Source organism: Campylobacter sp. BCW_6873 (genome assembly GCF_001762365.1).
Lineage (GTDB): Bacteria > Campylobacterota > Campylobacteria > Campylobacterales > Campylobacteraceae > Campylobacter_D > Campylobacter_D jejuni.
In genome coordinates, this window is sequence record NZ_MJWS01000104.1 from 1 (window position 1) to 57,489 (window position 57,489).

At 30.5% G+C, this 57,489-nt stretch carries 63 protein-coding genes and 1 pseudogene (1 of these 64 only partly in view); 13 read left to right on the forward strand and 51 right to left on the reverse strand.

Annotated features, from left to right (window positions below):
- The coding region (locus AJ932_RS08565; RefSeq protein WP_257841542.1) for a cache domain-containing protein at positions 1-1,128 on the reverse strand (1,128 nt) is incomplete at its 3' end.
- Positions 1,129-1,364: 236 nt separating this feature from the next.
- Here AJ932_RS08565 and AJ932_RS08570 point away from each other — a divergent pair.
- The 3 genes from AJ932_RS08570 to AJ932_RS08580 are packed head-to-tail and all read left to right on the forward strand — an operon-like array spanning position 1,365 to position 3,903.
- Positions 1,365-2,240 (forward strand): metal ABC transporter solute-binding protein, Zn/Mn family, encoded by an 876-nt coding sequence (locus AJ932_RS08570; RefSeq protein ID WP_070233931.1) that lies wholly within the window; start codon positions 1,365-1,367, stop codon positions 2,238-2,240.
- A 12-nt stretch (positions 2,241-2,252) separates the two neighbouring features.
- On the forward strand, positions 2,253-3,107 hold the full coding sequence (locus AJ932_RS08575) for an ABC transporter ATP-binding protein (protein ID WP_070233933.1): 855 nt from the start codon (positions 2,253-2,255) through the stop codon (positions 3,105-3,107).
- Entirely contained in the window at positions 3,100-3,903 is an 804-nt protein-coding gene (locus AJ932_RS08580) for a metal ABC transporter permease (protein WP_002870414.1), read from the forward strand. The genes AJ932_RS08575 and AJ932_RS08580 overlap by 8 nt, the downstream gene beginning before the upstream one ends.
- Here AJ932_RS08580 and AJ932_RS08585 read toward each other — a convergent pair.
- From AJ932_RS08585 to AJ932_RS08635, 11 genes are all read right to left on the reverse strand, one after another.
- Positions 3,892-5,220, reverse strand: a complete 1,329-nt coding sequence (locus AJ932_RS08585; protein ID WP_070233935.1) for an McrC family protein — start codon at positions 5,218-5,220, stop codon at positions 3,892-3,894. The genes AJ932_RS08580 and AJ932_RS08585 overlap by 12 nt on opposite strands.
- Positions 5,213-7,552, reverse strand: a complete 2,340-nt coding sequence (locus AJ932_RS08590) for an McrB family protein (protein WP_070278749.1) — start codon at positions 7,550-7,552, stop codon at positions 5,213-5,215. The genes AJ932_RS08585 and AJ932_RS08590 overlap by 8 nt, the downstream gene beginning before the upstream one ends.
- 45 nt (positions 7,553-7,597) lie before the next feature.
- The gene (gene rimP / locus AJ932_RS08595; protein WP_070233940.1) at positions 7,598-8,014 is read right to left on the reverse strand and encodes a ribosome maturation factor RimP; all 417 of its coding nucleotides are present in this window, start codon (positions 8,012-8,014) and stop codon (positions 7,598-7,600) included.
- Positions 8,004-8,366, reverse strand: a complete 363-nt coding sequence (gene rbfA / locus AJ932_RS08600; protein WP_002778650.1) for a 30S ribosome-binding factor RbfA — start codon at positions 8,364-8,366, stop codon at positions 8,004-8,006. Before rbfA ends, rimP begins: the two co-directional genes overlap by 11 nt.
- Entirely contained in the window at positions 8,363-10,978 is a 2,616-nt protein-coding gene (infB, locus tag AJ932_RS08605) for a translation initiation factor IF-2 (protein WP_002870411.1), read from the reverse strand. The genes rbfA and infB overlap by 4 nt, the downstream gene beginning before the upstream one ends.
- Positions 10,965-11,222, reverse strand: coding sequence for a DUF448 domain-containing protein (locus tag AJ932_RS08610; RefSeq protein WP_002870410.1), 258 nt, complete (start codon positions 11,220-11,222; stop codon positions 10,965-10,967). Before AJ932_RS08610 ends, infB begins: the two co-directional genes overlap by 14 nt.
- Before the next feature lie 24 nt (positions 11,223-11,246).
- Positions 11,247-12,125, reverse strand: coding sequence for a homoserine kinase (thrB, locus tag AJ932_RS08615; RefSeq protein ID WP_002857455.1), 879 nt, complete (start codon positions 12,123-12,125; stop codon positions 11,247-11,249).
- Positions 12,126-12,133: 8 nt separating this feature from the next.
- Positions 12,134-12,535, reverse strand: a complete 402-nt coding sequence (locus AJ932_RS08620) for a tRNA threonylcarbamoyladenosine biosynthesis protein TsaB (RefSeq protein WP_002851789.1) — start codon at positions 12,533-12,535, stop codon at positions 12,134-12,136.
- Between the two features lie 38 nt (positions 12,536-12,573).
- The gene (gene lpxC / locus AJ932_RS08625) at positions 12,574-13,458 is read right to left on the reverse strand and encodes a UDP-3-O-acyl-N-acetylglucosamine deacetylase (protein ID WP_070278751.1); all 885 of its coding nucleotides are present in this window, start codon (positions 13,456-13,458) and stop codon (positions 12,574-12,576) included.
- Positions 13,458-14,831, reverse strand: a complete 1,374-nt coding sequence (locus AJ932_RS08630) for a M23 family metallopeptidase (protein ID WP_044794428.1) — start codon at positions 14,829-14,831, stop codon at positions 13,458-13,460. The genes lpxC and AJ932_RS08630 overlap by 1 nt, the downstream gene beginning before the upstream one ends.
- Positions 14,832-14,910: 79 nt before the next feature.
- On the reverse strand, positions 14,911-15,738 hold the full coding sequence (locus AJ932_RS08635) for a prephenate dehydrogenase (RefSeq protein WP_070276143.1): 828 nt from the start codon (positions 15,736-15,738) through the stop codon (positions 14,911-14,913).
- 76 nt (positions 15,739-15,814) lie between these two features.
- On the opposite strand from AJ932_RS08635, the gene bamA reads away from it, so the two are divergent.
- From bamA to AJ932_RS08670, 7 genes and pseudogenes are all read left to right on the forward strand, one after another.
- A complete protein-coding gene (bamA, locus tag AJ932_RS08640; protein WP_070278753.1) occupies positions 15,815-18,034 on the forward strand; it encodes an outer membrane protein assembly factor BamA in 2,220 nt (739 codons plus the stop codon).
- Positions 18,034-18,756 carry an inositol monophosphatase family protein gene (locus AJ932_RS08645; protein ID WP_002860954.1) on the forward strand — a complete coding sequence of 241 codons (723 nt, stop codon included), beginning with the start codon at positions 18,034-18,036 and terminating at the stop codon, positions 18,754-18,756. The genes bamA and AJ932_RS08645 overlap by 1 nt, the downstream gene beginning before the upstream one ends.
- A gap of 8 nt (positions 18,757-18,764) precedes the next feature.
- Positions 18,765-19,607: an acetyl-CoA carboxylase, carboxyltransferase subunit beta gene (gene accD, locus AJ932_RS08650; RefSeq protein ID WP_070276142.1), complete on the forward strand. Its 843-nt coding sequence runs from the start codon at positions 18,765-18,767 to the stop codon at positions 19,605-19,607.
- Between the two features lies 1 nt (position 19,608).
- On the forward strand, positions 19,609-20,058 hold the full coding sequence (locus AJ932_RS08655) for a 23S rRNA (pseudouridine(1915)-N(3))-methyltransferase RlmH (protein ID WP_002870404.1): 450 nt from the start codon (positions 19,609-19,611) through the stop codon (positions 20,056-20,058).
- Positions 20,059-20,069: 11 nt separating this feature from the next.
- A pseudogene (gene dksA / locus AJ932_RS08660) lies at positions 20,070-20,433 on the forward strand (molecular chaperone DnaK suppressor DksA).
- Entirely contained in the window at positions 20,423-21,409 is a 987-nt protein-coding gene (locus AJ932_RS08665; protein ID WP_002877207.1) for a hypothetical protein, read from the forward strand. Before dksA ends, AJ932_RS08665 begins: the two are co-directional and overlap by 11 nt.
- A complete protein-coding gene (locus tag AJ932_RS08670) occupies positions 21,406-22,332 on the forward strand; it encodes a tRNA dihydrouridine synthase (protein WP_070276140.1) in 927 nt (308 codons plus the stop codon). Before AJ932_RS08665 ends, AJ932_RS08670 begins: the two co-directional genes overlap by 4 nt.
- A gap of 24 nt (positions 22,333-22,356) precedes the next feature.
- Here AJ932_RS08670 and AJ932_RS08675 read toward each other — a convergent pair whose 3' ends face one another.
- The 36 genes from AJ932_RS08675 to aspA all read right to left on the reverse strand — a co-directional run bounded on the left by AJ932_RS08675 (position 22,357) and on the right by aspA (position 52,393).
- A complete protein-coding gene (locus AJ932_RS08675) occupies positions 22,357-23,679 on the reverse strand; it encodes a Cj0814 family flagellar-dependent secreted protein (RefSeq protein ID WP_070276139.1) in 1,323 nt (440 codons plus the stop codon).
- A gap of 127 nt (positions 23,680-23,806) precedes the next feature.
- Positions 23,807-24,214: an rRNA maturation RNase YbeY gene (gene ybeY, locus AJ932_RS08680; protein ID WP_002871111.1), complete on the reverse strand. Its 408-nt coding sequence runs from the start codon at positions 24,212-24,214 to the stop codon at positions 23,807-23,809.
- The gene (gene recO / locus AJ932_RS08685; protein ID WP_070276138.1) at positions 24,211-24,825 is read right to left on the reverse strand and encodes a recombination protein RecO; all 615 of its coding nucleotides are present in this window, start codon (positions 24,823-24,825) and stop codon (positions 24,211-24,213) included. Before recO ends, ybeY begins: the two co-directional genes overlap by 4 nt.
- The gene (locus AJ932_RS08690) at positions 24,825-25,346 is read right to left on the reverse strand and encodes an isochorismatase family cysteine hydrolase (RefSeq protein WP_002785057.1); all 522 of its coding nucleotides are present in this window, start codon (positions 25,344-25,346) and stop codon (positions 24,825-24,827) included. Before AJ932_RS08690 ends, recO begins: the two co-directional genes overlap by 1 nt.
- A gap of 4 nt (positions 25,347-25,350) precedes the next feature.
- A complete protein-coding gene (locus tag AJ932_RS08695; protein ID WP_002860947.1) occupies positions 25,351-26,106 on the reverse strand; it encodes a tRNA 2-thiocytidine(32) synthetase TtcA in 756 nt (251 codons plus the stop codon).
- On the reverse strand, positions 26,103-26,792 hold the full coding sequence (gene pfs, locus AJ932_RS08700) for an aminodeoxyfutalosine nucleosidase (RefSeq protein WP_002859787.1): 690 nt from the start codon (positions 26,790-26,792) through the stop codon (positions 26,103-26,105). Before pfs ends, AJ932_RS08695 begins: the two co-directional genes overlap by 4 nt.
- Positions 26,789-27,661 (reverse strand): ACP S-malonyltransferase, encoded by an 873-nt coding sequence (locus AJ932_RS08705; RefSeq protein WP_230099754.1) that lies wholly within the window; start codon positions 27,659-27,661, stop codon positions 26,789-26,791. Before AJ932_RS08705 ends, pfs begins: the two co-directional genes overlap by 4 nt.
- Positions 27,662-27,708: 47 nt before the next feature.
- Positions 27,709-28,272 carry a peptidylprolyl isomerase gene (locus AJ932_RS08710; protein WP_070233950.1) on the reverse strand — a complete coding sequence of 188 codons (564 nt, stop codon included), beginning with the start codon at positions 28,270-28,272 and terminating at the stop codon, positions 27,709-27,711.
- Positions 28,273-28,286: 14 nt separating this feature from the next.
- Positions 28,287-29,234, reverse strand: a complete 948-nt coding sequence (locus tag AJ932_RS08715; protein WP_070276136.1) for a tetratricopeptide repeat protein — start codon at positions 29,232-29,234, stop codon at positions 28,287-28,289.
- A 3-nt stretch (positions 29,235-29,237) separates the two neighbouring features.
- On the reverse strand, positions 29,238-29,735 hold the full coding sequence (gene pal / locus AJ932_RS08720) for a peptidoglycan-associated lipoprotein Pal (RefSeq protein ID WP_002851617.1): 498 nt from the start codon (positions 29,733-29,735) through the stop codon (positions 29,238-29,240).
- A 76-nt stretch (positions 29,736-29,811) separates the two neighbouring features.
- Positions 29,812-31,020 (reverse strand): Tol-Pal system protein TolB, encoded by a 1,209-nt coding sequence (gene tolB, locus AJ932_RS08725; protein WP_002860943.1) that lies wholly within the window; start codon positions 31,018-31,020, stop codon positions 29,812-29,814.
- Between the two features lie 9 nt (positions 31,021-31,029).
- The gene (locus AJ932_RS08730; RefSeq protein ID WP_070276135.1) at positions 31,030-31,809 is read right to left on the reverse strand and encodes a TonB C-terminal domain-containing protein; all 780 of its coding nucleotides are present in this window, start codon (positions 31,807-31,809) and stop codon (positions 31,030-31,032) included.
- A 2-nt stretch (positions 31,810-31,811) separates the two neighbouring features.
- The gene (locus AJ932_RS08735; RefSeq protein ID WP_002866730.1) at positions 31,812-32,201 is read right to left on the reverse strand and encodes an ExbD/TolR family protein; all 390 of its coding nucleotides are present in this window, start codon (positions 32,199-32,201) and stop codon (positions 31,812-31,814) included.
- An 8-nt stretch (positions 32,202-32,209) separates the two neighbouring features.
- The gene (locus AJ932_RS08740) at positions 32,210-32,764 is read right to left on the reverse strand and encodes a MotA/TolQ/ExbB proton channel family protein (RefSeq protein WP_002854361.1); all 555 of its coding nucleotides are present in this window, start codon (positions 32,762-32,764) and stop codon (positions 32,210-32,212) included.
- Positions 32,764-33,153: an ATP synthase F1 subunit epsilon gene (gene atpC / locus AJ932_RS08745; RefSeq protein ID WP_002851752.1), complete on the reverse strand. Its 390-nt coding sequence runs from the start codon at positions 33,151-33,153 to the stop codon at positions 32,764-32,766. The genes AJ932_RS08740 and atpC overlap by 1 nt, the downstream gene beginning before the upstream one ends.
- A gap of 3 nt (positions 33,154-33,156) precedes the next feature.
- The gene (gene atpD, locus AJ932_RS08750; protein WP_002852005.1) at positions 33,157-34,554 is read right to left on the reverse strand and encodes a F0F1 ATP synthase subunit beta; all 1,398 of its coding nucleotides are present in this window, start codon (positions 34,552-34,554) and stop codon (positions 33,157-33,159) included.
- 24 nt (positions 34,555-34,578) lie between these two features.
- Positions 34,579-35,463, reverse strand: coding sequence for an ATP synthase F1 subunit gamma (gene atpG / locus AJ932_RS08755; RefSeq protein ID WP_002860587.1), 885 nt, complete (start codon positions 35,461-35,463; stop codon positions 34,579-34,581).
- An 8-nt stretch (positions 35,464-35,471) separates the two neighbouring features.
- Complete coding sequence (atpA, locus tag AJ932_RS08760; protein WP_002851836.1) at positions 35,472-36,977, reverse strand: F0F1 ATP synthase subunit alpha; 1,506 nt, start codon at positions 36,975-36,977, stop codon at positions 35,472-35,474.
- Between the two features lie 13 nt (positions 36,978-36,990).
- Positions 36,991-37,512, reverse strand: coding sequence for a F0F1 ATP synthase subunit delta (locus AJ932_RS08765; RefSeq protein WP_070278755.1), 522 nt, complete (start codon positions 37,510-37,512; stop codon positions 36,991-36,993).
- 2 nt (positions 37,513-37,514) lie between these two features.
- Positions 37,515-38,027: a F0F1 ATP synthase subunit B gene (locus tag AJ932_RS08770; RefSeq protein WP_044779374.1), complete on the reverse strand. Its 513-nt coding sequence runs from the start codon at positions 38,025-38,027 to the stop codon at positions 37,515-37,517.
- Positions 38,028-38,037: 10 nt separating this feature from the next.
- Positions 38,038-38,463 carry a FoF1 ATP synthase subunit B' gene (locus tag AJ932_RS08775; RefSeq protein ID WP_044779373.1) on the reverse strand — a complete coding sequence of 142 codons (426 nt, stop codon included), beginning with the start codon at positions 38,461-38,463 and terminating at the stop codon, positions 38,038-38,040.
- 60 nt (positions 38,464-38,523) lie between these two features.
- On the reverse strand, positions 38,524-39,360 hold the full coding sequence (locus AJ932_RS08780) for a ParB/RepB/Spo0J family partition protein (RefSeq protein ID WP_044779401.1): 837 nt from the start codon (positions 39,358-39,360) through the stop codon (positions 38,524-38,526).
- 5 nt (positions 39,361-39,365) lie between these two features.
- Entirely contained in the window at positions 39,366-40,151 is a 786-nt protein-coding gene (locus AJ932_RS08785) for a ParA family protein (protein WP_002851697.1), read from the reverse strand.
- Positions 40,148-40,801 carry a biotin--[acetyl-CoA-carboxylase] ligase gene (locus AJ932_RS08790; RefSeq protein ID WP_002881382.1) on the reverse strand — a complete coding sequence of 218 codons (654 nt, stop codon included), beginning with the start codon at positions 40,799-40,801 and terminating at the stop codon, positions 40,148-40,150. The genes AJ932_RS08785 and AJ932_RS08790 overlap by 4 nt, the downstream gene beginning before the upstream one ends.
- Positions 40,764-41,681, reverse strand: coding sequence for a methionyl-tRNA formyltransferase (fmt, locus tag AJ932_RS08795; protein ID WP_044779372.1), 918 nt, complete (start codon positions 41,679-41,681; stop codon positions 40,764-40,766). The genes AJ932_RS08790 and fmt overlap by 38 nt, the downstream gene beginning before the upstream one ends.
- A 73-nt stretch (positions 41,682-41,754) precedes the next feature.
- Positions 41,755-42,510, reverse strand: a complete 756-nt coding sequence (proB, locus tag AJ932_RS08800; RefSeq protein WP_044779371.1) for a glutamate 5-kinase — start codon at positions 42,508-42,510, stop codon at positions 41,755-41,757.
- A gap of 122 nt (positions 42,511-42,632) precedes the next feature.
- Complete coding sequence (gene obgE / locus AJ932_RS08805) at positions 42,633-43,670, reverse strand: GTPase ObgE (RefSeq protein WP_044779370.1); 1,038 nt, start codon at positions 43,668-43,670, stop codon at positions 42,633-42,635.
- Between the two features lie 107 nt (positions 43,671-43,777).
- Entirely contained in the window at positions 43,778-44,032 is a 255-nt protein-coding gene (rpmA, locus tag AJ932_RS08810; protein WP_052798493.1) for a 50S ribosomal protein L27, read from the reverse strand.
- A 10-nt stretch (positions 44,033-44,042) separates the two neighbouring features.
- Positions 44,043-44,351, reverse strand: coding sequence for a 50S ribosomal protein L21 (gene rplU, locus AJ932_RS08815; protein ID WP_002778820.1), 309 nt, complete (start codon positions 44,349-44,351; stop codon positions 44,043-44,045).
- A gap of 158 nt (positions 44,352-44,509) precedes the next feature.
- On the reverse strand, positions 44,510-45,712 hold the full coding sequence (locus AJ932_RS08820) for a CsgG/HfaB family protein (RefSeq protein WP_070233957.1): 1,203 nt from the start codon (positions 45,710-45,712) through the stop codon (positions 44,510-44,512).
- Between the two features lie 9 nt (positions 45,713-45,721).
- A complete protein-coding gene (locus tag AJ932_RS08825; protein ID WP_070233960.1) occupies positions 45,722-47,059 on the reverse strand; it encodes a DUF6844 domain-containing protein in 1,338 nt (445 codons plus the stop codon).
- A gap of 81 nt (positions 47,060-47,140) precedes the next feature.
- Complete coding sequence (gene lpoB, locus AJ932_RS08830) at positions 47,141-47,764, reverse strand: penicillin-binding protein activator LpoB (protein ID WP_002851945.1); 624 nt, start codon at positions 47,762-47,764, stop codon at positions 47,141-47,143.
- A gap of 23 nt (positions 47,765-47,787) precedes the next feature.
- Positions 47,788-48,156, reverse strand: a complete 369-nt coding sequence (locus AJ932_RS08835; protein WP_002881373.1) for a YcfL family protein — start codon at positions 48,154-48,156, stop codon at positions 47,788-47,790.
- A 9-nt stretch (positions 48,157-48,165) separates the two neighbouring features.
- Positions 48,166-49,527, reverse strand: coding sequence for a COG3014 family protein (locus AJ932_RS08840; RefSeq protein WP_070233964.1), 1,362 nt, complete (start codon positions 49,525-49,527; stop codon positions 48,166-48,168).
- 105 nt (positions 49,528-49,632) lie between these two features.
- Positions 49,633-50,970 carry an anaerobic C4-dicarboxylate transporter gene (locus AJ932_RS08845; RefSeq protein ID WP_044779367.1) on the reverse strand — a complete coding sequence of 446 codons (1,338 nt, stop codon included), beginning with the start codon at positions 50,968-50,970 and terminating at the stop codon, positions 49,633-49,635.
- Positions 50,971-50,986: 16 nt separating this feature from the next.
- Entirely contained in the window at positions 50,987-52,393 is a 1,407-nt protein-coding gene (aspA, locus tag AJ932_RS08850; RefSeq protein WP_070278757.1) for an aspartate ammonia-lyase, read from the reverse strand.
- A 275-nt stretch (positions 52,394-52,668) separates the two neighbouring features.
- Between aspA and ung the strand changes: the two genes are divergently transcribed.
- Positions 52,669-53,364: a uracil-DNA glycosylase gene (gene ung, locus AJ932_RS08855; RefSeq protein ID WP_070233966.1), complete on the forward strand. Its 696-nt coding sequence runs from the start codon at positions 52,669-52,671 to the stop codon at positions 53,362-53,364.
- Between the two features lie 119 nt (positions 53,365-53,483).
- Positions 53,484-54,179, forward strand: a complete 696-nt coding sequence (locus AJ932_RS08860) for an aspartate/glutamate racemase family protein (protein WP_044779849.1) — start codon at positions 53,484-53,486, stop codon at positions 54,177-54,179.
- A 193-nt stretch (positions 54,180-54,372) separates the two neighbouring features.
- On the opposite strand, the gene cydB is transcribed toward AJ932_RS08860, so the two are convergent.
- Genes cydB through AJ932_RS08880 form a run of 3 tightly spaced genes read right to left on the reverse strand, consistent with a single transcriptional unit; the run spans position 54,373 to position 57,293 of the window.
- Positions 54,373-55,497 carry a cytochrome d ubiquinol oxidase subunit II gene (cydB, locus tag AJ932_RS08870; RefSeq protein ID WP_070276150.1) on the reverse strand — a complete coding sequence of 375 codons (1,125 nt, stop codon included), beginning with the start codon at positions 55,495-55,497 and terminating at the stop codon, positions 54,373-54,375.
- Positions 55,497-57,059 (reverse strand): cytochrome ubiquinol oxidase subunit I, encoded by a 1,563-nt coding sequence (locus tag AJ932_RS08875; protein WP_070233969.1) that lies wholly within the window; start codon positions 57,057-57,059, stop codon positions 55,497-55,499. The genes cydB and AJ932_RS08875 overlap by 1 nt, the downstream gene beginning before the upstream one ends.
- Positions 57,060-57,293: a DUF4492 domain-containing protein gene (locus AJ932_RS08880; RefSeq protein WP_002860921.1), complete on the reverse strand. Its 234-nt coding sequence runs from the start codon at positions 57,291-57,293 to the stop codon at positions 57,060-57,062.
- A 159-nt stretch (positions 57,294-57,452) separates the two neighbouring features.
- On the opposite strand from AJ932_RS08880, the gene AJ932_RS08885 reads away from it, so the two are divergent.
- Positions 57,453-57,489: the 5' portion of a hypothetical protein gene (locus AJ932_RS08885; protein WP_002932941.1), read on the forward strand. 152 nt of this gene lie beyond the right edge of the window; 37 of the gene's 189 nt are visible here — the first part of the coding sequence; it begins with the start codon at positions 57,453-57,455; its stop codon lies beyond the right edge, outside the window.

Genomic DNA, 57,489 nt, shown 5'->3' on the forward strand with positions numbered 1-57,489 from the left:
TTCTTTAACAGCTTGATTGTCTTGTTCTAAACCTTTTTTAGTAGCAAGGATGTTTTCGTTGATAGCACTTGAGATTTGTCCAAATTCATCATTGCTTTTTACTTCTATAGTGGAAACATTTTTTGTTTTATGATTGATAAAGTCAAAGAATGAAGTTAAACCTGTTTGGATAGCTGCAAGTGGAGAGAGGTATTTTGATACGATGAAATAAAGGAGGATGACGCTAATAATACTTGTAAAAATAACAATCGCAGTTTGTATAAATGCAATTTTATAAACTGGAGCTTCTATTTGTTCTACTGGTTCTCCAACGCAAGCAGTATAAATTCCAGAAACTTTTGCACACACAGCAAATCTTTCACTATTATCTTTTGGTCTAGTATACTCAAAAGGTTCAAAATCTTTCTTGGTTTTTGCAAGATTTGCAATTGCACTAATATCATAACCTTGTTGTAAAAGAGCTTTGTCTGTAGAAACAAATACTTTATTTTCTTCATCAAATACAAAAGTTCTACCTGGTAAATTTTCAAATTCAGCTTGCAAATCTGCTGCAAGAACATCTACGGCCAAAACTCCTATAAATTTACCATCTTTATAAAGCGGAATAGAATATGTAAAGCAAGGTAAATTTGTAGTTACATCAATATAAGATGGGGTAATATAAAGTTTATTTGTTTTAACTGCTTCTATATAATATTCTCTTGTTCTAGCATCATAATTATCAGCTTTTCCATAAGTTCCAAAATCTAAATTTTTAGCATCAGAGTCTGGATCGCTTACAACAAGTTCACCACTTGGTTGAGCAATATAAACTGCTAAGAATCTTCCAGCATCTCTAAAATTCTTTAAATCTTTTCCAACATAATGCATTAAAGCATCTTGACTATCTAACTGTTCTACAGGATGCTTTAAAATACTTTTAGCCAAACTTTCAAGAGCTAAAGAATTTCTTGCCTTAAAAGACTCCATAGAATTTTTAGCCGTTTTAACATAATTTATTTCAGCATTCACAACTTCATGAAAAATTGCTTGCTTTACAAATATAAATGTTACAACACCTAAAATTATCAAACACACTACTGCGATTAAATTTGCAATCAGTGAAACCTTCAATTTTACGCTTTTCATAATTTAAGCGCTCCTTTCTAATATTATTTTATAGGGATATTTACATAAAGTTTTATAATTATAAATTAAAAAATTTAAATTTTTACTTAAATTTAAAAGTTATAAAAAATTAATTTAATTAATATTAAATTAATTTATATTTATTATTTTTATTTAAAGTAATATCGCTTCGAAAATTCTATGTATTAAGCTTAATATCGTTATAATTTAGAAAAATTTATATCGAAGGAAATATTTTGAAAAAAATTATATTATTTATCTTATCTTTAGGGATATTTTATACTTTCACACAAGCTAAAAACTTCGAACAAGATCAAAATAACAACAGCAATTTAGTTAGTGTCAGTATAGCACCTCAAGCATTTTTTGTTAAAAAAATAGCTGCAAATACTCTAGATATCAATGTTATTTTGCCCCCAAATAGCAATGAGCATAATTTTGAATTTAAACCAAGCACTATGAAAAAACTTGAAAAAAGTGATATTTATTTCACCATGGGCTTAGAATTTGAGAAAGTTTTTACGGATAAATTTAAACAAAATTTTCCAAAACTTCAAGTTGTAAATATGCAAAAAAACATAGCTTTAATTCAAACTCATGACACTCACGAACACTCTCATGAACATGAGCATTTTGATCCTCATACTTGGTTAGATCCTATTTTAGTCCAAACTATGGCTTTAAATATTTATGACACCTTAATTCAAAAATATCCACAAAATAAAAATTTATATAAACAAAATTTAGATAAATTTTTAGCAGAATTAGATAGTTTAAATTTACAAATTGCCTCAAAATTAGAAAAATTAAAAAATAGAGAATTTGTAGTTTATCATCCTTCTTGGACATATTTTGCAAAACGCTATAATCTTACGCAAATTCCTGTAGAAATTTTAGGCAAAGAACCAAAAAGCAAAGATTTGCAAAACCTTATTACTCTAATAAAAGATAAAAATTTAAAAGTCATTTTTGTTCAAAATGGATTCCCTGAAAATGCAGCAAAAACACTTGCTAAAGAATGTAATGTAAAAATTTACAAAATAGATCATTTATCTTATGATTGGGAAAATGAGCTTTTAAAAACTGCTGATGCCTTTTCTCATAATTTATAATCAGGCTTTTTGATGCTTTTTTTTGAAATTTCTAATCTAAACTACGCTTATGACAATGAAATCATCTTAAAAAATATCAATCTTAGCTATGACAATAAAGACTTTCTCTCTATCATAGGTCCAAATGGCGCAGGAAAATCAACACTCGTAAAACTTATCTTAGGACTTTTAAAATCCAAAAATAAAATCCATTTCAAAGCTCTTCAAAGAAAAGAAATAGGCTATGTTCCTCAACACACTCTAGCCAATCCTAATTTTTGTCCAAGAGTGCTTGAAATCGTTCTTATGGGACTTTTAAGTAAAAAAATTTTTGGTTTTTATGGGAAAAAAGATAAAGAAAAAGCTATGCAAGCTTTAAGAAGCGTAGGAATGGAAAAATTTTGGAACAAAACAATTGATTCTCTAAGCGGAGGACAAAGACAACGTGTTTTTATCGCAAGAGCCTTAGCTAGTGAATGTAAGATGCTTATTTTAGATGAACCTACCGCAAGCGTTGATAACAAGTCTGCTATACAAATTTTTGAACTTCTAAGCTCTTTACACCAAAAAGGCATGGGAATTTTACTCATTTGTCACGATATCAACCTTGTATTAGCTTATAGCGATAAAATTGCACATTTAAACAAAGAACTTTTCTTGCATACCAACACTAAAGAAAAAGAAAAAAGTTCATTTTTAAAACATTTATACGAAAACCACTCTCATTTTTGTGATGTAGAAATGAGTTTAAATACTTGTTTTTGTGATGAAGAAAATTGCGATAGTAAAAAACTATGCGAACAAGAATTTACAAGAAGAAATTTGAAAAAAACAGAATTTAAAAAAGAAAATTTTTGTTTAAAATTTTCAAAGGAAAATAATGCTTGAAATTTTAAATTTCACCTTTTTTCAAAACGCTTTACTAGGAGCGATTTTAGTTAGTATAGCTTGTGGGATCATAGGTACTTTGGTGATGATAAATCGCCTTTTTTCTATGGCTGGAGGTATAACACATGGAGCTTTTGGTGGTATAGGTATAGCTTTTTATTTCTCTTTACCTATTTTATTAAGCACGGGAATATTTACTTTATTTTTGGCTTTTTTAGTAGCTTTTTTAGCTAAACACTATGAACACAGAAGTGATAGTATTATCGCTGTAATCTGGGCTTTTGGAATGGCTGTTGGGATTATTTTAATCGATTTAAGCCCTAGTTATAACACAGATTTAATGGCTTATCTTTTTGGAAGTATTTTAGCTGTAGGAACACAAGATTTATGGCTTATGGCTTTGGTTGATAGCGTGGTGGTTCTTTTGATCTTTTTATTTTATAGACAATTTGAAGCATTAAGCTTTGATGCGGAATTTGCAAAAGTTCGTGGTATCAATACAAGTTTTTTTCATTATCTTTTAATCGCCCTTATGGCTTTTTGTATAGTTATTTCTATACGCCTTGTAGGGCTTATTTTGGTTATGGCTTTGCTTAGTATCCCAAGCTTTATTGCTGAAAATTTCACTAAAAGACTTGGCTTTATCATGATTTTGGCAAGTTTTTTAAGTATGATTTTTTGTGTTTTAGGACTTATACTTAGCTATTATCTTAATCTCTCAAGCGGTGCTTGCATCATAGCTGTAGCTTGTTTTAGTTTTTTAGTGCATTTGATAGGCAAATTTTTAAAAAGGTAAAGGTGCAAAACACACTTGCACTTTTATATCTTTTTGCCCTTGTTCTTTAAAATACAAATGTTCGCTTGCTTTAAAAACAAAAAATTTTTCTGCGATTTTTCTTTGTAAATCTTGAGTTTTTTCACATAAAGGATACACAAGTTTAATATCATAAATTTTAAATTTGCAAGCATAAGCAAACATTTGATATAAATCGCTTTGTTCTATGCCCTGCTTTTTATCTTCATCACTATCTGGAATTTTCCACTTGGTATCTAAAATCATTTTATTTTCTATATATAAATCAGGCTTTAACATGAAACAATTTTCATCATTTTTTGAGATTAAATACTTTCCATTGTTTTGAACTTTAATATCTTGAGTTGGATTTGCTTTTTTTAGCATATAAGCTACATAATCTTCAAAAATTTTCTCCATAGGAAAAAGCAAAGCAAAAGCTTCATTTTTACCATGATAAGGCATAAAACTTTCATTTTTTAAGAAAATTTTACACCACAAAAGCAAGTTTTCATAATAATCAAAATGTCTTGAAATTTTATAACTAAAATCTTTTTCATAATTTTTAGAAAATTCTACCTCATCGAGCATTTGCATAGATTTTATAAGTCTAAATTTATTCAAACTTGTTTTGGATTTTAAAAAATTTAGCGTTGATTTTATCAAACGATTGGGTGCTATATCTAAAACAAACTCATCATTGCTTGTAAAAAATCTTTCTTTGTGTATCAAATTTTGCTTGATATGCTTGTTAAATAGTAATTTTCCCTTTAAAAAAGCCCTATTTTCTTCGCAACTTAGATAAGATCTCATCAAGCCTTTTTTATACACGCTATCAAATTCATCTAAAAACATAGTGATAAACACTTCAAATAAAGGAATTTTAGAACTTTGCAAAGATGAAATTTGCGATTTTTTAAAGGGGGAGTTTTTTAAGGTTTTTAGCATATTTATCAAAAGATTTTTGGGATTAAATTTAAAATCTTTTTCATAAAAATCATTATTTTTAGAAATATTGTCTAATTCATAGTATCTTTTTAGTTTTTCTTTATCGTGATTTGAAGAGCTATCTTCTTTTTTATAGCTATCTAAATTCGTGCATTTTGGCAAGATCTCCAAAACCCCACTTTTAGTCTGTATAATGCCGACATAATTTTTAGCTTTTAAGGTATTTTTATTTTTAAAGCCTAGAAGATTTTCATTATTTTTTGCAAAATCTTCTAGCTCTTTATAAAACCCTTCGGCCTTTTCTTTGAAAATTTCTTTTAAATCTTCTTTAGAAAAAGCTTGGTGTTCGATGATGGAAAAAGTGCTATTCATTTTCGTTTTTTAATTTATTTGCTATTTCATCATTATAAATTGCTTGATATATTTCTATTTTATCCCAAATTTTATCATCAAATGAAGCAATATTATAAATACTTCTCTCGCTATTAACACTATCTAGATTTTTTATTTTTTGAAGATATTTATCATCTTTTTTATCTTCAAAAATCATACCATTATCATTTAAAACCGCATTAATCAAAGCATAATCATTATAAAAATACTCTTGCAAAAGCGGGATAATTTTGTTTTGAAAAATACTTTTTAAATCATTTAAATTTTCAACACCTATAAAAAATGCGTGTCCTATGGTTTTTTCTCTATCTAGTAAATATTCTATACGAGTGTTTATAGCTTTTAATAATTCTTGTAAATTAATACCTTCGCAATCCATAGATAATTTGCTCACATCAGGCATCATCTCAATAAATTCAAAGCGTCTTCGCAAAGCTGTATCAAGAGAAGTTATGCTTCTATCGGCTGTATTCATAGTGCCTATGATATAAACATTTTTAGGCACTCCAAATTTTTCACCGCTATAAGGCAAAGTCACTTTTAACTCTTCTTTTTCACCTATCCTTTTACTAGGCTCTATCAAGGTTATAAGCTCACCAAAAATCTTACTTACATTACCACGATTAATCTCATCTATGATGATTATATAAGGTTTTAAAGAATTATCATTGTTTTTATTATTTTCAATCTTTGCAGTTAATTGTTTTTCATATACTTTAAATTTTTTCACTAAATTAAAGTAATAAGTATGAGTTCTATCAGCATAATCTCTATTAAATACCTTTTTAAACATTTCAGTAGCATTGTTAAATTCATCTTTGCATTTTAATAACTCCATAAATATAGATAAATTTAAATTAAAAATTCCATCGAATCTCTCTATGCCTTCACTATAAATCACAATTGTTTTATTATCAATTTCAATAACAAAGAAATTTCCACCCTTTGTTTTACCAATAGGCTCATTTGTTTCCAAAAGCCAATTTAAAAAATTTTCAACCTTTTCTTTTAATTCTATTTTTTTATTCAACTCATCTGCATTTAAGATACTATTCTCATAATTATCCAAAGCTTTTTCGCAAAGTTCTTTAAAAATTCCATCTTTTATTTCATATTCTATTTCTTTAGAATTTTCTTCACTATCTATGCGAGGCTTTATACCTTCTACAAATTCTTCATATCCATAGCTTTGATGAAAAGTAGTAAATACTATTTGTCCCTTTTTGACATACTCATCAAATTTTGCTTTTTTGTCATCTCTACTTTCTAAATTTTTGCCCAAAATTTCCAAAGCTTTATCTATAGTATGATAAGTTTTTCCTGTCCCTGGAGACCCATAAAAAATTTGATTTAAGGGTATAATTTTCATATTTGATTCCTCAGATTGCACTCTTTCAGTTATAAAAATATCTTGTTCATAATAATCAATCAAAAAAGCTCTATAATAATTCAATGCACTAGAATTGCTGTTTTTTAACTTAAATTCTTCATTTTTATTTAATTTATTTATATTTTGATCAAAACTAAATAAATCACAACTATATAGATTTTCTTTTAAAAATTCTTTTGATATATTTTCTATAACTTGAATATATTTATTTATAGTATTTTTATCTAATTTCTTTTTATTTAAATATTCACTAAATAAATTTTTCATTTTATCTATATAATTTTGACTATTCATGCCATATTTATTCCATAAAGGAATAGCTATATTTTCTATCATTTTAACTAATGATAAATTTTTATTCTCTAATAATTTTTTATGTATTTGATATATTTTTAATTTTTCTTTAAATTCATTTAAAGATATTAAATCTAAAACATTTTTAGAAAAAATATTAACTATTTTTATATTCTTTACATCTTGATAATGAAAAGCTATTTTCCATTTAATTGCATCCCCAAAATCTATTTTTTCTATAGTTTTTAAATTATTATCTTGACTTGCTTGTATTATTTGTATGATTTTTTCTTTGATATTATTAAATGCTTCATTTTCATTATTGCCATATTTAGCAATCCAAGCATAATTTTGACTATATAATCTACCACTAGAAGATTCTTTCTGACTTTCATCATTTCTTCTATATATACCAAATTTAAAAGCTGAGCCACCCCAAATACTTCCTAGATTATCCAATTTGCTTTCTATCCAAAAAGTAAAATCATCTCTATTTGGATTATCTTTTTTAATGTTAGTATATTCTTCAAGAGTCATATTTTTAACTTTTTCTAAAGTCCATACTTCTTGAAAATTTAAAAAGCCATCAAGCATTTCTTGTAATTTTTTTTCATCTAAATTCCACATTACCAAATCCTTAAATTATGCTATTTTAAATCATATTTAAATTTCCTACCACTCTACAAAAGTTCTAGCTTTTTTAATATCTGCAATTTCTATACTGATTTTTTCTTCTGAGTCTTCTATAAGAATGCGTTCATTTTTGACTTCTAAAAGTGTGCCTTGAAATTTTTCTTTTTCATTGGTTGTGATCTTCACAAGTTCACCTATACTTTTAGCAAAGTGTTCTATCTTACTCAGTTTTCTTTCAAGTCCTGGTGAAGATACTTCTAAAAAATACTCTCCATTTACAGGTGGTTCTACATCAAAAATAGGCGATAAAATTTCACTAAGCCTTGCACAATCATCAAGATTTACCCCGCCTTCTTTTTGCACATAAATTCTATAAATTTTTCTGCCATTTTCACTTACTAGCTCATCATCATAAAAACTAAGTCCTGCTTCTTTGCAAAGGGCTTCAAGATTCATTTTTATCCTTTTTTATTTTTTCAAAAAGTGCATCCATATGGTTTTGATACTCGAGCCTATCATCAAATTTAAAGTGAAAATTCGGACACCTATACCAGCCCTGCTCACTCATGCAGTAATTTTGCAAAGCTCTACTTGCCTTTTTTAAAGAAGATAAAATTTTTTCTTGCTCATGAACATTAAAAAACATCTTATCAAGATACACAAAAGCATCATATCTGCCTTTTTTACACTCTACATCCACTACACACAAATTTTTCAAATTTTCATCATCTAAATTTGCTAAAGCTTCAGGGATCAGCTCTTTTAAGATACTTTCAGTGCGTAGTTTTTTAATCTCACTTGGGTTCATAGACTTGCTTGTTCCTCTACTTCTTTATAGCTTTCTATATAATCACCCACTCTCATATCATCACACCCTTCTATACCTACGCCACACTCATAGCCTTTTGCCACTTCTTTAGCATCATCTTTAAAGCGTTTAAGCGAGCTTACATTTCCTTCATAAACCACAACTCCGTCACGGATAAGGCGAATTTTAGCTCCACGGTTAATCACCCCTTCAGTTACCATACAACCTGCAATTTGTCCGATTTTTGGCACATTGATCACTTGTCTAATCTCTGCTTGTCCTAATTGCTCTTCAGAAATAATCGGACTCATCATACCACCAAGCAAGGCTTTTACATCGTCTAAAAGATTATAAATCACATTATAGGTTTTAATTTCTACGCCTTTATCCTTAGCACGCTCTTTAACTTCCCCTGTTGGGCGTATGTTAAAACCTAGTACTATAGAGTTTTCACTCGCACTTGCAAGCTCTATATCACTTTGTGTGATCCCTCCTACCCCGCTATGAATGATATTCACTTTAATCTCATCATTTCTAAGTTTTTCTAAACTTGCTTTTAAGGCTTCTAAAGATCCTTGTACATCAGCTTTTAAAATAACAGGCAAGGCTTTTAGATTACCTTCTTTGATCTTAGCTCCAAGCTCATCAATGCTAACTTTAGTAGATTTACTAAGTTCTTTTTGGCGATTGTATTCGTGGCGTTTATTAGCGTATTCTCTTGCTTCTTTATCGGTTTTTACTGCGATTAAAATTTCACCTGCATCTGCTACTTCGCTAAGCCCTACGATAACCCCACATTCGCCTGGTTTGATTTCTTTTAAAGCTTTACCTTGATCATCACTCATCGCACGCACTTTTCCATAAGCCTCACCTGCAACCACAGTACTTCCTACAGTAAGTGTTCCATTTTGCACGATGATAGTAGCTACCGCACCACGCCCTTTTTGCACAGAACTTTCTATAATACTTGCTTTAGCAAAACTTTTTGGATTGGCTTTAAGTTCTAAAATATCAGCTTGTAAAAGCACGATCTCAAGCAAATCTTCAATCCCCATTCCTGTTTTAGCCGAAACCCCTACAAATTCATAAGATCCGCCCCATTCTACTGGCATGATTTCCATTTCTGCGAGTTGAGTTTTTACCATATCAGGATTTGCTGCTTCTTTATCCATTTTGTTAATAGCAATAATAATAGGCACACCTGCTGCCTTGGCATGATTTATCGCTTCTTTGGTTTGTGGTTTTACCCCATCATCTGCGGCCACAACAATGATTACAATATCAGTGATACTTGCACCCCTTGCACGCATAGCAGTAAAAGCTTCGTGACCTGGGGTATCGATAAAAGTAATTTTACGTCCATTTTTTTCTACCATATAAGCACCCACGTGCTGAGTAATACCCCCTGCTTCACCACTTGCAACGCGTGATTTTCTGATATAATCTAGCAAAGAAGTTTTACCATGATCAACATGCCCCATGATGGTAATCACAGGTGCTCTAGTCACTAAATCTTTTTCATCAGTCTCTTCTTCATAGTCTTTTACATAATCAAACTCATCAGCCTCGTTAATGATATTGATCTCTATACCAAATTCAGCAGCCAAAATTTCAATCGCATCTTCATCTAAGAAATCATTTTTTGTTGTCATCATTCCAAGCATGAAAAGTTTTGAAATCACTTCACTAGTGCTTTTTCCTATCTTATCAGCGAATTCATACACACGAATTTCTTTAGAAATAGAAACACTACTTACTTCTTCTACTTCCTTTTTTTCAATCTTTTTAGGTGGTTTTTTACGACTTCTTCTTTGAATTCCACCTTCAAGCCCAAAACCCGCAGAATTTCCAACAGCTTGTCTTATAAAATTAGGTTGTTTTTTATTAATATTTTGTGGTTTTTCTTGTTCTTTTACACTAAAATCAGGTAACACTACCTCATCTTCATCTTCTAAAGAAATATCACCAAAATCATGTTCATCTAAAAAATTCATTTTTTCGGTACTTTCTTTTTTACTCGCAACAAAAGATTTTTTTTCTTTTTTCTTTTTCTTTAAACTCTCATCAGCATTTGAAAACATAGTTTTTAAACTTAAGCGCTCTTCGTTATTGATAGATATATCATTTGAATTTTTTACTTCTTCTTTTTTAACTTGAATTTCTTCTTCGTCTTTTTTCTTTTTAACAATGACAAGTCCGCGTCTTTTGGCTAAAGTTGCACTAGCAAGGCTTTGTGGCTTATGAGCATCAATAATTTCTTGTTTTTCTTGTTCTTTTGCATTTTCTTTTTCAACTTTTAATTCTTCTTTTTTAACTTCTTGTTTAAGCTTTTCTTCTTTTTTAGGTTCTTTTTTTTCAGATTCATTTAGCTTTTCTTGTTCTTTTATATTTTCTTTTTTAGGCTTTTTTGCCGTAGGAGTTTTGATATTTTTCTTAAAAGCTTCTGGAATTTCTCTTGTTTGTATATACTCATAAATAGCTGCCGCGATCTCAGGTTCTACAGCATTTGATGCTGTTTTAATTCCAAGTCCTAATTCATTTGCCTTTTCAATAATTTCCTTACTATCATAACCTAATTCTTTTGCGATTTCATGAATTCTAATCTTTGCCATTTAAAAATATCTCCTTAAGTCCTTGCTGAGTAATTTTAGTATTTAAATTTTTACATATTTTAGAAAATGCTTTTTGTAAGATTTTATCTTCTTTCTCAATACAATTTTGACATAAATATCCGCTTCTTCCATGTTCTGCTTTAGGCACAATATCTCCTAAAACAACTTTAAATCTAAATAACATATTTTGCTCAAAGCGGTTTTTACACACTATGCACATTCTAATTGGTATATGTTTTTTCAAAATTATATCTTTTTTTTATATTTTTTAGCAAATTTCAAAGCCATTATCATCAAATTCTAAATATTGCACACGAAAATCTTTAAATTTTGTTTGCATTTTCTTTGCCAAAGCTAAAGCATCATCTTTAAAAGCTAAAGAAAAAAAGCTCGATCCCGAACCTGAAAGTGTGCTCATTAAAGCTTTATTTTCTAAGGCAAATTTTTGCACTTCAAAAAGCTCGGGTAAGTTTTTCATACGATTGATTTCATGGAGTTTATCTTGACTTGCAAATTTTAAAAATTCATATTTTTTCTCCAAAAAACAAGCGGTTAAAAATGAAGCATGGGAAAGGTTGAAAACCGCATCATTAAAACTTAAATTTTTGGCCAAAGCTTGGCGTGATTGTTCTGTGCTCATTGCCAAATTTGGGATCACAACCACAGCAGCTAAATCTTTATCAATCTCTTTTTTGATACTATAAACTTTATTTTTTTCAACCAAAGAACACACAAAACCACCAAGAGTAGCTGGAGCGATATTATCTGGATGGTTTTCGTAAATTAAAGCTTCATCTAAAATACGTTCTTTTTCTACCTTAAATCCACTCATATAATAAGCACTGGCAATAGCTCCAACAATCACAGCTGAAGAGCTTCCTAACCCTCTTGAAAGAGGAATGTTATTTTGAAAAATAAAACGAAAATTATCTTTTTTTCCGCTTAGTTTTTCATAAATTTCATAAAAAATATTTACAAATATATTGTTTTTTTTAAGAAAAATATTATCACTGCCCTCACCTCCAATACTAATGCTAAAAACACCTGATTTTTGGATTTGAGTTTCATTAAAAAGCTTTAAACTAAGTCCTAAACAATCAAAACCTGGCCCTAAATTCGCACTCGTAGCGGGAACTAAAATTTTCAAATTTCATCCTAAATTGCATCTAAAAAATAAAAGGGAAGATTATCATTATTTAGTTTAAGCTCTTGTAAATTTTTTGGTAAAAAAAACTCTGCTGGGATATTTTGCTCTAAACAAATTTCACCTTCTTTATATACAAAACAAAAATTTTTATTTGCACTTATGGGTTTATAGCCATTTAATTCAAAAGCACTCACCGCAAATAAAGGAATATTTTTTACTATACTTAAAGTACTCAAACTTACATAAGAAATTTTAATCCCCATATAAGAACCTGGACCATTAGCATAGATTAAACTTGTAAAATCATATTCTTTAAGCAATTCATCTAAAATTTTTGGTAAAAATTCGCTTGCTTTTTCTTCACTTTTATAAGTTTTTATAAGTTTATCATCTTGATAAATTCCGATCATCAAAGGCTTAGATAAAGCATTAAGCAAAAGAGAGGTTTTTATGCAAATACCTTTTCATAAGCTTTTTGGGTTGTTTTTTCAAGGTTTACAATTTCATAAGCATCTTTATCTTTTAAAACTTCTTTAGTGAGCAAATGATTTAAATGATGACTCCCAGCATATGAAGTATAATCTCCAAAAACACGATATCCAAGTAAGGTTAAATCTCCAATTGCATCTAAAATTTTATGTCTTACAAACTCATCTTTGAAACGCAAACCCTCAGGATTTAAAATACGATTTTCATCTACCACTATAGTATTTTCTAAACTTCCACCTAGTGCTAAATTCATACTCCTAAGGGCTTGAACATCTTTTAAAAAACCAAAAGTTCTAGCTCTTGCTATGTTTTCTATATAATTTTTTTTGCTGAATTCAAAATTGTAACTTTGTTCACCTATAACAGCATTGTCAAATTTAATCGTATAGTTAATACGGGGTTCTTTAGTAGGAGTTAAACGCACAAATTTATTACCATCTCTTACTTCTATAGGCTTTTTAATTACCATAATTTTTTTAGGCGCATCAAGTTCTTTTGCCCCTGCTTCATCAAGCATCATACAAAAACTAATACTTGATCCATCCATAACAGGAGCTTCATTTGCATTTAAAACTATGCGTACATTATCGATTCCATAAGCATTAATCGCACTCATTAAATGCTCTATTGTAGAAATAAATCCACGATCATCTCCTAAAACAGTTGCCATTTGAGTATTGATCACATTTTCAGGACTTGCCTTATAACTTGCATTAAGATCACTTCTAAAAAATACTATACCACTATTTGCTTCTAAAGGCTCTAAAATAATTTCTATAGGTTCGCCCTTATGAAGTCCTATACCTACGCCTTTGACAGTTTTTGCTAAAGTTAATTGTTTCATTAATTTTTTCCTAAAATTATCTTTTTACCATCATTTAAAACATTGTAAATATTATTTTCTATCCATTTTTTATCTTGCCATTGTTCAGGACGCGTTTCAACTCCTTGAACCAAAACTCCAAAATGCAAATGATCGCCTAAGGCTAACCCACTTGTTCCTGTTTTGCCTATAATGCTTTGTTTATTAATCATTTCATCTAAATCAACATTTTTAGAAGAACAGTGCCCATAAAGACTATATACTCCAAAACCATGATAAACAATTAAATTTAAACCATAAATTCCATTTTCAGCAGCAAAAACAACCTTGCCTGCGTTATTACTTATGATAGGAGCTTGTGCTACGCTTGCTAGATCAAGCCCCATATGATAAGAATCACTCACAAATTGCCCATTATAAGAATAATACCTATGATCAGCAAAATCCGCTACTTTCATACCATTTTTAAGAGGTAAAAATAAACTCAAATCAAAATTATCAATTTTTTCCTCAGGTACTTTTGAAGTGATTTCATGGATAAGTTCTTCATTACTATTTCTTAAAGTTTCATTGACAAACTTAAATTTTTCATAACGATTGAGATTATTATCTTTTGGAGCGTATTGATTGGCTAAATTCTCAATCTTTCCATCTAAAAATTTATCCGTTAGATTGATATTTGAAACACGATATTTACGATTAACAAAATAATACCTTATACGTTCTTTTGAAATATTTCCCGCTTTATCCGTAGCGATAACAAATGCGCGAAATTCCTCATCCCTTGCATCCCAAGCAATCAAAGCCGCATAATACCCTTCTTTTACATAAGGTGTAACTTTAAAGATTTTACCTTTATTTGTTTCTATATACACCTTATCTAAATTAGCATCATCGGCCTTAAAAACAACTGCCCCAGCACCGCCTTGCTCGATTTGGTAAGAATTGCTTATGATATTGATTTTTGGAGCCGTATTATCTACTAATACCGCAATTTGTTTTCTTGCTTCATTGCCACTAAAAAAATTCCAAAAACTAGAATCTTTAGCTATCACCTCCAAAACAAAAGATTTTACATTTTCTTTGTAACCAAATTTTGGCAAAGCAACTTGTAAGGTAATATCTTTTAAATTAGAAATCTTTTCATCTGCTATAACCATTGCACTAGTATTGTCGTCTTTATGCAATATAATTTGTACATTTTTGATAGAACTTTCATCATCTTTAACATGCACTAAAATAGGTTTTTTAAGATCAGTATATACAACATCTGGCATTAAAATTTGAGGAGGATTTTTTTCAAAAATACTTAATCTTGAAATAAAAAAAATCAAAATTGCTATTAAAACTAAAATTAAAACAGATAAATAAGTTTTGCCTTTTCTTTTTGCCATAACCTTCCTTAAAAATTTTCAATGTTTTTGTTGTTTTTAGTATAAATTCTATTATATTTTCAGTAAATATCTAGCAAATTTATAAAATTTCTCTTAGAGTATTAGCCTGTTTCATCCATTCTCTTAATTCATCATTTTTGTCTAATTGTATCATTTGTTTACATCTCTCTAATTCTTGTTGAAAAAAATCAATAGAACTTAATAAGTTATCTTTATTTTGTAAAAAAATACTTTCCCACATTTGTGGCGATGATTTGGCAATTCTGCTCATACCTTTAAAAGATCCTCCAGCTAAATGAACAATATTTCTTTTATCCTCTTCTTTCATTACAAAATTTGCCAAAGAAAAACTTATAACATGAGGCAAATGAGAAATAATAGCAGCATGATGATCATGGGCTTTACTATCCATAAAAACAATTTTCATCCCTAAATGAGAAAAAATTTCTACTGCTCTTTTTTGATGCAAGTCATCAGCTATTTCACTATCACAAAGAACACAAACTGCATCTTTATAAAGCTCTTTAAAAGCCGCTTTTGGACCTGAATTTTCAGTTCCTGTCATAGGATGAGCAAAAAGAGTTTGTTTGATTAAATTCTTAGGCAAACTTTCTATAATTTTTCTTTTTGTACTTCCAAGCTCTATAATTGTTACATTAGAAGGCAAATCAACTAACTTTTGCAAAATTTCTATAATAGCATTAACAGGAGTTGCGACAAAAATCATATCACATAAAGCTAAATCTTTAAATTCTATAAGCTCATGAATAAGACCTAATCGCAGGGCATCTTTTTCATTTTCTTCACTTAAATCCATACCATAAACACAAGAAATAAGCTTATTTTCTTTCAAACAAAGCCCTAAAGATCCACCCATAAGTCCAAGCCCTATAATTGCTATTTTCATACTTTCTACCTTAGTTTTTTTGTTAAATTTTTTTTGCTATTATACAGCTTTTAATAAAGCTTTAGGTAAAAAATCAATGAAAAAACATCTTATTAGTATTTGTGCTTTAGTTGCTATAGCCAATGCAGCAACCATTAAGGATATTAAATTTATCGGATTAAACCACTTATCAAATACAAGTGCCATAAATATTACAGGGCTTAAAATAGGAGAAGAAATAGATCCTGCAAAAATCAACACTGCTATTCTTAATCTTTATAAACAAAATTATTTCGAAAATATTTCAGTTGAAAACAACAATGGAATTTTGGAAATTATAGTTACTGAAAAACCAACTATAGCAAAGGTTAGTATAACAGGTATAGCTTCAAATGATAGAAAACAAGTTGAAAGTATTTTAGGGATTAAAAGAGGTACGCTACTTGATGAAGGAAGTATAAAAGAAGCTATTGAACGCATTAAAGCTTATTATGAAGCAAAAAGTTATTTTGATACTATTGTAGAATACAAAAAAAAGACTTTAGAAAATACCGATGGATTAGAGCTTGAATTTATAGTAAATCGTGGTGAAAATATCATTATTGATAATGTTCATTTAAGTGGAGCCAAGAAATTTTCATATTCTGATATAGAACCTTCAATTGTCAATAAAGAAAAAGAATTTATGGGTTGGATGTGGGGACGCAATGATGGAAAATTAAAAGTTTTTGAGCTTAGCAATGATAGTTCAAGAATTGCTGATGAGTACATGAAAAAAGGATATTTAGATGTTCAAGTATCTCCTCCTTATCTTAAAACCTACACAGATACTTATCAAGCAAATTTGACTTATTTTATCAAAGAAGGAAAGCCTTATAAAATTAAAAGTATAAACATAGAAAATCCTTTATTTGATGATAAACAAAATGCACAAACCGTAAAAGATTTAAGATCAAGCGCTGGCAAAACTATCAATATTGAAGACATTAGAAAAGATGTTAAAACCATAGAAACACAAAGTGCTGATTTAGGTTATGCGTTTGTAGAAGTCTATCCTGATATTCAAAAAAATGATCAAACTCAAGAAGCTACTGTTGTATTTAAAGTAATCCCTCACGATAAAGTTTATATAAGAAATGTTATTATTTCAGGAAATTCACGCACTGTAGATCGCGTCATACGCCGAGAATTATATATAACAGAAGGTAATTTATACAATAGAACAGACTTAAGCGAGTCAAAAAATGCTTTAAAAAGAACTTCTTATTTTGACGATGTGAATATCAAAGAAGAAAAAGTTGACGATACACATATTGATTTGATTGTTGATGTTAAAGAAGCTTCTACAGGAGCTATTTCTGGAGGCATTGGCTATGGATCAAGCGATGGTATTTTACTTAATGCTTCTTTATCAGATACAAATATTTTTGGTTCAGGGATAAAAAGCTCTGTAAGCGTAGATAAAAGCGATGATACCTTATCAGGAAGGATTAGTCTCATAAATCCACGCGTTCTTGATAGTCAATATAGCCTAGGTGGAACACTTTATTCAAATGACTATGAATGGGATAATTATTCAGAAAAAAATTACGGCTTTGATATAACAGTTGGACGCCAATTTGCAAGATACTATAATGTAAGCTTAACTTATAATCTTGAACAAAGCGATATTTATCACTTAAGTCCAACTCTTTTAAGAACAGGATATGAACTTGGCAAAAGTATTAAAAGCTCTATAACTCCAGCAATCACCTTTAACAATACAGATGATTATTATCTGCCACGATCAGGTATCATTGCTTCAACTAGTTTAGAATACGCTGGACTTGGCGGAGATCAAGAATTTATTTCATCAAGCTCTAAATTTAACTTTTATCAAGGTTTGCAAGACTATATAGGATATGATCTTATTTATCGCTACAAAGCAAGCTTTTATAAAGTATGGAATGAAGGTTATTTACCAATTAACCAAAGAATTTATTTAGGTGGTATTAGATCGATACGCGGTTTTGAAAGCAGAACGGTAAGTCCTAAAAACCAATGGGGAGATGAAGTGGGAGGAACCATAGCTTTTGCCAATTCCGTAGAACTTAGTTTTCCTTTGATTGATAGAATTAAACTTCGTGGTAGCGTGTTTTTTGATTATGGTATGATAGGACGCAAAAATTTAGATGAAATAAAAAGAATGAGTACAGGTATAGGCATTGAATGGATTACACCAATTGGACCTTTACAACTTGTATTTGCCAAACCTCTTAATGATAAAAAAAGTGATGATACTAACAGTTTTGAATTTAATCTTGGAACACGCTTTTAATGAAAGAATTTTTAGATGCTTGCTTGAATGCAAATTTGCAAATACGCAAGTATCTAAACAATATCCCACAAAATGATCTTAAACTTTGCTCTAAATTAGGCTATGATGAAAATCAAGGCTATGAGCTTGACTTAAAATGTGAACAAATTTTCATAAAATATCTTAGTTGTTTTGGGCAAATTTTTTCTGAAGAAAGTGGCTTGATCGGGAAAGATAACCCAAAACAAATGATTCTTGATCCTTTGGATGGAAGTTCAAATTTTGTTTCTAAAATACCATTTTATGGAACTTCTATAGCTCTCATAGAAAAAGATCAGGCAAAAAGCGCTTTTGTTTGCAATCTTGTCAGTCAAGAAATTTTTGCTTTTAATAACAATCAAGCTTTTAAATCTAATCTTTCCGATCCAAAATACTCACCCTTAACACCTAATCTATTTTCTAAAATAGGTATAGTTGAAAAAATTTCACTTTATCCAGAACTTCTCGATTTTTTAACAAAAAATCAATTAAAATTTCGCTCTTTGGGCGCAACAGCCTTAAGTCTCGCTTATGCTTCGTATTTTAGTTTTGTATTAATTCTTGGAAAAACACGAATTTTTGATACAGTAGCTGCTTTAACAATTCATCAAAATTTATATATAGAAAAAAATGAAAATTTCCTTCTCCTAAGCCAAGACAAGAAAATTTTTGATATAATCTTAGAATTTTTAAAAAATAATTAGGTGAATATATGAATTTTGCAGATATTTTTTCAAAAATAAGAAGACAACAACCTAGTGTTAAAGAAGCTCCAAATCACTGGATAAAATGCCAAAGTTGTCATGCTTTGATGTATTATAAAGAAATAGAATCTTGTTTTAATGTTTGCCCTAAATGTAATTATCACATGAGAATTTCAGCTGATGAACGTATTAAACTTTTAAGCGATGAAGGCAGTTTTATTGAGTATGATGCAAATTTAGAGGCTATAGATCCTTTAAAATTTGTTGATAGCAAATCCTATAAAAAACGCCTTAGCGAAGGTGAAAGTAAAACAGGTAGAAAAAGTTCTGTTATTAGTGGAGAATGTGAAATCAATGGTTTAAAAACCCAACTTGTTGTATTTGATTTTTCTTTTATGGGTGGATCTTTAGGTTCTGTTGAAGGAGAAAAAATCGTTAGAGCTGTACAAAGAGCCATCACAAGCAAAACCCCTCTTGTCATCGTAAGTGCAAGCGGTGGAGCTAGAATGCAAGAAAGTACTTATTCTTTGATGCAAATGAGCAAAACTAGCGCCGCACTTAAACTTCTTAGCAAAGAAAAACTTCCTTATATTAGCATTTTGACTGATCCTACTATGGGCGGAGTAAGTGCTTCTTTTGCTTGGCTTGGAGATTTAATCATCGCTGAACCTGAAGCTTTAGTCGGTTTTGCTGGTGCAAGAGTTATTAAACAAACTATAGGAGCAGATTTACCTGAAGGCTTTCAAAAAGCAGAGTTCTTGTTAGAACATGGACTTATAGATGCCATAGTTGAAAGAGGAGAACAAAAACAATATCTTAGCGATGTGCTAAAATTTTTCAGTGGAAAATAATTTGCAAGTTAATATCTTTTGTATTCAAAAAAGTGATGAATTTAAAACTTGGAGTGAGAAATACTCTAAACTTATTTCTAAATACGCCACTTTAAAAGAAATAAATGTTTTTAATAAAAAAATAGCCTTAGCTCAAAATTTAAATGCCATAGAAGCAAAAAAAAGCTATGAAGAAGCTTTTATGCCTTATAAAAAAGGCTATTGTATCGCTCTTGATGAAAAAGGGAAAGAACTTACAAGTATAGAATTTGCAAAACTCATCCAAGATAAAAATGAATTAAGTTTTTTTATAGGTGGTGCTTATGGTTTAAGAGAAGAATTTAATCAAAGTTTGGATTTTAGACTATCATTAAGCAAACTTACTTTAGCACATCAATTTGTTAAAACCTTACTTTTAGAACAAATTTATCGTGCATTTTGCATCAACAACAATCACCCTTATCACAAATAGAAAGTTTTAAAATGAAAAAAAATGAAATACAAAATTTCAAAAATATTTTAGAAGAAAGAAAAAAAACCATCTTAGAAAATTTGCAAAGCAATTCAAATGAAATCGAAGCTCTTCACAATAGCGTCCCAAGCGATAGTGTAGATTTTTCTATCATAGAAACAGGCTCTCAAATTGACTTTACTATCAGCACCAATCTCAAAGAAGAACTTATAGAAATCGAAAATTCTTTAGATAAAATCAAAAACGGCACTTATGGAATTTGCGAATCTTGCGATGATGAAATCGACTCTCAAAGACTAAAAGTCAAACCTCACGCAAGATATTGTATCACTTGCCGTCAAATTGCAGAACAAGGAAAAAAAACATGAAAATTAAACTCTTTTTACTTGCAAGTTTTATTTATATAGCACTTATTTTTGCCTTTGCTTGGCATCTAGAACTAGGAAGCTATACTCTAAATATCAGCACTTATACCTTTGAGCTACCTATTATGATATGGCTTGTTATTCCTTTATTTGTTTATATGATTTTAGCCGTTTTGCACATAGCATTTTATGGATTTTTGCGTTATTTAAAATTTAAGCATTTTTTTAAAGATGCAGCTAAATTTGAAGCTTATACTCAAGATTTACTCCTTGAAAAAGATCTTAAAACCACTTTTCAAACAAAAGAATTTAGAGCTGTGGCACAGCTTTTTAAAACCCTAAAAACACATGAAAAAATTCCACACTCAAATAAAATCAATGAAATTTTAGATCTTATTGATGGTTTAAATAAAAACGAATTTTTTAACCTTAGTAAATTTAAACTCGAAAATAACAATGTTTTATATTTGCAAAATGAAAAAAATCATCTCAAAAACGATGCAAATTATGCCTATAGCAAACTTAAAAACCTTAATGAAATCAAAGATGAATTTGAAGAAATTGCTTTTAATACTCTTATAGAAAAAGCTAGTTATGAACAAATTAAAAATGTAAAAATCCCTAAAAAGCCTTCTGAAGTTCTCACACTTATCAAGCGTTTTAAAGAAGGAAATTTAGAACTTAGTGCAGCAGAATACGAAGTTTTACTTTCACACAATATACTAAGCGAAAAAGACTATCTTAACGCAGCAAAACTAAGTACTAAACTTTTAAATCCTGATGCTATTTTAGGAATTTTTAACAAAATTAAAAATGAAAAAAGCGAAGCTTTAAGAGCACATTTATATCTTTTAGCTGAATTTGGACTTTTAGATGAGTTAAGAGAGCAAATTCACAATGATGATAAGAAATTTAATGATTTTAAGGCCTTTTTAGCCTTGCGTGAAAAAAATATCAAAATCAATCTAAACCAACTCATACAATGATAGATTTTAGCAAAAAACCTTTATTTTTAGCTCCTATGGCAGGTTTTTCAGATCTGCCTTTTCGTAATGTAGTAAAAAAATTTGGTGCTGATATCACCATAAGCGAAATGATAAGTTCTAATGCCTTAGTTTATGAAAGTTCTAAAACTCTACATATGCTAGAAAGAGCTGAATTAGAAAATCCTTATATAGTCCAAATTGCAGGTGGAGATAAAGAAGTGCTAAAAAAAGCAGTGCAAATGCTAAATGAAATGGATTTTGTAGATGGGATTGATTTTAATTGCGGTTGCCCTGTAAATAAAGTTGTTAAACAATGCGCTGGTAGTGCTTTGCTAGAAAATTTAGAGCTTTTTAAAAATCTTGTAGGAGTAATTAAAGAAAACAATAAAAAAAGCCTTACAAGTGTGAAATTTCGACTAGGATTTAATGAAAAATATCCTGAAAAAATGGCTAAAATTTGTGAAAGCTTGGGGGTGGATTTTGTAAGCATCCACGGACGCACAAGAAAACAGCTTTATAGCGGAAAAGCCGATTATGAATCCATTGCCAATGCTAAAGCAAGCGTTAGTATTCCTGTGATTGCAAATGGTGATATTAACGCACAAAATGCTAAAGAAGTTTATAAAATCACAAAATGTGATGGACTTATGATAGGGCGTGCAAGCGTAGGAAATCCTTGGATATTTTATGAAATCAAAAGCGGTAAAAGTGTAGATGAAAAACTCAAAAAAGAAATCATACTCACTCATTTTGATGAAATGATAAAACACTACAAAGATCAAGGCGTAAGTATATTTCGCAAACATTTACACGAGTATTCTAAAGGGCATAAAGACGCTTCAGCCTTTAGAGATAGCGTTAATCGTATCGACAATGTCGAAGAAATGCGAAAAAAAATAGAAGAATTTTTTAGTTTAACTTGATCGATTTTTATAATTTAAAAAACCTTAAGCCTTAATATCTATACTTTTTGGTGCAGAATTTAAAGAAAGAATTTTATTAAATTCTCCTGCATCATCATCACTAAATTTCACACCAAAAAGAATTTCTAATTCTTTACTAGTGCTAAATTTACCTTCTAATAGTTTTTTTACAAGTTGGTTTCTTATATTATCATCTTTGTAAGTTTCTTTGTTTTTACTTTCTGCTTGTATAGGTTTAAAAGGCTTTTCTTTGCCTTCTTCTGAAGTTTCTTTGTTATTTGTATTTTTTAAAGGATTACTATAATCTACACCTTTTGCCTTTTCTGCTTCTTCTAGTGATTTTACAAACTCATCGTGCCTTTGTTTAAAATCAAGATATTTAGTTTTAAATTCTTCTAAACTCATATTAGAGTTGATCATTTCTTGATATTCTTTGTCTAAATCCATTGCAAGTCTTGAAAGTTTAGCATTTCCTATGTTATTGCTTCTTCCAATAAAAAGCTTCATTGATAGTCGCTCTTCAAAAGGATTCCATTCATCAGGATTACTTGAATATGAAAAAGCGCTTTGTATTTTATTGGCATTCATAAAGTTTTGAAAATCTTCACGCTCATCATTGCTAATATTTTTATCGGTTGTAATTTTTCCAAATAATCTCGTATCGCCTTCTAAAAGTAATGAAGTTGCTCCATAGAGTTGAGAATTTAAAAGAGCCATTAAAACTCCACCTTTATCTACACTACCATCTTTGTTGATATAAGCATTTTTATTTAATCTTACATCGCCATTGCTATGGCTAAAAATATTGTCAATACTGATTTTATTAAAACCAGTATTTGAAAAAGTATTAAAAGTTAAATTAATTCTATCTTGAGTTAAATCTATTTTTTCATACTCATCTTTTGTGAAAGTTTTAGTAACATTAAGATTTTTATCTAAAACAAAAGCATAAGGTATATTTGTTAATTCTTCTTCAGAAAGACTAGCATTTGAAGTTGTCGGCATAATTTGAGAAAGCACTTTATAAGCATTTCCTATAGTTTTTGCAATATCTATTGAAGTGTGAGTTGCATAAAAATATCTATCTCCTGTCTCCCATTCTACAAAGCTTTGCATATCCTTAGCATAAATCTTATAATCTTTTGGCAAACCTGCTGCTTCGTTAAAATCACTTGTAAAAAAGCCCTCTTTATCTACGCCATAGCCTAAAATTTTATCTACCGCTTGTGATTTATCACTTACAAGGTTATTATTTGCTATGGCATTAGATGATTTTGTATTTGAAGTAGTATTACTAAAAGTATTTGTGTAATTGTAGTTTGAATAAGAATTTATACCATTAATCATTTTTGCCTTCCTTGTAAATGAAATTTATTAAGATAAATCGGCAAAAATGATTTTTTCTTAAAATATCTACTCATAATTTAAAATATATAATATAAAACCTTCTAACACTCGAAGAAAAAATTCTTACTTAATCTTTTAAAGTCCTTATAATCAAACTTTTAGGCAAATTAAAATGCTCTATAAGTTCTTTCTCTTTTTCTCTCATTTCTCCATTATCATTTTCATGATCAAAACCTAACAAATGAAGCATAGCGTGGATAAAAAGCAAGCTTATTTCTTCTTCATAGCTATGCCCTAACTCTTTAGCCTTCTCTTTTGCCAAATCCACATTGATCACAACAGAACCCAAAGGCAAACTCTCATCGATATTTTCAAGCGGAAAAGAAAGCACATCAGTGGTTTTATCTTGTTTTCTTTGCTCTAAGTTAATTTCTTGCATTTCTTTACTATCCACAAAGACAAGCTCCACATCTTTAGGACTTAAAAAACTTGCTATAGATTCTAAAAAATCACATTTTTCATCACTTAATATCATAAACCTTCCTTAATCAAATGATATAAATTTTCTATTTCTTCATCATCAAAAATCGCACAATTTTTACTGCTATAAAATTGTTTTATTTTTTTTTCTTCAAACTCAAATCCTAAAGCACATTGAGAATGTGAAGGTAAAAAAGCCCTTAGCAGTGTAATGGAATTTTGGATTTTCTCATCACAAGCAAAACAAAAAAAATCTTTATGCAATCTTCCTTCAAATTCCAAAATTTTTAAATAAGCATCAACAATAACACGCTTTGGATTTTGTTTTTCAAACCTTTTCACACACTCATCAAGTAAATTAAAATAAAAACTATCAAGCTCTTCCACATCTTTTAAGTGTCTATATAAAAGACGGATAAATTCTTGCCAAATAAGCATTTTATCCCTTTGCATAATCCATAAAAATCCCAAATGCAATACATCTTTAAGTCTTGGTAAAAAACTAGGATTTTCTTCTAAAGCAAAGTCGATTTTATAGCCGCTTAAAATACTAGAATGTCTAAGTCCATAAAAACGATAAACCTTAATAAGCATTTTAGGACTTAAAATATAAACGATCAAATCCTCATCTTTAACTTTTTGAGTATGAAGTATAAAGCCTTGCATTAAACAATTTCAATACCATAAGCTCTAAGTATATCAAAAGCGGATTTTTCTAAATTTTCATCAAAACTTGCACTTAAATTTTGGTGTAAAATTATCCTTGCATTAGGCTTAGCACCAAAAGCTAAAATGATATTACAAAACACACAAATATGAGAAACAAGCCCTGCAAAATGAAGTTCTTCATAATCGCTTTTTTGTATGAAATTAGCTAGTTCTAAGCTACCAAAAGTATTTTTATAAAAAATTTTATGAGCTTTTTGTAAAAAAGGTTCAAATTCCTTTGGCATTTGCCAACCCAAACTCTCTTTAATACAATGTTTTACAGGTAAATTTAAACCTTCTTTACTTTGTAGATAATGCTCATCATGCGTATCATAGGTTAAAAGCAAATGCGTGTTATTAAAATCGATTTGATTTAAGGCTTTAAGAATATTTTCTTTGATTTTTAAAGCCTTATCAAAACCTAAACTTCCATCAATAAAATCATTTTGATAATCCACTAAAACAAAAGCTTTTTTCATGCTTTTATGCCTTTTGAAGCCAAAAACTCTCCGTGTGTAAATTGGCAAAAGCGGTTTTTAAACTTGTAAAAAGCTTAGGATGATCTTTTTCTAAATTTGCTAAAAGCTGTTTAGCTTCTTCTCTAGCGTGGGGGAATTTTACATTTTTTTCGCTGAGTTTCATACCAGGACAAAATTCATTTCCTATCACGCTAAGTTCATTTTGTGTAGCATTATCCCTAAGCTGTCTTTCTCGCACAAAAATCAAAGGGCGTATCACAATTACACCGCGTTTGCTTTGATAAATAGGCGCTAAGGTTCTTAAAGCTCCATTATGAATAAAATTCATAAAAAAGCTTTCTGCTGCATCATCTAAATGATGGGCTATAGCAAGCTTGTTAAAACCTTTTTCAAGAGCGTAAGTATATAAAGCTCCACGACGCATTCTCGAAAAATAACTACAAAAACTTGAATTTTCTCTTATGGTATCACCTGAAACTTCATAAATATTTGAATCAAGCACGCTATGTTTAATGCCGTGTTCTTCACAATGTGCATGAAGATGAGAATAATCCTCGCCCATGCCATAACTCAAAGTTACCGCTTCAAGTTCAAATTTAAAAGGAGCATGAGCTTGCATACGATTTAAAAGATGGGCTAAAGCCAAAGAATCTTTCCCGCCACTAAGCCCTAAAAGAACCCTATCTCCATCTTTAATAAGTCCAAATTTAGCATTAGCTTGTGCAACTTGGCGTATGAGTTTTTTGCTAAGATTTATCATAATTTCTCGCACATTTTAAGCACAAAATTGGCTGAAATTTTAGCTGAATTGATCACAAATTCATCAAAATCAAATTCAGCCTTTTCCCCTGCTTTATCACTCATAGCTCTTAAGATAAAACAAGGCACCTTTAAAGCATCACAAACCAAAGCCACACTTGCGCCTTCCATTTCACAAGCATCCGCATTGAAAATTTCTCTAATTTTTGCTTTTTTTGCTTCATCGCAAATAAACTCATCACCCGTTGCAATAATACCTGCACGAAGTTTGATATTTAATTCCTTAGCAACTTCTAAAGCAAGATTGTTTAATTTCTCATCGGTTTTGATAAAAATTTCATTACCTGGAACAAAACCCAAAGGATGCCCAAAAGCGGTAATATCAAGATCGTATTGAGCTAATTTTGTTGCGTAAAGCAAATCACCAATTTCAAGTTCAGGATTAAAAGCACCTGCAACTCCTGTAAAAAGCAAAGCTTGTGCGCCAAATTTTTCTATCATCACACTAGCACTAAGAGTAGAATTTACCTTGCCGATTTTAGAATACGCTAAAACAAGTTCATGATTTTTATACTTTGCAAAATAATAAGTATTATTAGCGTGTTCTATTTTTGTATAATCTTTAAGTGTTTCAAGCAAAGGAGTGATTTCTTCACTCATGGCTCCTAAAATTGCTATTTTCATCATATAACCTTTAAAAATTCATCAATATCATTCATATTTGTTAAAGCATAAGTTTCTTTTGAAGTGATTTTTTTATTCAAACCCTTAAGCACACTTGCGCCAAATTCTATGAAATAATCTACTTCATTTTCACATGCCTTAATGCTTTGTTTATAAAGCACAGGAGAGATAAGTTGTGCTTTTAAAAGCTCAAGGGCTTCTTCTTTGCTTGTATAAATTTTTGCATTTGCATTAGAAATTACGGCTTTAAAATTTGGTTTTAACACCTTTTCAAGCTCCACACAAAGCTTAGCTGAAGCATTTTCCAAAAGAGGACAATGACTTGCCACGCTCATATTTAAAAGCATAGCTCTTTTAGCTCCTGCTTCTTTAAATACACTTTCATAACTTGCTAAATCAGGTTTTAAACCTGCTACAACGATTTGTCCATCGCAGTTATAATTTGCAGCGAAAATTTGCTTGTTTTCTTTTTGTGCTTTTTGACAAAGCTCTTCAACCTTTTCATCATCAAGCCCTAAAACAACCATCATACCCGCTTCAACTTTTACACAATCTTCTTGCATAAAAAGCCCTCTTTTATTGACCAAAGAAAGAGCCTCTAAAAAATCAAAAGCACCATTGACAGCTAAGGCTGAAAATTCTCCCAAAGAATGCCCTAAAGCAAATTTCGAACTTAAATCAGGTTTTTTTTCAAGTAAAACACTATAAGCCATTAAGGAATTTAAAACGATGGCGGGTTGAGTAAATTCACTTTGATTGAGTTTTTCGTTTTCTTCAAAAAGCAAATGTTTAAAATCAATCTTACAAAAATCACTTGCGTTTTGAAGGAGTTCTTTGGCTTTTATAGAGTTTTCATAAAAATCTTTTCCCATGCCAAGACTTTGTGAGCCTTGACCTGGAAATATAAACGCGGTCTTCATTAATGACAACCGCAACCGCCGCCACCACAGCAACCGCCGCCACCGTGTCCGTGATTATGATCGTGTCCATGTCCGCTTCCACAACCACAACTATGACTTCCTGCGATAATACCTGTAAGAATTTCATCTTCACTTGCAGCTCTAGCATCTACGATATTTAAAGAAAAAAGCAAATCACGACCCGCATAAGGGTGATTATAATCAATTGTCACATCATTTTCACTAATTTCTTTTACAGTTACACGAACAGTTTCGCCATTTTCACCTTCGCCAAAAAGCTCCATACCTACCTTTAAATCAATACCTGCAAATTGCTCTTTTGGTAAAGTTTGAACGGCATTTTCATCGTATTCGCCTAAACCTTTTTCTTTTTTAATTACCACATCAGCATTGCTAGGACAATCAAGCTTCATCACTTCTTCTTCTAAGCTTTCTAAAATCTGACCTTTGCCTAAAATAAAAGAAATAGGTTGAGAATATAAATTTGATTCTAAAACTTCATTTGTATTTGCGTCTTTTAACTCATAAAACATTGAAACTACACTATTTTTTTCTATAGCCATTTTATCTCCTTAATTTATTTTCTATTGGGTGAAGCTTTTGCTTCGGGTGAATTTGGATAATTAGTTTTTAAAGCTTTATAAAAACCATTTGCTGTTTTTGTATCACCTGTTTTATCCAATGAAATGGCAGTATGATATAAAAGTTTTGGGAAATAATCCCCTTTTGTACTCAAAGAAGAACTTTTTTTATAATAAACAATAGCATTGTTATAATTTTTTTGTTTATACTCGATCTCCCCTAACCAAAAATTTGCTCTTGCGGGTTTATACTGCTTTGTTATGAGAAAATTTAATTTTGCTTTGGAATCTTCAAAAGCATTTTTATCAACATCTTTTATCGCTAATTCTAAAATTTCATTATTTTTTTTCTTTTTCCAAGATTCATCAATTTGTTTTACTTTATCATCTTGGGTATTTTGAGCATTATTGTTTTCAATAGTACTGTTTGAATCTGTAGTTGAAACAACAACACTAGGTGTAGTAGCTTTAACGCTTAAATTTGCATCATTTAATTCGTTTTTAGAAACATAATTTGCATTAATAGCATCTACTAAAGAACTAAGTTCGGCTAAAACTTTTTTTACTTGCTTATTATTAGCTTCTTGAATTTTTCTACTTTCTTCAACATAAGCCTTTAATTTTTGAATTTCACTAGTAAAATTATTTTCAATATTTTGATTATTCTCTTCAACTTGACTTAATCTAGAATTTGATTTAGCATATTGAGAATTTATACCTTCTAAAGTGCTTTGTAAACCCTCGATTCTTTCGTTAATTTCATTAATTCTAGCATTTGTTTGTATATTTTCATTATTTAAATTATCTAACTTTTCTTTAAATAATTTTTCATTTGAAGTTAAACCATAAGAAGAATTGCTTGTTATATCTCCTGCACCAAAAGCTGAGCTTTCTGCATAAAGTAAAGTAGCTCCAAGAAGAGCTACTGTGAATATTTTTTTCATTAATTATCTTGATAATTTAAATTCAGCACGTCTGTTTTGCGCATCGCAAGCTTTAGTTTTTTCAGTGCACACAGGATTTGTTTCTCCATAGCTTTTAACAGCAATTCTATCAGCATTTACACCTTTAGCGATTAAAGCTTCTTTTACAGCTTTTGCTCTTTTTAAACCTAGAGCTTGGTTATATTCATCAGTTCCCCACTCATCGCAGTTTCCTTCAACAGTAATACTTACACCGCTTACTTCAGTGTTAAAGATATTAGCATTCGTGCTTACAACATTTTGCATATCAGGACGAATGTTGAATTTATCAAAATCAAAATATACTTTATTTAAAGTATCATTAAGTTGAGAAATTTTTGAATCAATATCCCAACCATCACTTCCACCTGAACCACGATTTGAATCAACACTACTATCACCGCTTACGCTAGTGCTTTTTGTGCTACAACCACTAATAACAACTGCAAGAGCTGCAATTGAAGTAAAAAGAATTTTTTTCATTTATGACCTTTCAAAGTTAATAAATTCTTACTATTATATCTAATTTTTAATTAATTTTAACCTAAAATTGAAATTTTTACCAATCAATTGATTGAATTTTTCCAACCCTAAGAGGAAAATAAAAAGTCTTATTTGCATTTACACGAATAACACCTAAAGCACTTTGCGCACCTAAATATTTAATAAATACTATACTTCCACCGTCACTAGAAAATCTTGGAAATAAATTTTTTCCATTTGCTGTAAGTTGACGAATATAATCACTATTAATTGACATCAAATAAATATTAAAAACACCTGCTTGATTTGGTTCACGACTTGAGTAAACCAAAAAATCTTTATAAGTCGAAACAGCCGAATTGTTTCTACCATGAAAAACAACTTGTTCAGCACTATTGCTATTTAAATCTTGCATAAAAATATTAGGATATCCTAAACGATCGCTTACAAATACCACTTTACTATCATCTGAGCCAATAAAATTTCCATTAACATCAATACCAGAATAATTAGTTAATTGTGTTAGATTTTTGGTATTTAAGTCATATAAATAAACATCAGGCTGATCTTTTGGAGCCATGGTAACAAGTAGTTTACTTCCATCTACACTCACATCACTTGCTACAACCATACCGCCGCTTGATAAAATTTTACTAGCTTTATTGGTATTTAAATCATAACGGTATAAAGTTGGCTTATCATGATCATAAGCTGTATAATAAAATAGAGTTTGTTCTTTATTTCCCCATTTTGGAAATAAATTAAGCCCACCATCAACAATAACTTTTTGATAAGTTAAAGTATAATCAGCCATAATAATTTGACTTTTCTTAGAGCTAGAATTTCTCGCGATCAAAATTTTATGATCCATCCAATCAACAGGTGCAAGTCCTAACGCATTTACAGAAGCTTTGACGCTTTTATGTGCCAAAAATGGATATTGCTCTAAACCATTTAAAGTATAAGTTTGCTCTGACTTATCAGAACCGCCAGCTTTTATTTTTACATTTAAACTCAAAGTGTTACCATTTTTATTTAAAGCGTATTCAAAAGTATAATTACTTGTCTCAGTTGCATTAGCAACAACTTCAAAGTTTGAACTTACTTTCAAATCGTTCACAATGATATTATAAAAGCTTTTCTTTAAATTCTCATCACTTAAATTTGAATTATCTTTAACAATAATCTTTGGTAAAACTACACCAGAATTAACAACATCAATCACTGGATCTTCTGCCCAAAGACTTCCTAAAAAGACTAAAAAAATTGCTACAATTTTTTTCATTTTTTTCTCCTAATCATTTTTAACTTTTGCTTCATCTCTTAAATTCATGGTAATGCTTATATTTTTATTTTGCGGAGGATAAGTAATAAATTTACCTTTTTGACTTTCTAAAAATTCAGCCACTTTAGCATCATATAAAGGATTCCCACTTTTTTCAACTGAAGTATAGCCAAATTTTCCATTTTCATCAATAAAAATTTTTACCTTAACAGAAATTTTTTCACTATTTGGATAATACTGAGTCCATCTTTGAGTGATAATACGCACAACTTTCCCTAAAAATTCATCATAAATTCCAATCTTTTGCGCCTTTGTGCTTTCGCCTTGCGTTGAACTTTCTTCTTGAAGTAAACTATCATTAAGTTGTTTTACAAGTTCGGAAGCTTGAGGTTTTGGAGCACTAGAAATTCCTGATTTAGCACTTGATTGAATTTTTGTAGTCTTTTCTTCTTGTATTTCTTTAATATTTCCAAAAAGCTCATTAAAATTACTTGCCTTTTGGTCAATATCTTCAGTTTTAACTGTTTTATTTGTAGTCTGAGCAAAAAGTTTTTCTATATCAATTTGCTCTGTTGGTTTTTGTATTTCTTTAGGAGTGTTGCTTTGAGTAATAACTTGTTTTGATGGTTCAGCAAGTTCAATATCTACAAAACTATCTTTTATATCGGTATATTGTATAGCAGATTCAACCTCGCTTACAAGTCTAAAAAAAACAAGAATTACTATACTAATATATATTACTAAAGCAAGTAAAAACGAATTTAAATTACTCAAACCATAATTTTTCATGATTATTCAGTCTGTAAAGCAACTTTATTAAATCCTAAATTTTTTACACTTCTTAAGACTGAAATAACATCGTCATATTTTAAGCTTTTATCAGCGCGTATAAAAACTGGATCTTCGGTATTAAATTGTGCTTTTCTTTGAGCAAGATTGTCAGCAAAACTTATAAAATCGTATTTTTCTTGATTTAAAAAAATTTCTTTTTTTGCATTAATACTAATAATTAAACTCTTAACAGTTGGAGCGCTAGTATTTTTTTGACTACCTTGTGGAAGATTAATTTTTTCTTCATAAGTAATGCTTGGAGCTGTTACCATTAAAATCGCAAGCAATACAAGCATAATATCCACTAAAGGTGTGATATTAAGTTCAGGTTTTTCATCATCAAATGGCATTTTTAACCTTATTTACTCGAACTTATAACTTTAATCTCGCTATCAATAATGCTTAAAAGTTCGAAAGCTTTTCTTTTAATGATGAGATGAAATGTATAAGCAGGAATTGCCACTAAAATACCGCAACCTGTAGCAACTAAAGCCTCGCTGATTTTAGGAGCTATGATACTTAAAGAATTTTGAGTTCCAAGCCCACCAAAAGTTTCAAGTATAGAAATAACTGTCCCAAAAAGACCTATAAAAGGTGAAGTTGAAGCAATAATACTAAGCCAAGTAAGTCCAGCAGAAGCGCGACGACTTGCTAAATTTTTATAGATTTCTAAATGATTTGAAGTTGTATCATTGCATTTTCTTAAAATCGAATCAGTACGACTTAAATCCTTCTCACCCAAGAGCAAAGTTTCTAAACTTTCTTTTTCCTTATTTCTCCATGTAGCCAAATAAGTCAATCTAGCAAACAAAATACTAAACGCTAAAATAAAATATAAAGAAAGCCATAATAAAACTATATAAGTAATAATACTTGAACTATTGAAAAAATGAAATATAGCTTCAAAATTCATTAATGCATCCTTGCATTATCAAGTTTTGAAAAAGTTGCCGCTAAAGCTGCATTATCAGAACTCATAGATTTGATCAAATCTTTTGCTTGAGCAAGATTTTTTTCAATCTCACTTTCATCACTTCCGCAAACCCAAACCGCACCCTTTGCTAGCACGCAAATCTTATCTTCATCTACCTTTGCATGCCCAGCATCAATAGCAATTAATTCATGATTTAAATCAGCTTTTTCAATATCAATTACTCCAGATTTTAAAGAAGAAACCAAAGCAGCATGTCCTTTAAGCACGCCAAATTCTCCTTCACTACCCGGTAAAGTAACAGATTTTACTTCTCCTTGATAGATTACACCCAAAGGCGTAACTATCTCGAAATTAATCAAATCGTTCATAAATTAACCTTTTAATTTATCCGCTTTTGCAATAGCTTCATCTATATTTCCAACCATATAGAAAGCATTTTCTGGTAAATGATCATATTTACCTTCTAAAATTCCCTTAAATCCTGCTATTGTATCTTCAAGGCTTATATATTTTCCTGGGCTACCTGTGAAAACTTCTGCAACGAAAAATGGTTGTGATAAGAATTTTTCAATCTTTCTCGCTCTTTCAACTACAAGTTTATCCTCTTCGCTAAGCTCATCCATACCTAAAATGGCGATGATATCTTGTAAATCTTTGTATTTTTGAAGCACTGATTGAACACCACGAGCAACTTTATAATGTTCTTCTCCAATGATATTTGGGTCAAGCATTCTTGAAGTTGAGTCAAGTGGGTCAACTGCAGGATAAATACCCTTTTCAGCAATAGCTCTATTTAAAACCGTTGTAGCATCTAAGTGAGCAAAAACAGTTGCTGGAGCTGGGTCGGTTAAGTCATCAGCTGGAACGTAAACAGCTTGAACTGAAGTGATTGAGCCTTTTTTAGTTGAAGTAATTCTTTCTTGGAATTTACCCATTTCACTTGCTAAGGTTGGTTGATAACCCACAGCTGATGGAATTCTTCCTAAAAGTGCTGACATTTCAGAACCTGATTGTGAAAATCTAAAGATATTATCAATAAACATAAGCACATCAAGACCCATTTCATCTCTAAAATACTCAGCCATTGTTAAACCTGTTAAAGCAATACGATTTCTTGCCCCTGGTGGTTCATTCATTTGCCCATAACATAGAGCAACTTTGTCTAAAACATTGCTTTCTTTCATTTCATTATAAAGATCATTTCCTTCACGAGTTCTCTCACCCACACCTGCAAATACAGAATAGCCGCTATGCTTAAATGCAACATTGTGAATAAGCTCCATAATAATAACAGTCTTACCAACACCTGCACCGCCAAAAAGACCTACTTTACCACCTTTTGCATAAGGAGCAAGTAAATCCACAACTTTAATCCCTGTTTCAAAAATCTCACTTTTTGTGCTTTGATCTTCAAAAGCTGGTGGATCTCTATGAATCGCCCATTTTTTATCAAAAGAAATTTCTTCACCTTCATCGATCAAATCTCCAGTAACATTGAAAATTCTTCCTAAAACTTTCTCACCAACAGGAACACTAATAGGAGCACCTAAAGCCTCAGCTTTTAAGCCCCTTACCAAACCATCTGTCATATCCATAGCAATAGTTCTAACTCTATTATCTCCTAAATGAGCTGCTACTTCTAAAACAAGTTTATGTTTTTTTCCTTCGCTTTCAAAATTTACAACAATTGCTTCATTAATTTGAGGTAAATAGTCGTTAAAATCTACATCAACAACCGGACCTAATACCTGTGAAATAAATCCTTGCATTATTTATCTTCTCCTTAAAATTTACTATTTCATTGATTCAACACCACTGATAATTTCTATAAGCTCAGTAGTAATAGATTCTTGTCTTGCTTTGTTATAAGCTAAATTTAGTTGTTTCACTCTTGCCTTTGCGTTATTAGTTGCATTATCCATAGCTTGCATTCTTGCGCTATGCTCTGCCGCCAAAGAATCGATTAACGCATAATACATATTATACTCAAAATACGTTTTCATTAAATCTTCTAAAAGCTCAGTTCCTTCCGGTTCAAGCTCTAAAAGAGAATTATGAGTCTGTTCAATACTCTTTGGTTCAACTGGAATAAGATGATTAATTTTAAGTTCTTGGGTAATCATATTTTTATAACCATTATGAACTAAAATCACTTCATCTGTATTTCCATTTAAAAAATCATCTACAGCAGCATGAATTACTTCACATGCTTTCTCATAGTCAGGACTAGAACTAAGATGGAAATATTTCTCTAACAATTCTATTTTTTGAAAATTAAAATATTCAATCCCAGTTTTACCTATAGCTCTAAGACGAATATTAATATTTTTTGCTTCATATTCTTTTAGCATTTCACTTACTGTTTTTAAAGTCTTAATATTAAAACCACCGCATAAGCCTTTATCTGCAGTGATAAATATTAAATCTACGGTTTTAATTTGTTCTTTTTTATGAAACAAAGATAAACGCACATCATCTTCATTGTGAACAATTTTATTGATCTGAAATGAAATTTCACTCAAAATTTCATCGATTTTTTGTGCATAAATTTTTGATCTTTTAGCTGCTTCTTCTGCTTTTTTTAACTTAGCAGTAGAAACTAGCTTCATAGCATTTGTAGTCTTTTGAGTGTTATGAACACTTTTAATTTTTCTTTTAATTTCTTTTAAATTAGACATAAAAGACCTTATAAATGATTTGCTTTAAACTCATTAATGGCTTTAGCTAGTTTTTCTTCCAAATCAGAATCTAAAGCTTTTTTAGAGCGAATTTGCTCAAAAATATCTGGATGTTTTGCCTCAATAAAAGGATAAATTCCATCTTCAAATTCCTTAATTCTAGAAACAGCAATATCATCTAAGAAACCTTTGGTTCCTGCAAAAATTAAAACTACTTGTTTTTCAACGCTAAGCGGAGAATAAGGTGGTTGTTTTAAGAGTTCAACCATTCTTTGTCCACGTTCAAGTTGTTTTCTACTTGCCTCATCTAAATCACTAGCAAATTGTGCAAAAGCTTGAAGCTCTCTATATTGAGCAAGGTCAAGTCTTAATGTGCCTGAAACTTGTTTTGTAGCTTTAATTTGAGCAGCCCCACCTACACGAGATACTGATAAACCAACATTAATTGCAGGACGAATTCCTGAGTTAAATAAATCAGTTTCTAAGAAAATTTGTCCATCTGTAATTGAAATAACATTAGTTGGAATATAAGCAGAAACATCTCCTGCTTGTGTTTCAATTATCGGCAATGCCGTCAAAGAACCAGCACCTAATTCATCATTTAGCTTGCTTGCTCTTTCAAGCAATCTTGAATGAAGGTAAAAAACATCGCCTGGATAAGCTTCACGACCTGGAGGACGACGTAAAATCAAAGACATTTCGCGATAAGCTACAGCATGCTTGCTCAAATCATCATAAACAATTAAAGCATGTTTTGCGTTGTCTCTAAAAAATTCACCCATGGTTACACCAGTATATGGAGCTAAGTACTGTAAAGCCGCAGGATCTGAAGCGCCGGCATTTACAACAATAGTATATTCCATAGCACCATGTTCTTCTAGTCTTTTAACCACTTGTGCCACTGTACTTTGCTTTTGACCAATTGCAACATATATACAGATAACTCCTTGACCTCTTTGAGATATAATAGTATCAACAGCAACAGTAGTTTTACCTGTTTGTCTATCGCCTATGATAAGCTCTCTTTGACCACGACCAATTGGCACAAGTGCATCAATAGCTTTAATTCCTGTATGTAAAGGCTCATGAACACTTTTTCTCGCCATAATACCTTTTGCTTTTTCTTCAACAAAACGATATTCATTAGCATTGATCACACCTTTAGCATCAATTGGCTCACCTAAAGCATTTACAACACGGCCAATCAAAGCCTCACCTACTGGAACTTTAAGTAACTTCTTAAGTCTTTTTACAGAAGCACCTTCTTTTAAACCTTCTCCTTTTCCAAGTATAACAATACCTACACTCGACTCTTCAAGGTTTAAGGCCATTCCTTTATCACCATTTTCAAATTCTACCATTTCTCCAGCCATAATATTCTTAAGTCCATATACCTTAGCAACACCATCAGCTACAGAAATAATTTTTCCTGTTTCTTCAATTTCAAGATTTAAATCAAAATTTTCAATTCTTTCTTTGATTATTGAACTGATCTCATCAGCTTTAAATTTCATTTACTTTTTCTCCTTAGATAATTTTCAATATATATTCGTTTAGCTTATTTTGAAGAGCTTTCATAGAAAAAGAAAGTTCATAACCTAATTCTTCTAATTCTATTTTAACACTATCATCTTGACTGATTTTATTGATTAATTTAATATTTGCATCAAATTTTTTGTTAAGTTTTACTTCAAGATCTTTAAGATTTTCTTGACTTAATTTTTCTTTAGAATACACAATACCAACAAAAATATTTTCTTTAAAAGCTTTTTGTCTTTCAAGTTCTTTAACTATTTGAGGAATGTATTCTAATCTTGAATTTTCAATCAAAAGTCTTAAAAAATTTTGAAAACTAGAATTTTTAATATCAAAAAAAGAATCAAGAAATTCCATTTTTCTTTCTTTTTTAATCTCGTTAGATTCTATAACATTTTTAAATTTCGGCAAAACAAAAGCAGAATTTAAAATACACAAATTCTGATAAAAATCATTTATATCAGATCTTGAAGCTATCGCTTTTGCATATCTTCTTGCAATTATATTCTCCATATTTAAGATACCTTCTTCATCATAAGTTCTATTATTTCACTCTGTTTTAATGTCATATTTGGATCAGAAAAAATTTCGTTTAAAGTATTTGATACTAATTCTTTTTCCATTTTTCTAAATTCATAATCTTTCTGTTCCTCGAAATGTTTTTGAAGTAAATCCAACTCATCTTGAGTTTCTTTCTTAATATTTTGAACTAAGATTTCAGCTTCTTTTTTTGCTGTAACTAAAGCAGCAGCAGCATTTGCTTTCGCTTCTTCAAGTTTTTTCATCGTATCTAATTTCTTAGCTTTACTTTCTAAAAGTTTTTTTTGAATTTCATCAAGCTTAGAAGAAATTTTTACAATACGGTTTTTGTAAAAATTTTTAAATGGAGTTGCAACAAAATAATACAATATAGCCACAAAAATTAGAAAATTAATAGTCCTTGGAATAATATCATATTCTCCACTACCATTTGATGCACCAAAGGCATACAAAGGTAGCAAAAATATAATAAAGAATAACTTACTCATTTCTCTCCTCTTAAATTTTCTTTATGTTATTTTGCAAAGCCTGCTTAAGCTCAGGTAAATGTATGTTTAAATGTTCTTGCAACTCTTTTCTTTGAACAGCTAAATCTGCATAAAAGCTGGCCATTTTTCGTTCTAATTCTTCTTTTTTGCTTCTAAGAATTTGCTCTGCCTCTTCTTTAGCAACAGCTATAGCACTTTGTTTAATTTTTTGAATTTCTTCTCTAGTGTTAATATGAATAGCTTCTAGTTCATCATTCACACCTAAAACTTCTTGAGAATTTTCTTTTACTTTATTCTCATCATTTTTTATAGAATCATTTCTTTCATCCATAAATTTTAAAAGCGGCTTATACAGCATACTATTTAAAATAACTATCATAGCTAAAAAAATAGCCATAGTAGCAAGCATTATGGAAGGATGCATATCTTCAAACATAATTCTCCTTGGTTAGAATTTTTGAAGGACTATTCTACCATAAAAAAGCTAAGATTTTGGTTAAAACTTTTCAAGCATTTTGATTAATTTTTTAATTTTATCAATATTTTCTAAATGAATTACAAAATCATTATTTTTATTTTTGCAGTCAAATCCAAAGCGATTTAGTATGTGTTTTAATTTCTTTATTTCATCTTCAAATTCTTGATTAGGTAAGCTTTCATTATTTTTTATTTTTTTAACTATTTTTTCGGTATCTCTAACATTAAGTTTTTGACCTATTATACTATCAACCAACATTTTTTCATCTTTTTGATCTAAACCAACTAAAACTTTAGCATGACCCTGAGAAATTTTTCCAGAAGCAATCAACTCTTGAGTTCTAATATCTAAATTCAGAAGTCTTAAAGTATTTGTTATTTGAGTACGAGACTTATGAATAAGTTCTGCTAAATTCTCTTGAGTAATTTTATGAACTTGCATCAAATCCTTATAAGAATTAGCAAGCTCAATAGGGTTTAAATTCTCTCTTTGTATATTTTCAATAAGAGCCAATTCTCTAAGCTTATTCTCATCAATATCAGCAATAAAAGCTAGAATTTCTTTTTTTCCTAATGCTTTCACCGCTCTTAAGCGACGTTCTCCAGCAATTAAAATAAATTTACTATTTTTTTTAAATACAATAATAGGCTGAATAAGCCCAAATTCTTTGATAGAATTAGCAAGCTCATCTAAAGCTTCTTGATCAAAATTCTTTCTTGGCTGAAATGGATTGGGTGAAATTTGATCAATTTCTATCATAGTGCTTTGATTTTTATCAAAACCCAATTCTTTACTATAAACAGTATCCATATCACTGATTAAACTGCTTAAACCCCTATCTTTATTTAACCCCATCATAATTATCCTAATATAGAATACGCCAAATTTTGATAAGCAACAGAACCTGGCGATTTAATATCATAAAGAATTATAGGCTTTCCAAAACTTGGACTTTCTGCAAGCTTTACATTGCGAGGGATCACAATAAAGTCATCTTCGTTTCCATTAATAGTAAAAAGTTGTTTTTTAAAATTTTGTTTCAAATCATCTACAACATCTTTAGAAAGATTATTTTGAGAGCTATACATTGTCGGTAAAAATCCACGAACCCTGAGTTTAGAATTAATAGTTTTTTTGATAATTTTAATTGTATTTAAAACCATAGCTACACCCTCAAGCGCATAAAATTCACACTGTATAGGGATAATTACACTATCGCTTGCTGCAAAAGCATTTATAGTAATACTTCCAAGAGCAGGTGGAGAATCAATAATAATAAAATCATACTCATCAATCACTTCTTGAATTTGATTTTTAAGCAGCATTTTTTTTTCATTATTTTCACCTTTAGCAAGCTCTTGTTCTATACCTACAAGACCTATATTTGAAGGAGCTAAATGAAGTTGTGGCAATTCTGTTTTTAAAATAATATCTGAAAGCTTTTTTCTTCCTATAAAAACATGGTAAATATTATACTCATAATTATTACGATTAAAACCAAGTCCTGTAGTCGCATTAGCTTGCGGATCAACATCGATCAAAAGTACTTTTTTTTCAGCCACAGCCAAAGAAGCAGCTAAATTTACTGCTGTTGTAGTCTTTCCTACTCCACCTTTTTGATTTGCTATTGTAATAATTTCGCTCATCTTAAACTATACACCCTTTTATCACCTAGTAAAATTGAACCATCTTCATACAAAAAAGAATTTTCAAGTGAAAAAACTTTACCTTCATGATGGACGCTAAATTTTCTTGATTTTTCAAATTCTAACATATACTTGCTAAAAATATTCTTCCATAAATTTTTTTTTTCTACTTTTTGCAAAAACTCACTCACTAAATCTTTAAGCGAAATTTCTATATCACAAAAAGCTGTATTTTGGGGTGCAAATTTAAGATTTAAACCCATACCACCTATGATAAAATTTGAAATTTTAGCACTTATAACCCCTCCAGCTTTTTTATCATCTAAATATAAATCGTTAGGCCATTTAAGCCAAATTTTAGAACCTTTTTCTTGTAAAACTTCTTTAAGTAAATAAGCAAAATAAATACTCACAGAAGCTAAAGGTAAATCTTTTGGCAAGTCTTCTTCTTTAATACAAAAAGAAAGATGTAAATTTCCTTTAGAGCTCTGCCAAGAATTTTCCCTACTTCCAACTCCATTTGTTTGTTCTAAAGCATAAATAGCAAAATTTCCATCAATCTTTCCATTGCGTATTTGCTTGCATAAAAAAAGATGAGTTGAGTCTATACTTTCAACACAAACTATCTTCACTTTTAAGCCTTTTTCCATTTAAATAAGTCCTACCATCAAGAGCTTTTTTTCCACTTTCTTGAAGTTTTTTAATACGCAAAACTCCTTGTTTGCAAGCAAGCAAAAAACTTTCTTTTTCCAATTCTAAAATTTCACCCATCTTAGCATTTTGTTTTAATTCATCCACAAGTTCAAGCTCTAAGAATTTAAGTCCATTTTCCAAAAAAACTCCAGGCCAAGGAGTAAAAGCTAGATATTTTTGATAAAGTTCTCTTGCATTTTGCAAATTTATAAGTCCATCTTCTTTTTTGATTTTTCTACAAAGTGTTGCTAGACTTTCCTCTTGTTTTTTAGGGGTGATTTTATCAAAATTTAAAAGAGTAGTGAGGATGAGCTTAGCGGCCAAATTTGCTAAAAGTTCAAAAACTTCACTTGAATTTTTATCTTTTATATCACACTCTAAGCTTTCAAGTATAGCACCTGTATCAAGCCCTTCTTCCATGAGCATGGTGCAAACTCCACTTTTTTCATCTTTGTTTAAAATCGCACTTTGGATCGGACTGGCACCGCGGTATTTTGGAAGTAAAGAAGCATGCAAATTCACACAAGGTGCTAAATCCAAAATGGCTTTAGGTAAAATTTTTCCATAGGCAGCAACCACGATAAAATCAGGATTTAAATCCTTAATCTCTCTTATAATATTTTCATCTTTTAAAGAACTTGGAGTAAAAATAGGAATACTAGGATAATTTTGACTTAAAAAAGCCTTAGTATCACTTGGAGTTAAAATTTGCTTTCTACCTACGGCTTTATCAGGCTGGGTAAAAAGTGCTACGAGTTTAAAATTTTCATTTTCTACTAGTGCTTTTAAAATACAAGTTGCATAAGATGGAGTACCCATAAAAATAATTTTTTTCATTTTTTCGCTTTGTGTGAAATTAAAAGTTTTAATTATAACTTATTTGATTTTAAAAGAGAATTTAATAAATTAATCACTCAAACAAAGTTCCACCTATCTGTTTATCTTCTAATAAAAATGTCTTTGCCGCACTTAAATCAAATCCACTTGCTAAAAACATTTTTTTATTGTGTTCAAGTAAAAATTTAGCTGCCTTAAGTTTGGTTACTATACCACCCGTTCCGTGCTCACTACCTGTTTTTATGGTTGCTTGTAGCCATTCTTCTTTGATATGAGTGATTTTTTCTAAACGTTTTGCATCACTAAATTCACTAGGATTTTTATCATAAAATCCATCAATATCGCTTAAAATCACAAGCAAATCCGCATCAAAAAAATGCGCAGCATAAGCACTTAAGCTATCATTATCACCAAAGACAATTTCTTCTATAGCTGTAGCGTCATTTTCATTGATAATAGGCAAAATTCCTAAATTTATCATCATATCGATAGCATTTTTTGCGTGTTTGGTAGCTTTTCTAGAGTCAAAATCCTTGCCTGTAAGTAAAATTTGTCCGCCTAGTTTACCAAATTTGGCTAAAAGCTCGTTATAAACACTGATTAAAAAAGGTTGTCCAATAGCGGCTAAAACTTGTTTATTAATGAGGTTTTTTCTATCAATATCTAGTTTAGTGTGTCCTGCTGAAATCGCTGCTGAAGTTACTAAAATCACTTCATATTTTTCCATGAGTTTAGCTAAAAATGCGACTAAATTTTTAAGACGCTCAAAACTTAAAGTGTTTTCTTCACTAATCACATGAGAACCCACTTTAACAACTATTCTTTTCATGCTTATTCCTTGAAAAATTTTTATAATTTTAGCCAAAATTTCATATAAACTAGTTATTGTTTGAAAAAATAGGGAGTGTTTGAAACTTTTAATATAAAACACTTCCTAGATTGTTAAAATTTTTATTTGTTATTTCTTAAAGTTTTAATTTCTTCTAAAAGCATGAATTTAAGTTCTTTAAGTCCTGTTTTTTCAAGACTTGAGACTTTGATTAAAAAGCTTTGCGGATTATTTATTTCTTTGAGATAATTTTCTAGCTCATTAATGTTTAAAGCAATTTGCTCGGCAAATTCTTCTCCTAAACTAACACTATCACTTTTTGAAATCATGATGCCAAATTTACGCCCAAAAAGTTCATTGGAAAATTTTTCAAGTTCTTTTCTTAGTACTATAAATTGTTCTTTTAAAGGCATTTGCCTCATAGGATCTAGCACGAAAAGTAAAAAGCTCGTTCTTTCTATGTGCTTTAAAAAGGCAAGTCCTAAGCCTTTACCCCCACTTGCTCCTTCGATAATCCCTGGAATATCAGCCATAACAAAGGAATTATACTCATCTACATCCACGAGTCCAAGTTTTGGAGTAAGGGTGGTAAATTCATAATTTGCAATTTCAGGTTTTGCATTTGAAACAATGCTTATAAGAGTAGATTTTCCCACATTTGGAAAGCCCACAAGCCCTACATCGGCAATAAGTTTAAGCTCAAGTCTGACTAAGCGACTTTCTCCTTTTATACCAGGTTGTGCGTAATCGGGGCGTTGATTAGTGGCGTGTTTAAAATGAGTGTTGCCAAGTCCGCCTTTTCCACCTTTTAAAAAAAGCTCTCTTTGTCCTTCTTTGGTAAGATCGAGTAAAATTTCATTAGTTTGCGCATCGATAACTTGCGTTCCTTCGGGCACTATAAGTTCTAAATTTTCACCCTTTTTGCCATTTTTATTGCGTCCCATTCCACCAGCACCATTTTGTGCGCGTAATTCTCTTTTGCCTTTGAAATTTACAAGAGTGTGGGTATTATTATCACATACGAAAATAATATCACCACCATTTCCACCATCTCCTCCATCAGGGCCACCAAGTGGAACATGTTTTTCACGGCGAAAACTTACAGCACCTTTGCCGCCATCGCCTGAAGCTAAAGTAATTTTAACACTATCAATAAACATTTAAATTGCCTTTGACTTTAAATTTATAAAGCTAAATTTGAGTAAATAAAAGAAGTTAAATTTATAAATTTAAAGTTTTCAAGACGCTAAAAAAGCGTCCTGAAAACTTATACAGGATATACAGAAACTTTTTTTCTGTCTTTGTCTTTTCTTTCGAATTTTACAAAACCATCAATTAGAGCAAAGATAGTATGATCTTTTCCCATACCTACATTGTTACCTGCATGAGTTGCAGTTCCTCTTTGGCGGATGATGATATTTCCAGCTCTAACAAACTCGCCACCAAATTTTTTAACACCTAAACGACGACCTATAGAATCGCGGTTATTTTGAGTTGAACCTTGACCTTTCTTGTGTGCCATTCTTTACTCCTTAAGCTTTGATATCTTTTACTACAACGCGAGTAAATTGTCTTCTAAAACCGCGTTTGAGTTTAGAATCTTTTCTGCGTCTTTTTTTGTAAATCACAACTTTTTTATCTTTTCCGTGATTGATCACTTCTAAAACAACTTTTGCACCTGCTACGAAAGGCGCACCTACCTTTAATTCTTTATCATTGATAGCAAGAACTTCGCTTACTTCAATACTTGCTTTGCTTTCAGCTTCAAAGTGATCTAGTTTTAGCTCATCGCCAACACTTACTTTGTATTGCTTTCCGCTGTGTTTGATAATAGCATACATTGCTTTTCCTTATAAATTGGTAGTACCATAAAGCACCGCAATAACGGATTTAAAAGCTTTAGTGGTTTAATAGAATTTTGATTTTACAAAATTTTTCTTTAATTTTTGATGAATTTAAGAAAGGATTTAGAGTTTGAGAAAAATCAAACTCTAAAAATTTAAAAGCCTAGATTTACTCCGCCACCTTCTTGGGTTTCATAATTTGCATCACGACCTATAGTATAACCATTTCCACTATTGCTACCAATTAAAGGTCTACAAATATCGCCTACTTTTACACTACCTTCTGTGATTTTTGCATAAGAAAGTTTAGGGCTTGTGCGAGTGATTTCAATACTTCCTGTTTTGCTTTCTACTCTTCCTGTATTTTCTTTTGTATAAGCATCTTTTATAACCTTCCCAAGAGCAAAACATTCATAAATATCACCTTGATTTAAGCTTTGAGAAAATACTACTTCATTGTTTTCAACGCTTGCAACTTTCAAAGGATAAATTGCATTTAAAATATCTCCTGCAATACGATTTGCAATTTGTTTGAGTGCAGCTTCATTGGCACTAAGGCTATCGTCTTTAATGCTAACTTTCATACTTAAAGTATTAGAAAATTTAATTTGTCTTGTAGCAAATAAAAACACGCGATAATCTACGATAACTTCAATTTCAGTTTTGCTTTTTCCTGTTAAATTGCTTGTTTTTTGCTTACCTTCAAGTCCTGAAATAGAAAACAATAAAATATAATCTGTTGCTAACACATTTTTAAGTTTATAAACTTCATCACTAGCTGCGTCGCCACTTTTGATTAAAGCTTTTTCCATTTCATAATAGCCACTAGAATCACGGTCTAAAACATTAAATTTACGACTTTGCAATAAATCAGAAATGATTTTTTGTTGCAAAGCTGAGCCTATACCTCTTTTTGCAACATCTGGAGTAGAATCAAAAACAGTAATACTTCTTCTATTATCTGCACTTAAACCTGGAGCTTGATACTTTTTTGTTGTTGTGGTTTTAAAAATCGTTACATTGGCTGTATATTTACCATTTACATCTTGTTCAACACTATTGATTTCATAAGTATCGGCTCTACCTTTGGTGGCTTTTGAAATTTGCTCGCTGTAATTATCTTGTATGTTTGAACCTGAATTATCAGTTGAAACGCTAGTGTTAGATTTCTTAAGAGAATTGATGCTTACTCCGCTCATTTTTCCTATAGCTTCTATAATGGCATTGTTTATCGCATCTTCCCTAGTCAAGCCTGTGCCTTCGCCTGTGCTTGATTTTGTTGAAGTTGTGGTTATAACTTTAGCATTAAGACTTAGACTTAAAAATAAGCCTAAAAAAAGAATTTTAATTATTTTCATCTTTTACCTTTAAAAATCATCCATGCTATTTACAACATTAGAGCTTCTTTGTATGCTAGAAGATTTTTTAGCTTCATTTTTTGTTGTATTTGACTTTGAATTTAAAGCCTCATTTGTGTTAGCTAAATTTTCATAAGAATAAAATCTCACAGCTCCTACATATTCAATACCATTTTCACTTGTATAGCTCCATTTTTTAAGAGTACGAATACCACGAATTTTACCGCTTGCACTTGCTTTTATTTTACTACTTACTTTGTCAATAATATTTGTTATGTTTTGAGTTTGTTCTTGAGTGGAACTATCATTAACATTAATACTTTGTTTGATAATTTCCTCGTAAGTATCACCAGTTGTTCTTTCATCTTTAAGACTTAAATTTGTATTAATAAACTCTATAATAGCAGCATCAGCCATAGTAAGTGCTGTTTCTTTGGCTCTATCTTCTAAAATATTTGTTTTTTTAGCATTGCTAGGATCTGCTACATAACCCCAGTTTCCATAACTTAAAATAATAGGCGCACCATTTTCATCATAAACTAAGCGAATTCCATATTCATTTAAAAAGCCTTTTGTATCTTTTGGCAGATACTCACTTATTGCCTTGCCTTTACCCTTAATAGCACTCTGTCTTGCTAGTGCCATATCTTTTGCTAATTGGCGAGTTTTATTGGAAATAACAGCAATAACACCTACATCATACTCACCTCTTCTTTGTGTAACTATAGTTTGCACAGGAACAAGTCCACTCATAGAACCTATGGCATTTGTCATAGTTTTATTAAGAAATTCTTGCTTTAATAAAGTCTTTTTTCTGTCTTCGCTTAAAGAATTTGTATCTATACCTAAATCTTTTAATGCCTTATCAAGCTGAGCACCAGCTAATTGTGTAAGTTTATTTAAAATTTGATCAACCTTATCACCTTTTGGCAATTCATCAAATTCCTTAGCATTAGTAGAATTATCTGCTTCATAATTTTGAATCTTGCTTGTAGCAATTCTTCCAAAAGCATCTCTTATAAATTCGCTTTGTAAATTTAACATTGCTTTTTGATAAGCATTTTGTAAAGCTTGTGCAAATTGTGGATCAGTATCATTTACAGCAACAGTACTTTTTCCCGTATAAAAAGTTTTTCCATCTTTGGTTATACCATATTCTATACCGAAATTATCGGCAAATTCTTCAAAAAAATCTTCAATTGATTTTGGGGTAATATCCTTAGTACTTGCATCAGACATTTCATTTTGAGTATTTATATCTTGTTGTGTAATTTCTACAGGCTGGGAACCTTGTGCATAAAGTAAACTTGCCATAACTAAAGAGCCAATAAATAATATTTTTTTCATTTCATATCCTTTTAAAAATCATAAAAAAAGCTCAAGCTAAACACTTGAGCTAAAAATTTTATTCATAAATTAATTTTTATTTTACCAAGTAACTGATTTACTAGAACCAGTTTTATCAATAGTTTGCTCATCTTCCCAATAAACTAAACCTGATGTTAAATCAGTAAGTCTTAGTAAGAAAAAGTATTCTACTTGAGTTTTACCATTGCTAAGTTTTACATTATCTTGTCTAATTTTACCCGCAAGAGAAAAATCAGGCGATACCAATGTCCCTTTTTTTGCTATGGTTTTTTGATTAAACTCATCATTATCTCTTAATTCTCTTACATCTTCACTCATGCTATCAAGCGCTCCGCCTGCAGCAACTGCCGAAGTTAGAACAAATTTACCTGATTTTCTTAATGCAGAAGTGATTTTTGCGGTGAGTTTTTCAGTATCGATTCTTTGCGGGGTATCATTCACAACCCTACCAATAGCAATAACCTTTCTTGTACCTGGTTTAATATTTGCAAAAGCAGGATCGCTTAACATACTATTTATCATAGTTTCAGCTGCACTTTCAAAATCTTGTCTATCAAGACCCAAGGTTAAAGCATCGCCTTTTTTTACCTGACTTGCCTTTCCATCTGTATAAGCTGTTTGCGCACAACCACTAAAAAGCAAAGCTCCAATAAGAGCTGTTCCTAAAATTTTTGTTTTTTTCATGATTTATCCTTCCTAAAATGAGATTAATTTTTTGCTTTAATTTCTAATCTAAAATCCTTCGCTCTTGTATCAGATGCAAGTTTACGAAGAATTACCTCTTGTCCTGCTGGAATTCTAAGGGCTTGATAATCCTCATTTAAAACATCTCTTAGCACAAAACCATCTTTATCTAACCAATCTACTTTATAAATTACATCTTTAGCAAAAGTACTGCGTAAAATCACTTCAAATTCTAAATAACCATTGCTATTTATACGCTTTTGAAATTGTTTTACTAAACTTTTTGGTAAATTTGAACCTAAAATTACAGTATTTTGATTTGAATTTATTTGATAACTTGGTGCACAAGCACTAAGTAAAAACATTAAAATAAATAAAATAATTTTTTTCATCTTTTAGCCTTATTTTTCCATGATAGCAACACTTGCAGGTAAATACGGAGCAAAAGAACGCACTACAACAAGAGCATTTTTATTTTTATCCAATGATTTTTGAAACAAAATATTGCCTTGTGGATCTTTGATTTCTAAATTTCCGTCGTTTTCTATTGTTGCTATGGCAATACTTTTTGGTAAACCTCTCCAAGAACGCACATCAGCTTTGTTGGTTGCAGCAGTTGCTACTGCTGTTGCAAGACTTAGCCATCCACCTGTAGAGTCATTATTTGCAACAGCTACATTTAAAGTGGTTTTAATTATAGTTTGAGCTAAGGCTTTAGCAATCATTGCAGGCATATTTATTTTAAATTCAGTAGCGACAATATTGTCTAAATCTACAAAATCATTTGTATTTTGACCATTTATATTTAAATTTGCAAAAGAAGCTTCCCTTTTTTTCAAGGTTTGTAAAGCAATATTTGTGCTAATAATTTTTTTATCCACTATAAAAGGTAAGGTTAAAGCAAATTCATCCTTAACTACACCAAATCCATTTTCATAAACTACAAAAACATATTTTTTAGCTTTTTTGACTTTTATTTTTGTGGCATATTCTTTAAAAATTTTAGCCTCTTTTTTGATAGTTTTATTTTTTGGATAAATAATAGCTACTTCTCTAAATAAATCTGCAGCTTTTCTATAATCTTTATCCATAAAGAAAAATATTGAAGCAAGATAAGTCGCATAAGGATTTATGAAATTTTTTGTTGTATCAAACTCTTTAAATAAGTTATCGTATTGTGCTTCTATAACTTTTGAGTTTTCATTCATATTTTTATCATAATTTTTATCTTCTTTTGCCTTATCTAAATCAGCACGATTTTTCTCAATTTCTTTAGCAAAATATTCTTTTGCCTTATCTTGACGCATTAAAGCACGATTAAACTCAACTCTTGCATTTTCATAATCATCTTCTTCCATATAGTTTAGAGCTTTATATATATTAACCATAATTCTTTCATATAAAGAACCATCATAATCAACTATAGTATCATTAAGCAAGGTTGTACCAACAAATTTAGCTGCTTTAGAGCCTACATTTTCTAAATCCACATCATATTTATAAGATTCTTCCACAGCATCAAAAAATACATTACTTTTGTTAAAATCACCACAATTTCTAGCAATCAAACCTGCATTTAATCCTGTATAAATGACATCATCATTTTTTTTAATTTTTTCTAAATTTTGATTGAAAAAATCATCACCACAATATTTTTGTGTTAAAGCATTTTCAAATGTTGTATTTTGTTTAACCTGATTAACACAAGCTGTTAAAAAAAGGCAAACAATACCTGAAAAAATCAACCCAACTTTTATCTTCATTAAATTCCTTTCTTAAAGAAAATTAAAAATGAATATTATAGCGTAGTATATACTTAAAAACTAATGAAAAAATTTTCACCCTAGAAGAAAAACCTAGGGTTTGATTTAAATAAGCATAGGAGCTAATACAAAGCCTAATGCTACAGCAATTGCAATAGCTAAAACTCCTGGTATAAAGAAAGAGTGATTAAATATAAATTTACCAATTCTAGTCGTTCCTGTATCATCCATTTGCACAGCGCCAAGTAAGGTTGGATAAGTTGGAAGCACAAAAAGTGCTGAAACTGCTGCAAAACAAGCTACAAGCATATAAGAATCATGCGGATTTGTTGCTGAAATTCCTAAAGCGGTGATAATTACAGGTACAATGGCCTTTGCGGTTGCTGCTTGAGAATATAAAAGCATACTTGCAAAGAAAAATGCAACTGCTAACATAGCAGGGGTTTGTTTAACCCAGTCGCCTGCTACTTCTTTAATAGAAGCTTCGTGTCCTGCAACAAAAGTATTTCCAAGCCATGCTACACCAAAAACACAAACACAAGCAGTCATACCACTTTTAAATACACTGGTATCAAGAATTTTACCTGGTTCAACTTTACAAAGCCAAGTGATCAAAGTTGCTGCAGTAAGTAAAAAGCTCATAATAGCTGCATCTCTTGGAACCACAACAGGATCAATCCATTTAATATTACTTGAAATTGCAGTTGCATAAAGTACAACTGCCAAAACAGTGATCAAGAAAATTCCTACTGAAAGTTTAGCACCTGGTTTATCTTCACCATGTAAAATAGCTCCTGCATCTTTAACAAGTCCTGCTTTTAAGCGTTCTTGATAAACGCTATCTTTGCTTAAATCCATAGGAGTGATTAAACTCACTATAAAAGCTGTAAGCATACAAGCTATAAAAGTTGTACCGATCCAAATTCCAATTAAAGTTGGATAATTCCATCCAAGTGGCTCTAAAACGCCGCTCATATAAACCACAGCTGCACTTACAGGAGAAGCAGTGATTCCAATTTGCGAAGAAACAACCATTAATGAAAGTGGAACACTAGGTTTTATGTTTTGAGATTTTGCAACATCAACTACAACAGGCATTAAAGAAAATACTGCATTTCCTGTTCCTGCTAAGATTGTAAGCAACCATCCACAAGCTGGAGCTAAATAATTTATAAATTTAGGGCTTGATCTTAAAATTTTTTCTGTCACCCTTACCATATAATCAAGTCCACCTGCTTGTTGCATAGCAGAAATTGCTGCAATAGCTGCAGCAATAATTAAAATAACATCCCAAGGAATATTACCAGGTTTCATACCTAAAACAAGTCCTAGTATAACTACACCCAATCCTCCAGCATAACCTATAGCAATACCGCCTAGGCGAATACCGATAAAAATTGCCCCAAGAAGGACGATTACTTGCAAAATTATCATTATATCCATATTAAATCCTAAAATGCTATTTTTTAGCTTCCATGTGAGGATTTAGCATATTTGATGGTGTTAAAATTTCATCAATTTGTTCTTTATTTAAAAGCCCTCTTTCAAGCGCAATATCAGCCACTCTTTTTCCAGTGTTCATTGCCTCTTTAGCTATAGAAGCTGAATTTTCATAACCAATATAAGGATTTAAAGCTGTTACTATACCTACTGAATTATAGACAAAGTCTGAACAAATTTTTTCATTTGCAGTAATACCATCTATACATTTATCAGCTAAAGTATACATTGCTTTTTCTAGCATTACAATAGAATTAAATAAGCTATATGCTGCAACTGGTTCAAAAACATTAAGTTGTAATTGTCCACCCTCGCAAGCAAAAGTTACAGTTACATCTGCTCCAATAACAAAATAACAAACTTGATTAACTACTTCAGGAATAACAGGATTTACCTTACCTGGCATGATAGAACTACCTGGTTGCATTTTTGGAAGATTAATCTCATTAAGACCACATTTTGGACCACTACTTAAAAGTCTTAAGTCATTACATACTTTAGAAAGTTTTGTTGCAACACGTTTTAAAACACCTGAAATTTGTACATAAGCTCCCGTATCTTGAGTCGCCTCGATCAAATCCTCAGCCACAGTATATTCAAAACCTGTCACTTCTCTTATTTTTCTTTCTACAACCTTCGGATAATCAGGATGAGAATTAATTCCCGTTCCAATAGCAGTTCCACCCAAATTGATCTCTAAAATCAATTTTCTAGCTTCTAATACTCTTTGTATATCTTCACCTATCATTACGGCAAAAGTTTTAAATTCACGACCTAAAGTCATAGGTACAGCATCTTGCAGTTGGGTTCTACCCATTTTAAGAACATCTTTAAATTCTTCAGCTTTTCTCTCATAAGCTTTTTTCAGATGCTCCATAGCTTTTGCCAAATCACTTAAATAATCATGCAAGGCAAGGTGTAAAGCTGTAGGATAAGCATCATTAGTACTTTGGCTTAAATTAACATGATCATTTGGATGAAGATATTGGTATTCACCTTTTTTATGACCCATAAGTTCAAGTCCTATGTTTGCTATAACTTCATTAGCATTCATATTTGTACTTGTTCCAGCACCTCCTTGGATCATATCTACTACAAATTGATCATAATACCCGCCTTCTAAAATTTTATCACACGCTTTAATAATCGCATCTTGGATATTTTTATCCAAAAGACCTAATTCATGATTTGCCATAGCTGCAGCTTTTTTTACTCTAGCCAAAGCTCTAACAAAGCGAGGAAAATCTTTTAATCTATCATGAGAAATATCAAAATTTTCAACAGCTCTAAAAGTTTGCACTCCATAATAAACCTCATCAGAGATTTCCAATTCCCCAATAAAATCATGTTCTTTTCTTGTTCCCATTTTGAACCTTTCATAAAAAGTATTTTAATTTAAAATCAAAAATTTTTGATTTAAATCATAAAATAATGATATTGCATTTTTAGTTAATAATTGGTTAATAATTAAAATACTTTCAAAATATAATAAATTAAGTATTTTTATATCCTAAATTATGTCTTTATATTTAATTTTTATTAATATAAAAAATTTTATTTACTTCAAAAAAAATTAATATATTTTTGCAAGCTTTTTTTGCTAGAATAAAATTTTTAATAATTTAAATAATTAGGGATAACATGGAAGAAATTACAATAAACATAGATAAGATTAAAATAAATGATGACTGGAAAGAATTTTTAAGAGACGAATTTCAAAAAAAATATTTTCTAGAAATCAAAAAACAATACCTAAATGCGATTGATCAAAATATAATTATTTATCCGCCTGCAAATTTAATCTTTAATGCTTTTAATTTATGTCCCTTAAAAGAAATTAAAATTATTATCCTAGGACAAGATCCCTATCATCAACCAAACCAAGCAATGGGGCTTAGTTTTTCGGTTCCAAAAAATGTAAAAATCCCACCAAGTCTTAATAATATTTTTAAAGAATTGCAAAATGATTTAAACATCGCTCCAGCAAAAAGCGGAGATTTAAGCTCTTGGGCAAAACAAGGAGTTTTGCTCTTAAATTCTATTCTTAGCGTTGAAGCAAATAAAGCAGCTAGTCATAGTTCGTGGGGTTGGCAAGAATTTAGTGATGCTATAATACATAAATTAAGCAATGAAAAATCAGGGCTTGTTTTTATGCTTTGGGGAAATTACGCAAAAAGCAAGGAGATTTTGATTGATAATGCTAAGCATTTGATTTTAAAAGCAGCTCACCCAAGCCCTTTAGCTAGAACAGGATTTTTAGGTTGTAAACATTTTTCAAAGGCTAATAAATTTTTAAAAAAAGTTGGTAAAATTCCTGTAGATTGGAAAATAGTTTAAAAAATTATTTTAAATTTTAATAAAAATATTAAAATATATTTATTTATTTAAAAATAAATCGTATTTCTATGAAATATATTATAATAAAACAACTCAAAAATTAATTTTTAAGGAGAAAAATGAAAACCATTGGTATTATAGGCGGAATGAGTTTTGAAAGTACTATTACTTATTATAAAACAATAAATCAAGCTATAAATGATAAATTAAAATCTTTAAATTCTGCAAAAATTTTACTTTACAGTGTTAATTTTGAAGAAATAGAAAATTTACAAAGCCAAGATAAATGGCAAGAAGCTGCGCAAATTTTAACTCAGTGTGCTAAAAAATTAGAACTTGCAGGGGCTAGTTTTATAATAATTGCAACTAATACTATGCATAAGGTTTTTGATGAAATTCAACAAAACATAAATATCCCTATTTTGCATATTGCAAAAAGCTCTGCTAAGGCTTTAAAACAAGAAAACATACAAAAAATTGGTTTATTGGGTACTAAATACACAATGACTCAGGATTTTTATAAAAAAATGCTTATTGAAGAAAATATTAGCGTTATTATTCCTAGCGATGAAGATATAAAAATCGTTAATGATATTATTTTTAATGAGCTTTGCAAGGGTAAAATCAAGCAAGAATCTAAAGAAAAATATTTAAATATTATAAAAAAATTACAAGAAAAAGGTGCAAAGGGAGTGCTTTTAGCTTGCACTGAAATTGGTTTATTAATATCCAAAAATGATACAAATATCAAAATTTTTGACACAAGCCTTATTCACGCCCTTGATGCTGCTAATGAAGCTTTAAAAGATTTATGATTAAAAGATGCCCAAAAGTGGGCAAATTGCAATATTTTGAAAAGATTTATACTTATATCGGTTTAAATCTTATCTTGCTTTATAGTTTGCTATCTTTTTCTAATTGATTGATATTTAGCATTATAAATTTATAGCTTAGATAAATTACTAAAGGCCAAGTCAATAAAAACAAAGCATGTAACATTTTTTCTCCTTAATATGCGTGATCATCGTTTGCGATTTCTTCGCGTGTGATTTTTACCTTATCCATTGCATTCCAAACATAGATAATATAAGCTAAAACAAAAGGTACAAGCAAAGACACATAAGCCATGACGCTTAGAGTATAATAGCTTGAACTTGCATTTTTTAAAGTTAAAGAACTTTGTAAATCACTTAAAGATGGGTAAAAAGCACTTTGACCTAAACCAATACTTGATAATAAAGCAAAAACTATTAAAACCGTTCCAAGTCCTAAAGTAAAAATAGCCTTAGAGCAACCTTTTGCTCCTTGAACCATACCTAAAAGCACTAAAATCACACCAATAACAAGCAAAACAGCAAAAATCATTTGATTTAAGAAATTATATAAATATAAATTCGCACTCATGCTTACAACTCCATTGATATCTACACTAAAACCATCTTTTAAGAAAATCCACGCTAAAAAACCTAAGAAAAAAGGTAAAAATAGAATGCTATTGATCATAAGTTTTTTCATAGCTCTTATTTTGATATTCTCATCATTGATATTGTTCATAAAATACGCTGCGCCTAAAAGCCTTGCTAAAAATACCAAAGCTAAGCCTAAGAGATAATTAAAAGGATTGAGTAAAAGCTCTAAGCCGTGCAAAGGATTTTGCCAAGAAACAAAATTATGCTCATTTAAGATAAATTCGGAACCGCTAAAAAAGCTACTTACTGCAACTCCGATTAAAAACACACCTAAATAGCCATTAATTTTAAGAAAAATTTCATAGGTTTTAGAGCCATAAACATTATTTTCTTTTTTACGATACTCATAAGCCACAGCTTGTAAAATAAAACAAAATAAAATACAAAGCCAAGCCCAATAAGCTCCGCCAAAACTTGTACTATAAAAAAGTGGAAAAGCTGCAAAAGCAGCTCCGCCAAAAAGTACGAGAGTTGTAAAACCAAGCTCCCATTTACGCCCTAAAGAATTGACTAGCATGGTTTTTTCAAGCTCATCCTTGCTAAGCTCATCGATTAAAGTTTGTCCACCTTGGACAAAAAACATAAAAACTAAAAGTCCGCCGAGCAAACTTAAAATCAACCACCAATAAATTTGCAAACCTTCGAGTTCTAAACCAAAAAACATCATTTTTCTCCTTTGCCCATAAGTGGAGTATGCTCTGCATGTGCGTCAAAACCTTTTTTAATCTGAGTAAGTATGATTTTAACTTCTGCAATCAATAAGGCTGTAAAAAGTACTGCAAAAATCCAAAATGAAATTTGAACATTGACTTTTCCAAGTTGCGTTGCTGCGATATGTACAGGAAGTAAGTCTTGAATTGCCCAAGGTTGTCTGCCTACTTCAGCAACAATCCAGCCTGCTTCAGCGGCGATATAACCCAATGGAATGGATAATAAACATACCCAAAGTACTTTTCTAAATTTCTCAATATCATTTGCCATAGTAAGATAAAGAGTAACGATGAAAAGTAAAAAGAAAAAACTTCCCAAAGCAACCATGATATGAAAGCTATAAAAAGTTAAAGCCACAGGCGGAATAGTATCGCTTGGTTTTTCTAGATATCCATAGCCAAAATCTTTAAAATGAGTTTCTAAAATAGATTTGTGATTTGCCATAGCTATTGTATCATTGTTTTCTTTAGCAAGCTTATAGTCTTTTAGAGCTTGTATAGCGATTTTTCCTCTATCGATACGATTTTGCATAGGTTCTATACCTTTGCTTTCATTTCCATAGATTAAATCTTCAATTCCTGGTACAAAAGAATTTGGATCACGGTTTCCTAATATAGAAAGAGCGTAAGGTATAGTAATGTCAAATAAAAACACACTTTCGTTATTATCTATGGTTTTTTTAGGGTTTAAGATTCCAAAAGGTACAAGTCCTGCACGATGTTCACCTTGATAAACCCCTTCCATAGCTGCAAGTTTCATAGGTTGAGTTTGAGTTACACGGTAAGCACTTTCATCTCCGCTGAAAAACAAAAAGATTGAACAAACCAAACCAAAACTAGCTCCTACAACTAAGCTTTTTTTAGCCTCGATAATATGGCGTCCCTTTAACATAAACCAAGCTGAAATTCCTATTACAAATAAAGCTGAAATCACATAACCACTGCCTATGGTATGTAAAAATTTTGAAATAGCCACAGGAGAAAGTGCTACTTCAAAAAAGCTTTGCATTTCATTTCTTGCTGTATCAGGGTTAAAGCTCATTCCTACAGGATATTGCATCCAACCATTTGCCACTAAAATCCAAAAAGCAGAAAGATTACTTCCTATAGCCACACACCAAGTTGAAAGTAAGTGAAAACCCTTACTTACTTTATCCCAGCCAAAAAACATAACTGCAAAAAAAGTAGCCTCTAAAAAAAATGCCATAATACCTTCAATCGCCAAAGGTGCACCAAAAATATCTCCCACAAACCAGCTATAATTTGCCCAGTTTGTTCCAAATTCAAATTCCATTATAATACCTGTAGCTACACCGATAGCAAAATTTATAGCAAATAATGAAAGCCAAAATTTGGTGATTTTTTTCCATCTTTCATTTTTAGTTTTTACATAGATAGTCTCCATGATAGCAATGATAAAAGATAAGCCTAAGGTTAAAGGCACAAACAAAAAATGATAAAGTGCAGTTAAAGCAAACTGCGCTCTTGACCAATCAACGCTATTAAGTTCGTTCATTTATTTTCCTTCGAGTGTAAGATTTTTGAGTACAAAAGTGCTTTTTTCTTTGTCGCTTTTAAAAATAGAATTAAAATTTACATCAAAAACAAAAAGTTTTAAAATCACAAACATAACAAAAAGTTTGATAAAGATAATTTTCCAAAGGGTCTTTCCAAGAGTTAAATTTTTAAAACCTTCTTTGTAAAAATTAAAAATTTGAGAAATACTAAAATATAAGTGTTTAAGATGCATGTAAATTCTACCTTTAAAAACAACAAAATAAAACATTTTAAGAAGCGGAAAATTATAATGAAAATTATGTTATTATTTTCTTAAAAAATTTAAATACATAATCAAGGTTTTTAATGCAAAAAATTAAAGTTTTTATTTTTTTTATGATTTTTTTCTTTAATGCATGTTCTTCTAAATTTTGAAAATGTAAATCCTT

What these genes read in the sequence shown, in the direction of transcription:
- AJ932_RS08575 (WP_070233933.1), top strand. Translation starts at nt 2,253, where the DNA reads ATGCTTTTTTTTGAAATTTCTAATCTAAACTACGCTTATGACAATGAA.
- AJ932_RS08580 (WP_002870414.1), top strand. Translation starts at nt 3,100, where the DNA reads ATGCTTGAAATTTTAAATTTCACCTTTTTTCAAAACGCTTTACTAGGA.
- AJ932_RS08585 (WP_070233935.1), bottom strand. Translation starts at nt 5,220, where the DNA reads ATGAATAGCACTTTTTCCATCATCGAACACCAAGCTTTTTCTAAAGAA.
- AJ932_RS08590 (WP_070278749.1), bottom strand. Translation starts at nt 7,552, where the DNA reads ATGTGGAATTTAGATGAAAAAAAATTACAAGAAATGCTTGATGGCTTT.
- rimP (WP_070233940.1), bottom strand. Translation starts at nt 8,014, where the DNA reads ATGAATCTTGAAGCCCTTTGCAAAGAAGCAGGACTTAGTTTTTATGAT.
- rbfA (WP_002778650.1), bottom strand. Translation starts at nt 8,366, where the DNA reads ATGAACCCAAGTGAGATTAAAAAACTACGCACTGAAAGTATCTTAAAA.
- infB (WP_002870411.1), bottom strand. Translation starts at nt 10,978, where the DNA reads ATGGCAAAGATTAGAATTCATGAAATCGCAAAAGAATTAGGTTATGAT.
- AJ932_RS08620 (WP_002851789.1), bottom strand. Translation starts at nt 12,535, where the DNA reads ATGATCGGAATTTATCAAGATGATAAACTTATAAAAACTTATAAAAGT.
- lpxC (WP_070278751.1), bottom strand. Translation starts at nt 13,458, where the DNA reads ATGAAACAATTAACTTTAGCAAAAACTGTCAAAGGCGTAGGTATAGGA.
- AJ932_RS08630 (WP_044794428.1), bottom strand. Translation starts at nt 14,831, where the DNA reads ATGGCAAAAAGAAAAGGCAAAACTTATTTATCTGTTTTAATTTTAGTT.
- AJ932_RS08635 (WP_070276143.1), bottom strand. Translation starts at nt 15,738, where the DNA reads ATGAAAATAGCAATTATAGGGCTTGGACTTATGGGTGGATCTTTAGGG.
- bamA (WP_070278753.1), top strand. Translation starts at nt 15,815, where the DNA reads ATGAAAAAACATCTTATTAGTATTTGTGCTTTAGTTGCTATAGCCAAT.
- AJ932_RS08645 (WP_002860954.1), top strand. Translation starts at nt 18,034, where the DNA reads ATGAAAGAATTTTTAGATGCTTGCTTGAATGCAAATTTGCAAATACGC.
- accD (WP_070276142.1), top strand. Translation starts at nt 18,765, where the DNA reads ATGAATTTTGCAGATATTTTTTCAAAAATAAGAAGACAACAACCTAGT.
- AJ932_RS08665 (WP_002877207.1), top strand. Translation starts at nt 20,423, where the DNA reads ATGAAAATTAAACTCTTTTTACTTGCAAGTTTTATTTATATAGCACTT.
- AJ932_RS08670 (WP_070276140.1), top strand. Translation starts at nt 21,406, where the DNA reads ATGATAGATTTTAGCAAAAAACCTTTATTTTTAGCTCCTATGGCAGGT.
- AJ932_RS08675 (WP_070276139.1), bottom strand. Translation starts at nt 23,679, where the DNA reads ATGATTAATGGTATAAATTCTTATTCAAACTACAATTACACAAATACT.
- ybeY (WP_002871111.1), bottom strand. Translation starts at nt 24,214, where the DNA reads ATGATATTAAGTGATGAAAAATGTGATTTTTTAGAATCTATAGCAAGT.
- recO (WP_070276138.1), bottom strand. Translation starts at nt 24,825, where the DNA reads ATGCAAGGCTTTATACTTCATACTCAAAAAGTTAAAGATGAGGATTTG.
- AJ932_RS08690 (WP_002785057.1), bottom strand. Translation starts at nt 25,346, where the DNA reads ATGAAAAAAGCTTTTGTTTTAGTGGATTATCAAAATGATTTTATTGAT.
- AJ932_RS08695 (WP_002860947.1), bottom strand. Translation starts at nt 26,106, where the DNA reads ATGATAAATCTTAGCAAAAAACTCATACGCCAAGTTGCACAAGCTAAT.
- pfs (WP_002859787.1), bottom strand. Translation starts at nt 26,792, where the DNA reads ATGATGAAAATAGCAATTTTAGGAGCCATGAGTGAAGAAATCACTCCT.
- AJ932_RS08705 (WP_230099754.1), bottom strand. Translation starts at nt 27,661, where the DNA reads ATGGGAAAAGATTTTTATGAAAACTCTATAAAAGCCAAAGAACTCCTT.
- AJ932_RS08710 (WP_070233950.1), bottom strand. Translation starts at nt 28,272, where the DNA reads ATGGCTATAGAAAAAAATAGTGTAGTTTCAATGTTTTATGAGTTAAAA.
- AJ932_RS08715 (WP_070276136.1), bottom strand. Translation starts at nt 29,234, where the DNA reads ATGAAAAAAATATTCACAGTAGCTCTTCTTGGAGCTACTTTACTTTAT.
- pal (WP_002851617.1), bottom strand. Translation starts at nt 29,735, where the DNA reads ATGAAAAAAATTCTTTTTACTTCAATTGCAGCTCTTGCAGTTGTTATT.
- tolB (WP_002860943.1), bottom strand. Translation starts at nt 31,020, where the DNA reads ATGAAAAAAATTGTAGCAATTTTTTTAGTCTTTTTAGGAAGTCTTTGG.
- AJ932_RS08730 (WP_070276135.1), bottom strand. Translation starts at nt 31,809, where the DNA reads ATGAAAAATTATGGTTTGAGTAATTTAAATTCGTTTTTACTTGCTTTA.
- AJ932_RS08735 (WP_002866730.1), bottom strand. Translation starts at nt 32,201, where the DNA reads ATGCCATTTGATGATGAAAAACCTGAACTTAATATCACACCTTTAGTG.
- AJ932_RS08740 (WP_002854361.1), bottom strand. Translation starts at nt 32,764, where the DNA reads ATGAATTTTGAAGCTATATTTCATTTTTTCAATAGTTCAAGTATTATT.
- atpC (WP_002851752.1), bottom strand. Translation starts at nt 33,153, where the DNA reads ATGAACGATTTGATTAATTTCGAGATAGTTACGCCTTTGGGTGTAATC.
- atpD (WP_002852005.1), bottom strand. Translation starts at nt 34,554, where the DNA reads ATGCAAGGATTTATTTCACAGGTATTAGGTCCGGTTGTTGATGTAGAT.
- atpG (WP_002860587.1), bottom strand. Translation starts at nt 35,463, where the DNA reads ATGTCTAATTTAAAAGAAATTAAAAGAAAAATTAAAAGTGTTCATAAC.
- atpA (WP_002851836.1), bottom strand. Translation starts at nt 36,977, where the DNA reads ATGAAATTTAAAGCTGATGAGATCAGTTCAATAATCAAAGAAAGAATT.
- AJ932_RS08765 (WP_070278755.1), bottom strand. Translation starts at nt 37,512, where the DNA reads ATGGAGAATATAATTGCAAGAAGATATGCAAAAGCGATAGCTTCAAGA.
- AJ932_RS08770 (WP_044779374.1), bottom strand. Translation starts at nt 38,027, where the DNA reads ATGAGTAAGTTATTCTTTATTATATTTTTGCTACCTTTGTATGCCTTT.
- AJ932_RS08775 (WP_044779373.1), bottom strand. Translation starts at nt 38,463, where the DNA reads ATGTTTGAAGATATGCATCCTTCCATAATGCTTGCTACTATGGCTATT.
- AJ932_RS08780 (WP_044779401.1), bottom strand. Translation starts at nt 39,360, where the DNA reads ATGGGGTTAAATAAAGATAGGGGTTTAAGCAGTTTAATCAGTGATATG.
- AJ932_RS08785 (WP_002851697.1), bottom strand. Translation starts at nt 40,151, where the DNA reads ATGAGCGAAATTATTACAATAGCAAATCAAAAAGGTGGAGTAGGAAAG.
- AJ932_RS08790 (WP_002881382.1), bottom strand. Translation starts at nt 40,801, where the DNA reads ATGGAAAAAGGCTTAAAAGTGAAGATAGTTTGTGTTGAAAGTATAGAC.
- fmt (WP_044779372.1), bottom strand. Translation starts at nt 41,681, where the DNA reads ATGAAAAAAATTATTTTTATGGGTACTCCATCTTATGCAACTTGTATT.
- proB (WP_044779371.1), bottom strand. Translation starts at nt 42,510, where the DNA reads ATGAAAAGAATAGTTGTTAAAGTGGGTTCTCATGTGATTAGTGAAGAA.
- obgE (WP_044779370.1), bottom strand. Translation starts at nt 43,670, where the DNA reads ATGTTTATTGATAGTGTTAAAATTACTTTAGCTTCAGGCGATGGCGGC.
- rpmA (WP_052798493.1), bottom strand. Translation starts at nt 44,032, where the DNA reads ATGGCACACAAGAAAGGTCAAGGTTCAACTCAAAATAACCGCGATTCT.
- rplU (WP_002778820.1), bottom strand. Translation starts at nt 44,351, where the DNA reads ATGTATGCTATTATCAAACACAGCGGAAAGCAATACAAAGTAAGTGTT.
- AJ932_RS08820 (WP_070233957.1), bottom strand. Translation starts at nt 45,712, where the DNA reads ATGAAAATAATTAAAATTCTTTTTTTAGGCTTATTTTTAAGTCTAAGT.
- AJ932_RS08825 (WP_070233960.1), bottom strand. Translation starts at nt 47,059, where the DNA reads ATGAAAAAAATATTATTTATTGGCTCTTTAGTTATGGCAAGTTTACTT.
- lpoB (WP_002851945.1), bottom strand. Translation starts at nt 47,764, where the DNA reads ATGAAAAAAACAAAAATTTTAGGAACAGCTCTTATTGGAGCTTTGCTT.
- AJ932_RS08835 (WP_002881373.1), bottom strand. Translation starts at nt 48,156, where the DNA reads ATGAAAAAAATTATTTTATTTATTTTAATGTTTTTACTTAGTGCTTGT.
- AJ932_RS08840 (WP_070233964.1), bottom strand. Translation starts at nt 49,527, where the DNA reads ATGAAGATAAAAGTTGGGTTGATTTTTTCAGGTATTGTTTGCCTTTTT.
- AJ932_RS08845 (WP_044779367.1), bottom strand. Translation starts at nt 50,970, where the DNA reads ATGGATATAATGATAATTTTGCAAGTAATCGTCCTTCTTGGGGCAATT.
- aspA (WP_070278757.1), bottom strand. Translation starts at nt 52,393, where the DNA reads ATGGGAACAAGAAAAGAACATGATTTTATTGGGGAATTGGAAATCTCT.
- ung (WP_070233966.1), top strand. Translation starts at nt 52,669, where the DNA reads ATGGAAGAAATTACAATAAACATAGATAAGATTAAAATAAATGATGAC.
- AJ932_RS08860 (WP_044779849.1), top strand. Translation starts at nt 53,484, where the DNA reads ATGAAAACCATTGGTATTATAGGCGGAATGAGTTTTGAAAGTACTATT.
- cydB (WP_070276150.1), bottom strand. Translation starts at nt 55,497, where the DNA reads ATGTTTTTTGGTTTAGAACTCGAAGGTTTGCAAATTTATTGGTGGTTG.
- AJ932_RS08875 (WP_070233969.1), bottom strand. Translation starts at nt 57,059, where the DNA reads ATGAACGAACTTAATAGCGTTGATTGGTCAAGAGCGCAGTTTGCTTTA.
- AJ932_RS08880 (WP_002860921.1), bottom strand. Translation starts at nt 57,293, where the DNA reads ATGCATCTTAAACACTTATATTTTAGTATTTCTCAAATTTTTAATTTT.